46 protein-coding genes and 2 pseudogenes (2 of these 48 cut by a window edge) are annotated in these 57,671 nt (G+C 70.8%); 20 read left to right on the top strand and 28 right to left on the bottom strand.

Features of this window, described 5'->3' with window-relative positions; translation table 11 throughout:
- Positions 1-2,826 carry the 5' portion of a helix-turn-helix transcriptional regulator gene (locus tag AAFF41_RS43065; RefSeq protein WP_319751183.1) on the bottom strand. It extends 72 nt beyond the left edge of the window, so only the first 2,826 of its 2,898 coding nucleotides appear in the window; it begins with the start codon at positions 2,824-2,826; its stop codon lies beyond the left edge, outside the window.
- A gap of 159 nt (positions 2,827-2,985) precedes the next feature.
- On the opposite strand from AAFF41_RS43065, the gene AAFF41_RS43060 reads away from it, so the two are divergent.
- The gene (locus AAFF41_RS43060) at positions 2,986-4,500 is read left to right on the top strand and encodes a 4-hydroxyphenylacetate 3-hydroxylase family protein (protein WP_319751184.1); all 1,515 of its coding nucleotides are present in this window, start codon (positions 2,986-2,988) and stop codon (positions 4,498-4,500) included.
- Positions 4,501-4,519: 19 nt separating this feature from the next.
- On the opposite strand, the gene AAFF41_RS43055 is transcribed toward AAFF41_RS43060, so the two are convergent.
- The 5 genes from AAFF41_RS43055 to AAFF41_RS43035 all read right to left on the bottom strand — a co-directional run bounded on the left by AAFF41_RS43055 (position 4,520) and on the right by AAFF41_RS43035 (position 9,662).
- Positions 4,520-6,736: a helix-turn-helix transcriptional regulator gene (locus tag AAFF41_RS43055; protein ID WP_343325776.1), complete on the bottom strand. Its 2,217-nt coding sequence runs from the start codon at positions 6,734-6,736 to the stop codon at positions 4,520-4,522.
- 136 nt (positions 6,737-6,872) lie between these two features.
- A complete protein-coding gene (locus AAFF41_RS43050; RefSeq protein ID WP_343325775.1) occupies positions 6,873-7,361 on the bottom strand; it encodes a flavin reductase family protein in 489 nt (162 codons plus the stop codon).
- The gene (locus AAFF41_RS51905; RefSeq protein ID WP_415925947.1) at positions 7,358-7,516 is read right to left on the bottom strand and encodes a hypothetical protein; all 159 of its coding nucleotides are present in this window, start codon (positions 7,514-7,516) and stop codon (positions 7,358-7,360) included. Before AAFF41_RS51905 ends, AAFF41_RS43050 begins: the two co-directional genes overlap by 4 nt.
- 150 nt (positions 7,517-7,666) lie before the next feature.
- Positions 7,667-8,536, bottom strand: coding sequence for a dioxygenase family protein (locus AAFF41_RS43040; protein WP_319751188.1), 870 nt, complete (start codon positions 8,534-8,536; stop codon positions 7,667-7,669).
- Positions 8,529-9,662, bottom strand: coding sequence for a maleylacetate reductase (locus tag AAFF41_RS43035; RefSeq protein ID WP_343325774.1), 1,134 nt, complete (start codon positions 9,660-9,662; stop codon positions 8,529-8,531). Before AAFF41_RS43035 ends, AAFF41_RS43040 begins: the two co-directional genes overlap by 8 nt.
- 380 nt (positions 9,663-10,042) lie before the next feature.
- Between AAFF41_RS43035 and AAFF41_RS43030 the strand changes: the two genes are divergently transcribed.
- The 3 genes from AAFF41_RS43030 to AAFF41_RS43020 are packed head-to-tail and all read left to right on the top strand — an operon-like array spanning position 10,043 to position 12,656.
- The gene (locus AAFF41_RS43030) at positions 10,043-10,798 is read left to right on the top strand and encodes a CoA transferase subunit A (RefSeq protein WP_343325773.1); all 756 of its coding nucleotides are present in this window, start codon (positions 10,043-10,045) and stop codon (positions 10,796-10,798) included.
- Complete coding sequence (locus AAFF41_RS43025) at positions 10,798-11,457, top strand: CoA transferase subunit B (protein ID WP_343325542.1); 660 nt, start codon at positions 10,798-10,800, stop codon at positions 11,455-11,457. Before AAFF41_RS43030 ends, AAFF41_RS43025 begins: the two co-directional genes overlap by 1 nt.
- Positions 11,454-12,656, top strand: a complete 1,203-nt coding sequence (locus tag AAFF41_RS43020) for a thiolase family protein (RefSeq protein ID WP_343325541.1) — start codon at positions 11,454-11,456, stop codon at positions 12,654-12,656. Before AAFF41_RS43025 ends, AAFF41_RS43020 begins: the two co-directional genes overlap by 4 nt.
- Positions 12,657-12,686: 30 nt before the next feature.
- Here AAFF41_RS43020 and AAFF41_RS43015 read toward each other — a convergent pair.
- A pseudogene (locus tag AAFF41_RS43015) lies at positions 12,687-12,827 on the bottom strand (VOC family protein); the annotation flags it as partial.
- Positions 12,828-12,931: 104 nt separating this feature from the next.
- On the opposite strand from AAFF41_RS43015, the gene AAFF41_RS43010 reads away from it, so the two are divergent.
- The 3 genes from AAFF41_RS43010 (at position 12,932) to AAFF41_RS43000 (ending at position 15,356) form a co-directional block, all read left to right on the top strand.
- Positions 12,932-13,558 (top strand): TetR/AcrR family transcriptional regulator, encoded by a 627-nt coding sequence (locus AAFF41_RS43010; RefSeq protein ID WP_343325772.1) that lies wholly within the window; start codon positions 12,932-12,934, stop codon positions 13,556-13,558.
- Complete coding sequence (locus AAFF41_RS43005) at positions 13,555-14,319, top strand: SDR family NAD(P)-dependent oxidoreductase (RefSeq protein WP_319754364.1); 765 nt, start codon at positions 13,555-13,557, stop codon at positions 14,317-14,319. The genes AAFF41_RS43010 and AAFF41_RS43005 overlap by 4 nt, the downstream gene beginning before the upstream one ends.
- A 158-nt stretch (positions 14,320-14,477) precedes the next feature.
- Entirely contained in the window at positions 14,478-15,356 is an 879-nt protein-coding gene (locus tag AAFF41_RS43000; protein WP_343325771.1) for an ABC transporter substrate-binding protein, read from the top strand.
- A 444-nt stretch (positions 15,357-15,800) separates the two neighbouring features.
- Here AAFF41_RS43000 and AAFF41_RS42995 read toward each other — a convergent pair whose 3' ends face one another.
- From AAFF41_RS42995 to AAFF41_RS42975, 5 genes are all read right to left on the bottom strand, one after another.
- Positions 15,801-15,914, bottom strand: a complete 114-nt coding sequence (locus AAFF41_RS42995) for an NAD(P)-binding protein (RefSeq protein WP_319754366.1) — start codon at positions 15,912-15,914, stop codon at positions 15,801-15,803.
- 94 nt (positions 15,915-16,008) lie between these two features.
- A complete protein-coding gene (locus AAFF41_RS42990) occupies positions 16,009-17,871 on the bottom strand; it encodes a GMC family oxidoreductase (protein ID WP_343325770.1) in 1,863 nt (620 codons plus the stop codon).
- Positions 17,868-19,262 (bottom strand): hypothetical protein, encoded by a 1,395-nt coding sequence (locus AAFF41_RS42985; RefSeq protein WP_343325769.1) that lies wholly within the window; start codon positions 19,260-19,262, stop codon positions 17,868-17,870. The genes AAFF41_RS42990 and AAFF41_RS42985 overlap by 4 nt, the downstream gene beginning before the upstream one ends.
- Positions 19,259-19,975, bottom strand: a complete 717-nt coding sequence (locus tag AAFF41_RS42980; RefSeq protein WP_319754360.1) for a FadR/GntR family transcriptional regulator — start codon at positions 19,973-19,975, stop codon at positions 19,259-19,261. Before AAFF41_RS42980 ends, AAFF41_RS42985 begins: the two co-directional genes overlap by 4 nt.
- A gap of 444 nt (positions 19,976-20,419) precedes the next feature.
- A complete protein-coding gene (locus tag AAFF41_RS42975) occupies positions 20,420-21,436 on the bottom strand; it encodes an NADP-dependent oxidoreductase (protein ID WP_319754358.1) in 1,017 nt (338 codons plus the stop codon).
- 101 nt (positions 21,437-21,537) lie between these two features.
- Here AAFF41_RS42975 and AAFF41_RS42970 point away from each other — a divergent pair, with 101 nt between their 5' ends.
- Together AAFF41_RS42970 and AAFF41_RS42965 are read left to right on the top strand one after the other, a co-directional pair.
- Entirely contained in the window at positions 21,538-22,455 is a 918-nt protein-coding gene (locus tag AAFF41_RS42970) for a LysR family transcriptional regulator (protein ID WP_343325768.1), read from the top strand.
- A 535-nt stretch (positions 22,456-22,990) separates the two neighbouring features.
- Positions 22,991-26,161, top strand: a complete 3,171-nt coding sequence (locus AAFF41_RS42965; RefSeq protein WP_343325767.1) for an ATP-binding protein — start codon at positions 22,991-22,993, stop codon at positions 26,159-26,161.
- On the opposite strand, the gene AAFF41_RS42960 is transcribed toward AAFF41_RS42965, so the two are convergent.
- From AAFF41_RS42960 to AAFF41_RS42935, 6 genes are all read right to left on the bottom strand, one after another.
- Complete coding sequence (locus tag AAFF41_RS42960) at positions 26,142-26,927, bottom strand: ABC transporter permease (protein ID WP_319754353.1); 786 nt, start codon at positions 26,925-26,927, stop codon at positions 26,142-26,144. The two genes, AAFF41_RS42965 and AAFF41_RS42960, sit on opposite strands and share 20 nt — an antisense overlap.
- Positions 26,924-27,925 (bottom strand): ATP-binding cassette domain-containing protein, encoded by a 1,002-nt coding sequence (locus tag AAFF41_RS42955; protein ID WP_319754352.1) that lies wholly within the window; start codon positions 27,923-27,925, stop codon positions 26,924-26,926. The genes AAFF41_RS42960 and AAFF41_RS42955 overlap by 4 nt, the downstream gene beginning before the upstream one ends.
- Positions 27,926-28,325: 400 nt before the next feature.
- Positions 28,326-31,079, bottom strand: coding sequence for a bifunctional YncE family protein/alkaline phosphatase family protein (locus AAFF41_RS42950; protein ID WP_343325766.1), 2,754 nt, complete (start codon positions 31,077-31,079; stop codon positions 28,326-28,328).
- Positions 31,080-31,083: 4 nt separating this feature from the next.
- On the bottom strand, positions 31,084-32,439 hold the full coding sequence (locus tag AAFF41_RS42945; protein ID WP_343325765.1) for an ABC transporter permease: 1,356 nt from the start codon (positions 32,437-32,439) through the stop codon (positions 31,084-31,086).
- A complete protein-coding gene (locus AAFF41_RS42940) occupies positions 32,436-33,377 on the bottom strand; it encodes an ABC transporter ATP-binding protein (protein WP_319754164.1) in 942 nt (313 codons plus the stop codon). Before AAFF41_RS42940 ends, AAFF41_RS42945 begins: the two co-directional genes overlap by 4 nt.
- A gap of 701 nt (positions 33,378-34,078) precedes the next feature.
- Complete coding sequence (locus AAFF41_RS42935) at positions 34,079-34,468, bottom strand: alpha/beta fold hydrolase (protein ID WP_343325764.1); 390 nt, start codon at positions 34,466-34,468, stop codon at positions 34,079-34,081.
- A gap of 450 nt (positions 34,469-34,918) precedes the next feature.
- On the opposite strand from AAFF41_RS42935, the gene AAFF41_RS42930 reads away from it, so the two are divergent.
- The 4 genes from AAFF41_RS42930 to AAFF41_RS42915 all read left to right on the top strand — a co-directional run bounded on the left by AAFF41_RS42930 (position 34,919) and on the right by AAFF41_RS42915 (position 37,869).
- Positions 34,919-36,661, top strand: a complete 1,743-nt coding sequence (locus tag AAFF41_RS42930) for a pyruvate dehydrogenase (RefSeq protein WP_319754162.1) — start codon at positions 34,919-34,921, stop codon at positions 36,659-36,661.
- Between the two features lie 71 nt (positions 36,662-36,732).
- The gene (locus AAFF41_RS42925) at positions 36,733-36,981 is read left to right on the top strand and encodes a hypothetical protein (protein WP_319754161.1); all 249 of its coding nucleotides are present in this window, start codon (positions 36,733-36,735) and stop codon (positions 36,979-36,981) included.
- Positions 36,982-37,072: 91 nt separating this feature from the next.
- Positions 37,073-37,414 (top strand): GNAT family N-acetyltransferase, encoded by a 342-nt coding sequence (locus tag AAFF41_RS42920; RefSeq protein WP_319754160.1) that lies wholly within the window; start codon positions 37,073-37,075, stop codon positions 37,412-37,414.
- Positions 37,411-37,869 carry an SsgA family sporulation/cell division regulator gene (locus AAFF41_RS42915; RefSeq protein ID WP_319754159.1) on the top strand — a complete coding sequence of 153 codons (459 nt, stop codon included), beginning with the start codon at positions 37,411-37,413 and terminating at the stop codon, positions 37,867-37,869. The genes AAFF41_RS42920 and AAFF41_RS42915 overlap by 4 nt, the downstream gene beginning before the upstream one ends.
- Before the next feature lie 40 nt (positions 37,870-37,909).
- Here the strand turns inward: AAFF41_RS42915 and AAFF41_RS42910 are convergent, their stop codons facing one another.
- The gene (locus AAFF41_RS42910; protein ID WP_319754158.1) at positions 37,910-39,598 is read right to left on the bottom strand and encodes an MFS transporter; all 1,689 of its coding nucleotides are present in this window, start codon (positions 39,596-39,598) and stop codon (positions 37,910-37,912) included.
- A gap of 424 nt (positions 39,599-40,022) precedes the next feature.
- Here AAFF41_RS42910 and AAFF41_RS42905 point away from each other — a divergent pair, with 424 nt between their 5' ends.
- From AAFF41_RS42905 to AAFF41_RS42890, 4 genes are read left to right on the top strand one after another with little or no spacing between them, the layout of a single operon-like run.
- A complete protein-coding gene (locus AAFF41_RS42905) occupies positions 40,023-41,387 on the top strand; it encodes a cytochrome ubiquinol oxidase subunit I (RefSeq protein WP_319754157.1) in 1,365 nt (454 codons plus the stop codon).
- Positions 41,380-42,657 (top strand): cytochrome d ubiquinol oxidase subunit II, encoded by a 1,278-nt coding sequence (locus tag AAFF41_RS42900; RefSeq protein ID WP_343325763.1) that lies wholly within the window; start codon positions 41,380-41,382, stop codon positions 42,655-42,657. Before AAFF41_RS42905 ends, AAFF41_RS42900 begins: the two co-directional genes overlap by 8 nt.
- The gene (locus AAFF41_RS42895) at positions 42,654-44,423 is read left to right on the top strand and encodes an ABC transporter ATP-binding protein/permease (RefSeq protein ID WP_319754154.1); all 1,770 of its coding nucleotides are present in this window, start codon (positions 42,654-42,656) and stop codon (positions 44,421-44,423) included. The genes AAFF41_RS42900 and AAFF41_RS42895 overlap by 4 nt, the downstream gene beginning before the upstream one ends.
- Positions 44,420-46,084, top strand: coding sequence for an ATP-binding cassette domain-containing protein (locus AAFF41_RS42890; RefSeq protein WP_319754153.1), 1,665 nt, complete (start codon positions 44,420-44,422; stop codon positions 46,082-46,084). Before AAFF41_RS42895 ends, AAFF41_RS42890 begins: the two co-directional genes overlap by 4 nt.
- 355 nt (positions 46,085-46,439) lie before the next feature.
- Here AAFF41_RS42890 and AAFF41_RS42885 read toward each other — a convergent pair whose 3' ends face one another.
- The 6 genes and pseudogenes from AAFF41_RS42885 to AAFF41_RS42860 all read right to left on the bottom strand — a co-directional run bounded on the left by AAFF41_RS42885 (position 46,440) and on the right by AAFF41_RS42860 (position 53,362).
- Positions 46,440-47,177, bottom strand: a complete 738-nt coding sequence (locus tag AAFF41_RS42885) for a YoaK family protein (RefSeq protein ID WP_319754152.1) — start codon at positions 47,175-47,177, stop codon at positions 46,440-46,442.
- Positions 47,158-47,682: a DoxX family protein gene (locus AAFF41_RS42880; RefSeq protein WP_319754151.1), complete on the bottom strand. Its 525-nt coding sequence runs from the start codon at positions 47,680-47,682 to the stop codon at positions 47,158-47,160. The genes AAFF41_RS42885 and AAFF41_RS42880 overlap by 20 nt, the downstream gene beginning before the upstream one ends.
- A gap of 49 nt (positions 47,683-47,731) precedes the next feature.
- Positions 47,732-48,394, bottom strand: coding sequence for a hydrolase (locus tag AAFF41_RS42875; RefSeq protein WP_343326446.1), 663 nt, complete (start codon positions 48,392-48,394; stop codon positions 47,732-47,734).
- Between the two features lie 131 nt (positions 48,395-48,525).
- On the bottom strand, positions 48,526-50,412 hold the full coding sequence (locus AAFF41_RS42870) for an amidohydrolase (RefSeq protein ID WP_415926064.1): 1,887 nt from the start codon (positions 50,410-50,412) through the stop codon (positions 48,526-48,528).
- 405 nt (positions 50,413-50,817) lie between these two features.
- Positions 50,818-51,944, bottom strand: a pseudogene (locus AAFF41_RS42865) (low temperature requirement protein A).
- Positions 51,945-51,994: 50 nt separating this feature from the next.
- The gene (locus AAFF41_RS42860) at positions 51,995-53,362 is read right to left on the bottom strand and encodes a dihydrolipoyl dehydrogenase family protein (RefSeq protein WP_343325762.1); all 1,368 of its coding nucleotides are present in this window, start codon (positions 53,360-53,362) and stop codon (positions 51,995-51,997) included.
- 238 nt (positions 53,363-53,600) lie between these two features.
- Between AAFF41_RS42860 and AAFF41_RS42855 the strand changes: the two genes are divergently transcribed.
- The 3 genes from AAFF41_RS42855 (at position 53,601) to AAFF41_RS42845 (ending at position 56,284) form a co-directional block, all read left to right on the top strand.
- Positions 53,601-54,179 carry a Dps family protein gene (locus tag AAFF41_RS42855; RefSeq protein ID WP_319754148.1) on the top strand — a complete coding sequence of 193 codons (579 nt, stop codon included), beginning with the start codon at positions 53,601-53,603 and terminating at the stop codon, positions 54,177-54,179.
- Positions 54,180-54,569: 390 nt separating this feature from the next.
- Complete coding sequence (locus tag AAFF41_RS42850; RefSeq protein WP_319754147.1) at positions 54,570-55,673, top strand: LLM class flavin-dependent oxidoreductase; 1,104 nt, start codon at positions 54,570-54,572, stop codon at positions 55,671-55,673.
- Positions 55,670-56,284, top strand: a complete 615-nt coding sequence (locus AAFF41_RS42845; protein ID WP_343325761.1) for an FMN reductase — start codon at positions 55,670-55,672, stop codon at positions 56,282-56,284. The genes AAFF41_RS42850 and AAFF41_RS42845 overlap by 4 nt, the downstream gene beginning before the upstream one ends.
- A gap of 64 nt (positions 56,285-56,348) precedes the next feature.
- Here the strand turns inward: AAFF41_RS42845 and AAFF41_RS42840 are convergent, their stop codons facing one another.
- From AAFF41_RS42840 to AAFF41_RS42830, 3 genes are all read right to left on the bottom strand, one after another.
- Positions 56,349-57,233 carry an alpha/beta fold hydrolase gene (locus AAFF41_RS42840; protein ID WP_343325760.1) on the bottom strand — a complete coding sequence of 295 codons (885 nt, stop codon included), beginning with the start codon at positions 57,231-57,233 and terminating at the stop codon, positions 56,349-56,351.
- A gap of 70 nt (positions 57,234-57,303) precedes the next feature.
- A complete protein-coding gene (locus AAFF41_RS42835) occupies positions 57,304-57,561 on the bottom strand; it encodes a WhiB family transcriptional regulator (protein WP_319754144.1) in 258 nt (85 codons plus the stop codon).
- Positions 57,562-57,577: 16 nt separating this feature from the next.
- Positions 57,578-57,671: the 3' portion of a hypothetical protein gene (locus AAFF41_RS42830; protein WP_343325759.1), read on the bottom strand. The gene runs 29 nt beyond the window's last position; 94 of the gene's 123 nt are visible here — the last part of the coding sequence; its start codon lies beyond the right edge, outside the window — the gene reads right to left on this strand; it ends in the stop codon at positions 57,578-57,580.

The following is a 57,671-nucleotide window of genomic DNA, read 5'->3' as shown; positions in this document are numbered from 1 at the left end:
CTCGATCGCCAGCCGGGTCAGCTCGACCCGCGAGTTGATGCCGAGCTTGGCGAAGATGTGCTTCATATGTGTGTTGACGGTGTGCACGGACACGTAGAGCCGGTCGGCGATGGCCCGGTTGGTGAGGCCCTCGACGACGAGCGGGATCAGTTTCCGCTCGGATTCGGTCAGGCTCCCCAGCCCCTGGGGGCCGGCCGTGTGGTTGCGCACGGGACCGGTGCGCACGCCGAGCCGACGCAGGCGCCGCCTGATCCGTTCCTGGTCGCGCCCGGCTCCTGAGGCCGATGCCAGCCGGCCGGCTTCTTCGAAGTACGGGATCGCCGGCGTCGTGTCGGCCGATGCCGCCATGAGCTCGCCGAGGTCCTCGCAGGCCGCTGCCAGGGCCAGCGGCCTGCCGGTGCTCCGGTAGCCGGTGATGGCGGACGCCAGCGCGCGGGGGTCGCGGTGGAGCAGGCCGTCCACGTGGGTGCGGACTGCGCCGATGATCTGCCGGCTCTCGTCCTGTGCGGTCAGGCTGCGCAGTGCGCCGGACACGGCCTGCGCGAGCGACGGGTCCTTGTCGCGGAGCGCGATGCGCACGATCCCGGGCCAGTGGGACGGAGGTACGGCGAGCAGCCGCGTCGGCTCACGGCTTTGGAAGCTTGCCGAGAGTGCCGCCGCCGCTTCGCCGTCTTCGCCCTCCGCGTCTGCGAGGCCGGCGCGCGCGAGAGACACCCAAGGGCCGTAGCGCTGCCTCGTGTTCGTGCCGGAACCGGTTTCGGCGGCGCGGAGGTGGTCTTTGGCCTTGGCGAGGTCACCGCGTCTGATCTCCACCAATGCCAGTACGGAGCGGGCCTGCGGGTTCGGCAGAGTGATCTCGAGTTCGCCCGCCACCATCAGGCTGGACTCGGCTTCCACGGCCGCGTCGTCCAGCGCTCCCTGTTCGAGGAGTGCGCAGGCACGGGCGGCATGCCAGTGGGGTAGTGACCAGCCCAGGCCCAGCGCTTCCGCTTCGCGCTGTCCCTCCCGCAGGACCCGCTCGGTGTCCGCGAGCCGGTCGGTGGCGGTCAGCACGGTGGCCAGCCACAGCGCCGGGATGCGCGGGGGCCGCAGGTAGAGCGCGGCGGACTGGGTGCCGGCGCGCCGGGTGGCTTCCTCGGCGAGTTCGAGGGCGCGGGCCAGGCGCCCGCGGTAGAAGGACGTCTGCGACTGGAACACCATGGCGCTGACGACGACGGCCGGGTCATGGCTGCGGTAGGAGGCCTCGACCAGCCAGGGGCCGGTCTGCTCGGCAGCGGTGATGTCTCCGAGGTACACGTGGCCCGTCGCCTTGGTCTTCAGCAGCCGCATGCGCAAGTCGGGCGGCAGCGCGGGAAGGTCCAGTGCCCGCTGGAGGTGTGTCATCGCGGCGGCGTCGTCGCCGGCGGCCTGGTGGATCTCGGCGGCCACCAGGCGCAGGTATGCCTCCTGCAGTGGCTCGAGGCCTTCCGGCAGAGTGGTGTCGACCAGGTCGAGCGCCTCGTGGACGCGGCGGGTCCGGCCGAGGTACTCGGCGGCGTCGGTCAGCAGGGTGATGCGGCGCCCATCGTGTGGGGGCAGCAGTCCGGCGACCCGCTGGGCCAGATCCGCAGCCGCGTCGGGGGCCGACGACGACAGTTCCCTTACGGCGGTGGTCAGCGTGGTCACGGCATCGTCGTCGACCGGGCCGCCCGACATGACGACGTGCCAGGCCACCTCGGCCGATCGAGCTCCGATGCCGCGCAGGCTGTCGGCCGCTTCCCGGTGCAGAGCGGTCCGTACGGCCAGAGGGAGGTTCTCGAGGACGGCCTGCCGGATGAGGTCGTGGCGGAAGGCGACTCGCGGGCCGTCGGCCGAGAGCAGACCGGCGTTCAGGGCGGCCTCGACGCCCGACAGCAGGCTGCCGACCTGCCTGCCGAGCATGCGGGCGGCCGTGCCGAGGTCGAATTCGCGGCCGAGGACGGACCCGATCTGGAGCAGGCGTACGGCATCGTCCGGGAGCCGGTCCAGGCGCGCGGCGATACTCCGCCGGAAACTGACGGGGATGCCGTCGTGCAGGAGGCCCGCCTCGCCCGCCTCCATTTTGGCGGCATCCGTGTCGGCGAACGCGCGCACCAGTTCGATCGCCAGGAAGGGATTGCCCGCGACGGCTCGCAGGAGCCTGGCCAGGCCGGGTGAGGGCCTCGCTCCGAGGACGTCGGCCGCGATGTCCTGCAGTTCCTGCTGGGGCAGGGGACCGAGGGTGAGCCATCGGGCTCCGAGGCGTTCGAGGTCCTCCCGCACTCTGGCCACGGTCGGTCGCTCGGTGTCCGACCGTACGGCCAGCACCCACAGGATCCGTGAGGCTGCCAGTCGTCCAGGCAGGGTGCGGAGGACGAAGAGGGTGGCCGGGTCCGCCCATTGCGCGTCGTCCACGAGGACGGCCACCGGGGCGTGCTGAGCCCGGTCCTCCAGAGCGTCCGTGATGCTGTCCAGCAGCCAGAGCCGCTGGTCGTCGGTGGCTGCGGCGGCTCGGTGGGAACCGTCGGAGGAGTGCAGGGCGGACTGCAGTGCGGCTCCTGCCGCGTACTGGTCGAGCTCGTCGGCCCGTACCGACACCACGTCGAACCCGGACCGCCGCGCCATCTCGTCCAGTTCCGCGAGCAGCCGGCTCTTGCCGACGCCAGGCGTGCCTTCCACGACCACGCAGGCGCCCCGTCCGCCACGTACCGTGTCCAGGGCTTCACGGACAGCCGTGATCTCGCGGTCCCGTCCCCGCAGGCGCAGACCGGTCATGGCCTGGTTCCCACGCCCGCCTGCCTGGTCGTCGGCGGGGTCTGTGCTGCTCATGGGGCAAGCATGGCTCACGGCCGTATCCGCCCTCAACGCCGGTTTCCCGGTGATCGCCGCTTTCACCCGGGTGATTGCCGGCTGTGCGCCGTCTTGTCACCCTGTCGCGACGCATGCTCCGTGCCATCCGGATCTCTTGCCCCTGGAGAGGAGCACGACGTGCGTACAGGCAAGGAATACCTGGCAGCGCTGAACGACGGCCGCACGGTGTGGGTGGGTGACGAACTCGTCGACAACGTGGCCACGCACCCGAAGACCAGGGCGTACGCCCAGAGCCTCGCGGCCTTCTACGACCTGCACCACCGCCCGGACCTCCAGGACGTCATGACGTTCGTGGACGAGGGTGGCGTCCGGCGGTCCATGACATGGTTCCAGCACCGCTCCAAGGATGACCTGCGGCGTAAGCGGCACTACCTGGAGACGGTGCAGCGGGAACTCGGCGGCGGGGCGATCCCGCGCACACCGGATGTCAACAACTACGTCCTGCTCACCTACATCGACGACCCGGAGCCCTGGAGCAGCCAGTCCGTCGGGACCGACGGGAGGGACCTCACCGAGGGGATCCTCGACTTCTGGAACGTGGTGCGGGACGGCGACCTCAACGCGACGCCGGCGTTCGTCGACCCGCAGGCGGACCGCTCGCGCGATTCCGCACAGGCCGAGTCGCCTGCGCTGCGGGTGGTCGCCACCTCGGACGAGGGCATCACCGTGCGGGGCGTGAAGGCGATCAGTACCGGCGCGGCCTTCGGGGACTGGATCCACATAGGCGTCTTCTACCGTCCCGGGATCGTCTCGGAACAGATCATCTACGGGGCGGTGAAGCCCGACACTCCCGGGGTCACCATCATCTGCCGGGAGAGCAACGTACGCGACGGTGAGGAGGTGGAGCACCCGCTCGCCTCGCAGGGTGACGAGCTGGACAGTGTCATCGTGTTCGAGGACGTCCTCATCCCCTGGAACCGTGTCTTCCACATCGGTAACCCCCAGCACGCGTCGCTGTACCCGCAGCGTGTCTTCGACTGGCTGCACTACCACTCGCTGGTGCGTGCGATGGTGAAGGCCGAGCTGATGCTCGGCCTGGCCCTGCTGATCACCGAGCACATCGGCACGTACCAGCTGCCGCCTGTCCAGGCCCGCGTCGCCCGGTTCGCCGGCTTCCACCAGACGCTCAAGGCGCATACGGTCGGTTCGGAGGACGAAGGGTTCTTCACTCCCGGCGGCATCTTCAAGCCGAACGTCCTGATGTTCGACTTCGGGCGGGCGTACTACATCGAGCACATCACCGACATGGTCCACGAGCTTCTCGACCTGTCCGGTCGTGCCGCGCTCATCTACCCCACCGAGGGGCAGTGGCAGCAGCCCGAACTGCGGCCGTGGCTGGAGGCGCTGCAGACCGGACCGGTCGGCAGGCCCTACGACCGGCTGAAGATCAGCCGAGTGATCCGCGACATGTTCCTGTCCGACTGGGGCGACCGCATCAGCACCTTCGAGAACTTCAACGGCACGCCCCTGCTGGCCATCCGCAGCCTCACCATGAAGCGCGCCGAGATGTCCCCGAGCGGCAGCATGGCGGACCTCGCGCGCAAGGTGTGCGGCATCGAGAGCGTGAGCGACGAGGAGGAGACCGTGTACAAGGCTCAGGCGAACTACGCCCGACGCCAGGACGCCTCCTAGCAGGATGCCGGGGCCCGGGTCAGAGCACACCGCACTCCCGGGCCCTGGCGACCGCTCCGCCCCTGTCGTGCGCGCCGAGTTTGCGGAAGATCGCCCGTACCTGTGTCTTGACGGTGTTGTGGGACACATAGAACTCGGAAGCGATCTCACGCAGCGTCAGCGGACCGCACAGGGCCCGGAGCACCCGCCGCTCCCCCACCGACAGGTCCTGGGGGCGGGGGGCGGCCGGAACCACCACCGTGTCCTCGCCTGCTCGGGCGAGCAGGTCCGTCAGCACCCCGGGCGACTCGCACCGGGCCGCCGCCCGCCCGGCCGCCTCGCGGGCCTCTCGCGCCGCGTCCGTGTTGCGCCGCGCGCTCTCAAGCCGCGACCGCGTGAAGTGGCACAAGGCGCGCACGTGGGGTTCGCTTTCCGTCCGGGGCGAGCCCGCCAGCACCGCTTCCGCGCCGGCCAGAACCCGTTCGGCCTCCTCGGTCCGTCCCTCTTCGAGGAGCAGGCCGGCCCGGCCGATGTAGGCGGGCACAGAGACGAAGTGCCGGCCCAGGCCGACCGACGCGACTGCCTCGAGGGCCTCGTCACTGAGAATGCGTGCCAGTTCGTGCCGTCCGGCCAGGAGCGCACACACCACCCGCAGCCCCAGCGCGCGGACGAGCGCCAGGCCGTGCCCGGCGGCATGCGCATCACGGGTCGCCTCGCCGAGCAGCGCCTCCGCCTCCTCGTACCGGCAGGTCCAGAGCAGCGCGGCACCGCGGGCCGTACAGGCCAGGGCACGCCAGGCAGTCAGCGGCAGGGTGGCGGCGACGGCGGCTTCGCCGAGACGGCCGGCGGTCAGCACCTCCCCCTTCAGACAGCAGGCCACGACCTGAGCGACGGCTGCGGCGTCGGACACGGTGCCGCCTTCGCCGACCGTCTCCAGTCCCGTCTGCCTGAGCTGGGCCACATCCAGCCAGCGCCGGGCCGTTTCCGGGGCGCCTCCTGAGAGAGCCGCCATCGCCGCCACGACGCACAGCCTCGCGTCGGCGGCGACCGTGCGGGGCGGCAGGAGATCCAGCCAGTGCGAGACCTGCGCACCACGGCCCGCCGAGATCGCCTTCTCCCAGCCGTCGAGGACCGACGCGACGGCCGCGGGCTCATCGCCGCCCAGCGTCCAGTGCCGTACGGCCGCGGTCGTCTCCCCCTGCCGGGAGTACCACTGAGCCGCCGACCGGTGCAGGGACACGACGGTGTCGGACCCTTCGGACTCAAGGACGTCGGACAGCAGCGAAGCCAGTGCCCGGTGATGCCGGTACGCCGACGGATCGGCGGCGGGCACGAGCAGTTGCACGGTCCGTACGAGCTCGCGCAGCAGTACGCCCGCCCGGTCCCCGGCCAGGGCCTGGCACGGCCCGGCGCTCAGCTCGTCGAGCACACTGGTACGCAGCAGGAACCGGCGCTGTTCGGTGGTGAGCCGATAGAGCACCTCGGTGGCCAGATACTCGGTGACCGCCTGCCTGCCGCGGGCCAGGTTGCCTTCCGTGTCGGCCTCGTTCGCCGAGCGGGTGAGGGCGCGCCCCATGATGCACAGCCCCGCCGCCCATCCCTCGGTGGCCTCGTACAGCGCGCTCGAAGCGTCCGCGGTCGGAGCGGACCCGAGGAGACCGGTGAGCACTGCCTGTGCTTCCTCAGGGGTGAAGGCCAGGTCGTGCTGGTCGAGTTCGGCGGTCAGACCCCGCGCGCGCAGGGTCGGAAGGGGGCTTCCGGGAATGTGCCGGGTCGACAGAACGACGCGGAAACCGTGGGGAAGCCTTGTCAGGAAGTCCGCCAGGCTGCGCACTGCGTCGGCGTCCGTGATGGATTCCAGCCCGTCGAGGATCAGTGTGAGCGGTCCCTCCCCGCCCGGTCCGGTCACCAGGCCCGGCAGGATCTCCTCGAGCCATGCGTCCACCGTCCACCCATCGCTGTCGAGGCGGCCGGGCAGGTTCGGTCGTGCGTGGTGCACCGCTCGCAGGATGCAGGACCAGAGCCGGTCCGGGGCGTTGTCATACGCGTCCAGGCTGAGCCAGGCGCACTCTCCGCGGGCCGCCAAGCCCTGCGACCACTCGGTCAGGAGCACCGTTTTCCCGGCGCCGGCCGGCGCGGAGAGCAGCACCACGGGCTCGGTCGCCGTCTCAAGCCGGCGCAGTAGACGCGGGCGTGTCAGCAGATGCGGGGGCTGGGCCGGAGGATGCAGCTTGAATGTCGCAACGGAGCTGGTCATGGCACTTTCCGTGGAGTCGTCGGGACGGGCGGAGCCCCCGACGGCCATGGCTCACCTCGCAGGAGCCGGACATCGGGGGTGGCGGCGGCCGGTCACGGGCCTGGCGGCGGCCTCCTTCGAACCGCTGCCTCCAGGACTAGTGCGGAGCCCTGAGTGCGCCGAAGCCGCCCGCGAAGTGGACCAGCGGTCGGCAGTCCGCCTTGTGTGCCCATTGGCGGACGTCGCCCACGAAGATGGTGTGATCGCCGCCGGGGAGCGCCTCGGCGACGTCGCACACGACAGCCGCGATGGCGTCCTTCAACACCGGCACGCCGTGGTCGTCGAAGGTCTCGACGCCCGCGAACTTGTCCGCTTTGGACGCGGCGAAGTTCCGCGCCAGGTGCTCGCTGTCCTCGCCGAGCACATTGACGGCGAAGCGGCCGTACGCCGCGATCGCGGTCCGCGTGTACAGGTGGTTGCCGATGCATACGAGCAGCTGGAGCGGGTCGAGGGAGAGGGCGGACACGGCGCTCGCCGTCATGCCGATGGGTGTGCTTCCGGAGCACGTGGTGATCACGCTGACACCCGTGACGAGCCGGCTCATCGTGGCTCGGAAATCGACTGTCATGTCAAGGGTTTCGGTCATCGGAGGACCTCCGTGAAAGTCGGGAAGAGCGTCGGCCTGTTGCGCAGGTCACGGGGTGAACTCACCGCCCCGACGGGTGGGTTGGCGGGCATGTCGTTCGAGCGGGGCAGGAAGGCGGGCGGCTGCCCCATGACGTACGCGAGGTCGTCGCGCACGTGGTGGACGGATCGCGCTTCGCCGAGTTCGGGGCAGAGTTGCGGGCCGGCCCGGTACCGGGGGTTGTCACGGGCTGCCGGCTCATCGGCGCAGCCGGTCGGCCAGGCGTCGGAAGTCCGCGGGCGGCGGCACTCCGGGCTCCTTCGCTCTCAGTCCGCGGGCAGGGGTTCGAGGACGAAGGTGTGGCGCAGCAGGGTGTAGGGCACGTCGGTCAGCCCGCGGCAGGGCCCGGCGTCGGCCGCGTAAGTGTCGTAGGACCCGACCAGCGACTCCTTGACTCCGAACACCGGATCGGTGTCCAGGTACGGATCGTCCGAAGGGAACAGCATGCTGGTCACGCGCTGGAATCCCGGAGCATTGATCAGCAGGTGCACATGGGCGGGACGCATGGGCGACCTGCTGGTCGCGCTCAAGAGTTCGCCGACCGGGCCGTCAGCGGGTATCGGGTAGCTGGACGGGCGGATGGAACGGAAGCTGAAGTGTCCTCTCTCGTCGGTCCGGAACAGCGCGCGCATGGCCGTGTCGACCTGGCCGGGCACATCCACGTCGTAATGGCCCTCGGAGTCGCTGTGCCAGACATCCACCGCGGCGCCGGTCACCGGCGCTCCCTCACGGTTGACGACCCGTCCCTCGAAGAACAGCGGGGTGCCGGGCAGGCCTGCGGAGATGTCGGCGGCGTCGGTGTGCTGCGGCCTGTCTTCCCTGAAGAAGGGGCCCAGGACGCTGTTCTGGGTGGCTTCGGCGGGGCGTCGGTTACCCAGGGCGTCGACCAGCATGGTGATGCCCAACACGTCGGACAGCAGGATGAATTCCTGGCGCGTCGGTGTGCACATCTGCCCGGTGCGTGTCAGGAAGTCCACTCCCCGGGCCCACTCCTCCTCCGTGAGTTCGACGTCACGGATGAAGGAGTGGAGGTGCCGCACCAGTGATTCCAGGATCTCCGCGAGGCGGGAGTCCTTGGTGTCCCGCATGGTCGCGATCACGGCCTCGGTGATGGTGTCGCTGGTCAGATCACGCATGGCGTGCTCCCGTGGTGGTCGAGGGTTCGATGACGGAGTCGGTCTGGGGATGGTCGTTGCCCGGCGGCGTCCGCGGCATCTCCCCGGCCCAGGCGCGGGTCAGGAAGGCGCGGACAGCTGCCCGGTCGACTGGGCGCGGATTCCAGTAGCCGTCCCGCACGATGAGTTCGGCCGCCTGCTCGATCCCCGATTCGGGCATGCCGAGGTCTCGCAGTGCCCTGGGGGCACCGAGCCTCCCGGCGAAGTCGAAGAGACCGCTCGCGGCGTCGTCCGCCGGCAGCGCCTGCGTGACGCGTGCCATGGCTTCGGGGGCCGCCGGCCCGTTGTAGGCGGCCACGTGCGGCAGGACGACTGTGTGGGTTTCGGCGTGCGGAAGGCCGAATGTGCCGCCCAGCACGTGGCACACCTTGTGGTGCAGGGCCATGCCCACCGTGCCGAGGCACGTGCCCGCCAGCCACGCCCCGTACAGCGCATCCGCCCGTGCCTCGCCGTCGTCCGGACGTCGCGCGATGACCGGAAGGGATCGGGTGAGGGAGTCGAGCGCTTCACCGGCCATCAGGAAGGCGACCGGGTCCCGGTCCTGTGCGTAGAGGGCCTCCACGGCGTGCGCCATCGCGTTGATGCCGCTGACCACCGATATCGCCGCCGGAAGCGTGAGCGTCAGGTCGACGTCGTAGACCACCGTCCTGAGCAGCGCTTCCGGCAGCCGCCGGGTCGTCTTCCTGCGGCCTTCGGTCTCTCCGAGGATCGGCGTCATCTCCGAGCCCGCATAGGTGGTGGGCAGCGCCAGCTGCGGAAGACCGGTCCGCACGGCGATCGCCTTGCCCAGGCCGATGGTCGATCCGCCGCCGATGGCGAGCACGGAGTCCGCTTCCACGGATCTGGCGTACGCGACCGCCTGGTGCGTGACCTCGATGGGGGTGTGCGGGGCAGCTTCGGCGAACGTTCCCACGGCTGCCGCACCCAGCAGGTCGCGCACCTCCGCTGCCTGGTCCACTTGACCAGGTGTGCACAGGATGAGCACACGACGGCATCCGAGAGCATCGGCCTCTTCGGGAATACGGCTGCGTGTACCGCTGCCGAAGACCACCTTGGTGATCTGTCCCCGATGCACGAATGTCTTCATGAGAATTTCCTCGGTCCTGCCGATCCTCTGTTCATGGAGAAAGCGTCGGCACTCGGATGATGCGAGTCAACGGAATCCGTGAGTGATAACGGGAATCGGTGAGGGAATACCTTGTTCGCGCGACGCTCACCGACAGTGCGGCCTGGGGATCACGGGCGATATCACTCATCTGTGGGATGTCGGCGAATGCCAGGGCGCTGGACCGTGGGGGCAGGTGTCGGTCAGGTGAGATGCGCATGAGACGGACATGTCTGCGGCGGATCCGCTCCCGCAATTTCCGTGACGCTCGCAGAAATATTACAGAACCCGGCCGAATTCTTGACATTGCACGGAAACAGCTTCTGATGGGTCCACATCGGCGAGAGGCAGAGTGAAAAAAGATGGATAAAGTGGTCGCCACGGCCCTGGAGGCGGTGGCGGATGTGCCGGAGGGTGCGTCGTTGGCGGTGGGCGGGTTCGGGTTGAGCGGTGTGCCGAACGTGCTGATCGAGGCGCTGTACGAGCGGGGGGTCGGCGGTCTGGGCGTGGTGTCCAACAACTGCGGGGCGATGGAGTCCGGGCTCGCGGTGCTGCTGTCCGCCGGGCGGATCGCGCGGGTGACCGGCTCCTACATCGGGGCGAACAAGGAGTTCGCGCGGCAGTATCTGGCCGGGGAGCTGGAGGTGGAGCTGATCCCGCAGGGCACGCTGGCGGAGCGGTTGCGGGCCGGCGGTGCGGGGATCCCCGCCTTCTACACCCCCGCCGGGGTGGGCACGCAGGTCGCGGACGGCGGGCTGCCCTGGCGCTATGACGGCTCGGGCGGGGTGGCGCTGGCCTCGCCCGCCAAGGAGGTGCGCGAGTTCGAGGGCACCGAGTACGTGCTGGAGCGCGGCATCCGCACCGACTTCGCGCTGGTCCGGGCCGCGAAGGGCGACCGGCACGGCAACCTCGTCTTCAGCAGGTCCACCCGGAACTTCAACCCCCTCGCGGCGATGGCGGGCAGGGTGACGATCGCCGAGGTGGAGGAGCTGGTCGAGCCCGGCGGGATCGACCCGGACGCGGTGCATCTGCCGGGGATCTTCGTCCAGCGGGTGGTGGCCCTCACCCCCGAACAGGCCGCCGCGAAGATGATCGAGAAGCGGACGGTGAGCGGCTGATGGCGTGGAGTCGCGAGGAGATGGCGGCCCGTGCGGCACGCGAACTCCAGGACGGGCAGTACGTCAATCTCGGCATCGGGCTGCCGACACTGATCCCCAACCACCTCCCGGCCGGCGTCGAGGTGATCCTGGAGTCGGAGAACGGGATCCTCGGCACCGGCCCCTACCCCACCGAGGACCAGGTCGACCCGGACCTCATCAACGCCGGCAAGGAGACCGTGACGGTCCTGCCGGGCGCCTCCTTCTTCGACTCGGCGCTGTCCTTCTCGATGATCCGGGGCGGGCACATCGACGTGGCCGTGCTCGGCGCGATGCAGGTGTCCGCGGGCGGTGACCTGGCGAACTGGGCCATCCCCGGGAAGATGATCACCGGGATCGGCGGGGCGATGGACCTCGTCCACGGCGCCCGCACCGTCATCGTCGTCATGACCCACACCGCCAAGGACGGCACCGCGAAGATCCTTCAGGAGTGCGCGCTGCCGCTCACCGGCAAGGCGTGCGTCAACCGGATCATCACCGACCTCGGCGTCCTCGACGTCACCGACGACGGGCTGGTGCTCATCGAGACCGCGCCCGGCGTCACGGCCGGAGAGATCGTGGCCAAGACCGCCGCGAAGGTCCGTGTCGCAGCCGAACTCAACGAGGAGACCCAACCGTGAAGGACGTCTACATCGTCGACGCCGTACGGACCCCGATCGGCCGCTACAACGGCGCCCTGGCGTCCGTCCGCCCGGACGACCTGGCCGCCCACGCCATCCGGGAACTCCTGGCCCGCACCCCGGACCTGGACCCCGCCCGGATCGAGGACGTCTACCTCGGCAACGCCAACGGCGCCGGCGAGGAGAACCGCAACGTCGCCCGCATGGCCGCCCTGCTCGCCGGGCTGCCCACCTCCGTGCCCGGCGTGAGTGTCAACCGGCTGTGCGCCTCCGGACTCGAAGCCGTCATCCAGGCCGCCCGCGCCATCGCCGTCGGAGACGCCCACATCGCCCTGGCCGGCGGCGTGGAGTCCATGACCCGCGCCCCCTACGTCCTGCCCAAGAACGACCGGCCCTTCCCCGCCGGACACACCGAGCTGTACTCCACCACCCTCGGCTGGCGCATGGTCAACCCGAGGATGGACCCCCAGTGGACCATCCCGCTCGGCGAGTCCGCCGAACTCATCGCCGACAAACACAAGATCAGCCGCGAGCAGCAGGACGAATACGCCCTCAGCAGCCACCGCAAGGCCGCGAAGGCACAGGCCGGGGATCTGTTCGAGCCCGAACTCACCCCCGTGCCGATCCCCCAGCACAAGGGCGACCCGGTCATCTTCGCCGCCGACGAGTCCGTCCGCCCCGACGCCTCCCCCACCGCCATGGCCAGGCTCAAACCGTCCTTCCGCACCACCGACGGCACCGTCACCGCGGGCAACGCCTCCCCCCTCAACGACGGCGCCGCCGCCCTCCTCCTGACCGACGAGGAAGGGCTGAAGGCCACCGGCCGCGAACCGCTGGCCCGCATCCGAGCCACCGGCGTCTCCGCGACCGACCCCCAGTACTTCGGCCTCGCCCCCGTCGAAGCCGTCAACCGGGCCCTGGCCAAAGCCGGCAAGACCTTCGCGGACCTGTCCGTCCTCGAACTGAACGAGGCCTTCGCCGCCCAGGTCCTCGGCTGCCTCGCCGAATGGCCCCAGTTCGACCCCCAGGTCCTCAACCCCCAGGGCGGCGCGATCGCCCTCGGCCACCCCCTCGGCGCCTCCGGCGCCCGCCTCGCCGGCACCGTCGCCCACCAACTCGCCCGCAAGGGCTCCGGCACCGGCGTCGCCACCCTCTGCATCGGCGTCGGCCAGGGCCTCGCCCTCGTCCTCGAACGCTGACACGAATTCGCCCGCATCGGCGTCGGTTCGTCAGAGCGGCTTGATGCGGGCCTTGAGCGGGCAGAACTCATGGCCCTCGGGGTCGGCCAGGACACGCCGCCGCTCGTCCCCGGTCTGGCCGATGTCGGCCCGGCGGGCACCGAGCTCCAAGCTTCGGCCACGCAGTTCCGCACACCCGGCACGCCTTGACAGCGGAGGGGCAGGAAGCCAGCATGGAAACTATGGAAACTAATTCAGTTTCGAAAGTTTCCGAGCATGGCGAGCGGCGTGCTGACGTGATCGTGGAGGCGGCCGGACGGCTGTTCTTCGCGCCGGGTCCCGTGCGGGTGAGCATGGACGATCTCGCCCGTGAACTCGGTATGAGCAAGAAGACGATCTACCGTCATTTCCCGGACAAGCGCAGTCTGCTGGCCGCGGTGCTGGACCGGCAGTTCGCGGCGGTGGAGCGCACGCTGGCGGCGGCCCAGGACGCGCAGGGGCAGCCGTTCGGTGTGCGGGTCCAGCGGTTTCTGCTCGCGGCAGGCAGTGAGCTCGGGCGGATCGGCGCGGCCCAGCTCGCGGCGGGGCGGGGCGGGGCGATGCTGCGCCAGTACGTGGAGCAGCGCGTGGACACGGTGGTCTACCGGCGGCTCGACGAACTGTTCCGGGACGGGCACCGGCAAGGACTACTGCCCGCGCCGCCCGAGCTGCTGAGTGAGATCACCCGCGGCGCGCTGGAGCGGCTGCTCACCTCGCAACTGCCGCGCGAACTCGACCGGACCGCTGCCGATCTGCTGCGGGCGACCGTCGACACCGTGCTCTACGGCGCGATCCGCCCGGCACACTCCGGGCACCCCGGCACCGACGATGAACAACTCGAGGCGGTCATTCCGACGGCCCGCGATGAGGAGGTGGGCCCATGACAGGGACAACCGGCAGGGTGGTCTTGGTGACAGGGGCCAGCAGCGGAATCGGTGCGGCCACCGCACGCCTTCTGGCCGCCCGGGGGATGCGCGTGGTGGTCAACTACCTCCGCAACAGCACGGCAGCCGGCGAGATCGTGGCCGGCATCGAAGCCGCCGGCGGCCAGGCCATGGCCGTGCAGGCCGACGTGCGCGAGGCGGCGGCGGTCGAGAACATGGTCGGGCAGGTCCAGGCGGCATGGGGCGGCGTCGACGTGCTCGTGCACAACGCGCTCATCCCGTACGCGGTCAAGTCGTTCCAGGACATGACGTGGGAAGAACTGGGCGGCAAGCTCGACGGCGAGATGCGTGCGGCGTTCGCGGTCACCAAAGCCGTCCTGCCCGCCATGACCGAACAGGGCTGGGGACGCATCATCTACATCGGTACCGGCCTCAGCCGCCTGCCCCGGGAGCACATGATCGCACTGGGCACCTCCAAGGCCGCACTGGAGCAGTTCGCCCGCTACCTCGCCCAGGAACTGGGCCCGCAGGGAATCACGGTCAACGTCGTCGCGCCCGGCCCGGTGGAGGACACCCGCATGGCCCGCATGACGGATGTGTTCGACGACGCCCACAAGAAGCGGCAGGTGGCCGCCACCCCGCTGGGCCGTCTGGCACACCCGGAGGACGTCGCCCAGGCGGTCGCCTTCTACGCAGGCGACGACAACGCCTTCATGACCGGCACCACGGCCGCGGTCAACGGCGGCATGCTCATGTACTGACGCCCCGGCGTCCTTTGCGCACGGGGCCACACCGTCCGGGTCCGGCCGTCGGCCGCACCGCTCCCGGCACACCGTCACCTCAGCACCATGGGCCGCAGCGCCCTGCGCCTGCGGCCCGCGCGGGCACAGGGCGGCGACACGATCAAGGAAAGACATTCATGCACACGATCGATCTCGCCTACGTCGGGCGGGGCCTGCACGAGGAACTGGTCGCCCACATCGCCGACCAGCAGGACTACTACGCCGACGAGGGCGTCCACGTCGCGCTGCGCGACGGCTGCTCCTGGGACGAGGAGCGACTGCGCCGCGGCGCCACCATCGGGCTCGGCCGGGCACTGCTGTCCCGGCTGACCGACGGCACCCCCTGGGTCGCGCTCCAGGTCAACACCACCCGCCCGCTGTTCTGGTTCCTCGCCCGCCCCGGCCCGACCTCCCTGGCCGACCTGGCCGGCCGACGGCTGGCGGTACACGCCCCCCACACCGCACCCGGGTGCTTCACCCGGATCGTGCTGCGCCGGGCCGGCCTCGACCCGGACCGCGACATCCACACCGTCGTCCGCCCGCCCGGCGACTACGGCATGGACCTGCGCCGGCTGCACGACGGCAGCATCGACGCCGCCCTGATCGGCAGCACCATGGCACCGGAGGCGATAGCCGCAGAGCACGGCTGGCAGGTACTGGCCTGGGTCGGCGACCACTTCCGGATCCCCACCGTCGGCGTGGCCGTCGACCCCACCTACACCGACCCGGACGACCCCGCGGTCCAGGCCGTCCTACGAGCCCACCGGCGCGCCCTGCGGGTGATCCACGACGACCCCGACACCACGGTGCGGCACATGCGGACATTCCTGGGCCGGCACACCCCGGACGAAGTCCGGGCCCACTACGAGACGTTCATCGCACCGTATTTCACCACCGACGGCCAGGCCGACCCCGCCATCGGCGCCGACGCGATCACCGCGGTCGCCACCGAACTCGGCGTCCCCGCCACCGTCACCGCAGCCGAGTTCTACCGCACCGCAGCCACCACACCCTAGGGCCGGTCCAATGGGTCACATGACTCGGCTCCACCTCCTGTCGGGTCCGTCAGCACTCCGCAGGTGCTCGCTCCCGGTCAGGGGGGCGATGCCCCGCGGTTGATCCCTGTGCCGCGGGTCGCCACTGGCGCCCGCGGCCCGGGCACACCGGGAACAGCTGGGAAGGGCTGCGGTCGGCTGACTGGGGGAGGGTTCGTAGGCCGGCACCGGCTCCTCCGGGAAGCACGCGGCCCCAGTGGTCGCCGGGGCTGTCTGGGGTTGAGAAGGGCTCCGCGAACCGGGAGAAGGCAGGCCGCAACGTCGCCAGGATCCACGCCCGGATCCGACCTCGCCAGGACCAGTACCGCCGCGATGTAGGGCCCGTCGCTGGTCTCCAGCAGCCAGCGGCCGGCCGCCCCGTCCCACCGGGCCCCCAGCACCTGAACACCGCAGCGCAGCATGTCATCAAGCCGTGCCGCCGAGTTGCGAGCCCTTCTCCAGAACAAGCACATCGTTGAACCCTGCTCCGCGAAGCCGGACGGCGGCGCCGACCCCGGACCACCCCGCTCCGACGACCACGGCCCGCAGGTCCCTGTCCGTCCGCGTCCTCTGAGCCGGGATCACAGCAACGCTCCGGTCGGGCGGGGGCGGTGAGACCAAGGGCGACGGCTGGTCACGACGCCTTCGTCACGAAGCGTTCGGCGACGGCCAGGGCGGCCGCCATGATGCTCAGTTGCGGATTCACCTCCGGGCAACTGGGCAGCACGGAGCCGTCCGAGATCAACACGCCGTCGACGCCGCGCAGGCGCCCGTCCGGGTCGGCGGGTGACAGCTCGGGGTCGGCACCGGCAGCCGCCGTGCCCGTGGGGTGAAACGCGGACACATGCAGATGGCGCGCGGTCACCGTGTCCAGCAGCGCCTCGAGCTGGGCCGGGGTGCGGGCTCGCGGCACCTGCGGTACACCGGTCAGCACCTCCTCGGCGCCCGCCGCGAACAGCAGGCGGCCCATGGCTCGTTGGGCCCGGAGCAGGCGGCCGGCGTCGCGCGGCGTCAGGTCGTAGCGCAGCACTGTGCGGTCCCTGCCGAGGATGCGCCCCGAGGGCCGGTCGGCGATCATGGCACCGAGTGTCGCGAGCTGATCCGTCCCTTCCAGTTCGCGGCGCAGCTCGCGTCCGATGCCGGGCAGCACGAACGAACTCATGCCTGCCGGCGCCGCGGTGGCTTCGATCAGGATGCCGTCGTCGCGCAGGTGCTCCACGCCGACGCTCTGCAGGACGCCCTTCCAGCCGGTGACCGGGCGGCCGAAGCGTCCCGCGACGCTGATCGCCGGGTGCACGCTGAGGTTGCGGCCGAGCCGCGGGTGTCCCCCGAGGCCGGAGCGGCGCAGGAGCGGCGGGGTCTGCAGGGCCCCCGCGGCGACCACGACCAAGGGGCTGAGGATCTCCAGTTCGCTGCCGTCCGGGCGGCGAACCAGCACCCCGGCAGCGCGTGGGCCGCCCGGCCGGTCGCCGTCGACGAGGATCCGCCGGACGCGAGCGCCCGTCACGATGCGGGCGCCGAACGCGCAGGCCTCGGGAAGCACGGACAGCTGGACGCTCTGTTTGGCACCGGTGGGGCAGCCGACGACACACTGGCAAGAGCCCCTGCAACCCGGGGCGTTGCGACGCAAGGGTGCCGCGGCCCAGCCGAGTGCCTTCGCTCCGGCCAGTGCGAGCAGCCCGTTGTTGCCCAGCACCTGCAGCGGCTGGGGTGCTACTTGCAGGGTGCGTTCCACCTCGTCGAGGTGGACGTCGAAGCCTTCGGCCGCCGCGAAGCCGTGATGGTCCAGCCAGCGGGTGAGGACGTGGTTCGGTGTGCGATAGCACGTTCCGGAGTTGACGACAGTGGTGCCGCCGACCGCGCGGCCCACGGGCAGGACCAGCGGGGGGTTGCCGAGGACGATCGTCGCGCCGCCGTCCCGGTACAGGTCGGTGAAGCGGTCGAGCGGGGCCCGGCGCCCGAACGACGCACTGGTGTGGTGCTCCCCCTCCTCGAGGACGACGACACGCATCCCGACGCGGGCGAGTGTCCGGGCAGCCATGGCTCCGCCGGCGCCCGAGCCGACAACGACGGCGTCGGCACTTGAACGCGTGGGCCAGTCGCGGGACGGAGTACAGTCGAGCGGCGGGTCGTCGGGGCCGGACGCCGGGGGCGCCGGTCGGTGCTGATGCAGCGTCCGTTCGGTACCGGCCGCCAGCAGCAGCGGTACTTTGACCGCGTCCAGGAGCGGCAGCAGGGCCCGGTGGGAACCGAGCGAGCCCATGACCTGCTCCCGTTGCGCCGCGCTCAGCGCGGACAGCCGCCTGCCCGTTCGGGCCACGGTGTAGGCGTCGATCGCCGCGGCCGCGGCGCGCACGGCCGTCCGTACCGCAGCGGGCATGGTGTCGAGCAGCATCTCGGCCCTGCGGGGCACGGCCCGCGTCCACGCGGAGGTGCCGTCGTCCGCGAGCAGGGCGGCCGCGAGTCCCGCCAAGGCGGTGGGACGTCGGGAGTTCATCGGTCGCCGACCTCCGCGTGCGCGGTGCCCGACAGCCGCCATACAGCCTCCCGCCGCCATGTGCCCCACCAGCGTTCCAGGCTGACCACCGCGTCCGCCCTCTCGCTGTTGCGGCAGACCGCGGTGGAGCCGTCGGGGTCGGTGTAGCCGAGCGTCAGTGTCTGTTGCGGCGGCTGGGTGACCGTCACCTGTACGCGGCTCAGGCCCGCCCTGCCCTCGACCCGCCACTCGGGCAGGCGGATGTCCGCGCGGAACCGGCCGATGCCCGCCCAGCCCACGGCAGAGCGTTCCGCGCGTCGAGGCCAGGTACGGCCGTTTCGGTGCAGGCGCAGGAAGACCAGGGGCGGCAGCCTGTCGAGTCCGCGTCGCATGGATACCGCGGCGATGATTTCCAGGACGTCGCCTCCACCCAGGTCGGCGTGGAGCCAGGCCCAGCGGCGGGCGTTGCCGTGGCCGTAGATGCGGGCGCCGGCTCCCGGAGCGTCGTCGAGCCGCAGCTCACCGGTGCCGTACCGGATGGTTCCGCTGTAGCGGGCGCGGGCGGCGGGGAGCATGTGCGAGGCCGGCAGCCAGGGACGTCGCCAGGACCAGCGGGGGAAGGTGTGAAGCGGCGGACCTTCGGGTCTCTCGGTGAGTGCCCAGGTGAACGTCCCGGCGGAGCCGGTGAGCCGGCCGGGTCGGACGCAGATGCCCTCGGCGGTGAAGCCCTCCGGATGCGCCGTCCACGGTACGGGGCCGAACCGTGTGTGTTGGGCGGGGCCGTCCTTGGGGAAGACGGCGATCCAGCCGTGCGCGTAGGCGGCGGAACCGTCGGAGGGCGCCACCAGTTCGTGGTGCAGCCAGATCCCGCTGTCGGTGGCCGGATCGGTCAGGGTCGTGTACCAGACCTCGGTCCGCCCCGGTGTGCCGTCCCAGCGCGACGTCAGATGCCGGTCGGCAGGGGAAGCGGCCGCACGAGGGAACCGGAAGCTCGCGAGGAAGGGCAGCAGGCCGGTGGCGAGGGGGAAGCGCAGCGTGCCCTCGCCCACGCGGTCACCGTCCTCGTACAGGGTGTACGGCAGTACGGTCAGCGAGGCGAGCGGACGCTTGGGCGACACCGACTTCCAGCCGTCCAGAGTGAGGCGCCGACCTTCCATCACGAAGGTGATCCGGTAGCGGATCCTGCGGCGCGACAGGGGTGCTATCTCCAGCTCGCCCTCGGCTTCGGCGTCGTCGGCCCGCCCCGCTATGCGTACCCGTCCGCTCACGTGCGCCCGCGTCGTACGGTGGGGCAGCAGCACGGCGTCGGCGCTGGCCAGCAGGTCCAGCCGCACGGGGCGGTCGCCGTCCTCGTCGGCCAGGCGTACACGGCCCAGCATGGTCTCCTTGAACACCGTCCCGTGTGCGCTCACAGGGCACCTTCCCCGCGTCCGCCGGAGCGTGCCAGCCCCTTGAGCATGATGCGTTCCGTTGCCGACAGATAGTCGCCCGCGGCGGTGCGTGCCGCCTCCTGGTCGCCGGCGGCCACCGCCTCGACGACCGGTGCCAGACGGTCATGGGCGGCCCAGGGATCCTCGAAGGGCCCGACCAGTGCCCCGCGCACCGGCAGGTACGCGTTGAACAGGGTGTTGGTCAGCAGGACGTACACCCGGTTGCCCGTGGCACGGGCCAGCGCTCGGTGCACCTCCACGTCCGCCAGCTGCACGGGCTCGCCCCCCGCCGCATCCCCGACGGCCGCAAGCAGCAGACGCAGTTCGGCGACCTGGGCCGCCGTGGCACGGGTCGCTGCGCGTTCCACGATCAGCTCACCGATGCTGCGCCGGACTTCGAAGATCTCACCGATCCAGTCGGGGCTGTGGCGCACGAGCATCGGCAGGAGGTCCGCTCCGCCCAGGCGCAGGAAATCCCGTACCCGGGTACCCACTCCGTGGCGCGTCTCCAGCAGCCCGGCGTGCGCCAGTCGGCCGAAGGCGTGCTTGAGGGAGGTGCGGGTGACCCCGAATCCGTCGGCGAGTTCACGTTCGGGAGGCAGGTATCTCCCGGCGGGATGACGCCCGGCGAGGATGTCCTCGCGCAGCCGCTTCTCCAGCACGTCGACGATCGTCTCGCGTGGCAGTGCCTCCACCCCGGCCCCCAATGATTCAGTGGTTCAGTGGCTCAGCCACTGAACCACTGTTGATGACACGGCGTCAATAAGAGCGGCCGGGACAGCGGCGGTGCCACGCGCTCTGATGTCGGTTCTCCGCGGTGCCGCCGCCGAACCCGGCACGGCCCCGGTGATCGCCACGGCGGCCCCGCTCGCAGGAGCGGAGGGACACCACACCGGGCGTGGCTTGTGCCGCCATCCTGGTCTGGACGCGGGTCCACGGGATCGTGAGCCTCGAACTCACCGGCGTGTTCGGCCACCCCACGGTCGGGGCGCAGCGGCTGATCGACCCGGAGATCGCCGGCGCCATCCAGTTCCTGAGGCCGGTCGCGGGGCAGCAGTGCCGAAGTCCTGGAAGCGGCGCGGCTCCGCGTGAACTGGGGGTACGGATTCACGTCATGACACCGGAGTTTGGGTGTCGGTTTACGGGTGGGCTTGCGTGCGGTCTCGTACGATGATCTTTCCGGTGTTCTCGCCGCGCAGCATGCCCAGGAACGCGTCCACGATGTGTTCGAAGCCGTCAACCACCGTCTCGTCCAGAGCGAGCCGGCCGCTCTGCAGATGCGGCACCGCGAACTCGTACAACTCCTCCTGCGTGTCACGGTAGTTGCTGACCAGGAAGCCCTCCATGCGCAGGCTCTTCTCCACGATGTCCGCGTAGTTGAAGCGCGGTGGCGGCGCGTCGGGGGCGTTGTACTGGCTGATCGTGCCGACGCGGACGATACGCCCGAACTCCCGCAGCGCTCCCACCGCCGCGGCCAGCTGGGCGCCGCCGACGTTGTCGACGAACACGTCGATGCCGCCCGGCGCGGCCTTGCCGAGCAGGTCGGCGGCGGGCCCGTCGTGGTAGTCGAAGACGGCGTCATAGCCCACCTCCCGCGTGAGGTGGGCGGCCTTCGCCGCCGAGCCCGCGCTGCCCACGAGCCGTCCGGCGCCCAGCAGTCTGGCGAACCGCCCGGTCGCCGTGCCGACCCCGCCCGCGGCGGCCGACACGAACAGGTCCTCCCCCTCCCGGAGCCGGGCGATCCGGGTCAGGCCCACATAGGCGGTCAGGCCGGTGCCGCCGAGTGCGCTCAAGTACGCGGTCAGGGGCACCTTGTCGAAGCGGGGCAGCTGCCGGATCTCCTCGGGCGTGACCACCGCGTGCGTGCGCCAGCCCTGCCGGTGGAACACGATCTCGCCCTCGGTCAGCCGGGGCGCGCGCGAGGCGATGACCCGCCCGATGGTGCGGCCCTCCAGCGGTGCGCCGAGCGCGAAGCCGCCGGGCACGTCGTCCATCATCTCGCGGTGGTAGGGGTCGACGGACCAGTAGAGGTTTTCCACGAGCGCGCTGCCGGCCGCGGGGCCGGGAAGTGCGGACTCGACGAAGGCGAAGTGCCCGGCGGTGGGAAGGCCGTGGGGGCGGGCGGTCTGGTGGACGGTGAGCGCGGTCTCGTTCATGCCCGGACCGTAGGGCGGGAATGCGCCCCCCGGGCAGCCGGTTGGGCTCATGCGACACACCGTTCCATGAGCAGTTCTCATACGTCGAGGTGAGCGCCCCCGTGACCCGCACGACCGACTCCGATCTCACCCCGCAGGAACTGCGCGTCCTGGTGGCGGTCGCGGACAGCGGCGGCTTCTCGGCCGCGGCCGGCACACTCGGTCTGACCCAGTCGGCGGTCTCCCACTCGGTGCGCGGCAGCGAGCGCAGGATCGGTGCGGTTCTCTTCGAACGCGGCCGCACCGGCGCCCGCCCCACCCCTGCCGGAGAGCAGGCCGTCGCGTATGCCCGCCGCGTCCTGCGCCTCCTGGACGTCCTGACCGCCGAGGCGCGCGGCGCGGCCCGGCCCGGTGCTGCGCAGGGGCCGCTGCGGATCGCGGCTTTTCGCAGCGCGGCTCTCCACCTGCTGCCGGCCGTCCTGGAGCGGCTGCGCGCCCGGTACCCCGGGATCGAGCCGCAGGTGCGGATCGTGCGCGAGGTGGGGCGCGGCACCGCGGGCGAAGTGGCCGACGGGAAGGCCGACATCGCCATCGCCACGCTGGGCGGCTCCGTGCCGCTTCCGCCTGGTCTGGTCGCGAGCGGGCTCCTTGAAGAGCCGTATGCGCTGGTGCACGCGACGGGTCATGCTGCCCCGCGCTCGCTGCCGCTGGTCGACTGGGCCGAGAACTGTGGCTCGTACACCCGCGGCTGGTGGGCTGCACAGGACTGGATCCCGAAGGCAACCGTCGAGGCCGAGGACGACGGAGCGGTGCTCTCCTTGGTGAGCGCGGGCCACGGAATGGCGATCATGCCGGCGCTGTCCCTGGTCGGGGCACCGGATTCGGTCGGGATCACTGATCTCGGCCCCGAGCGCCCGACCCGCCAGGTCGGCTATGTCACCACTTCCGAACTGGCCGGATCCGCTGTCGTGCGCGCCTTGGTGAGGGAACTGCGGGCGTCGGTCCCACGGAGTGTGAGCCTTCTCAGCGGCGGGGCTTGATGGGGTCGGGTGGGCGGGCTGCCTGGCAGGCGGGAAGACGTGCTCATCGGCCTGCTCCTGTCGCTGTTCGCCGCGGGCAACCCCCACGTCCTGGTGCTGACGATCAGCGGCCTGTTCTACGGCGCGATCTTCGGTGCGCTCTTCGGCTTCGCCGGCCACGCGTTCACCGGAGGCCGCCGCGGCTTCGCCTCCCGCAGCCAGATCGTCGCCGCCCGCTACGACGTGGTCGCCGAGACGGAGGTCGCGGAAGCGGAGAAGAGTCGCTCATCGAACTCGGCCGGCGCGAAGGCCGAGCAGGACGGCCGGCCGCCACGACCGGGATCAGTCGGCCCGCAGGGGCAGGAGCAGCGGCCCACGGGCGCGGGAACGGTCGGCGCGCGGAGGCAGGAACGGTCGGCGCGGGGGGGCGGGAACGGTCGGCGCGGCTGCGGCAGCCGCCCCGGCGGGGGCGCGCGGGGGGCAGGGCCGCACGGGCGGCGGGAGTTCGGCCCGAGGTGGGCGTTCCCGCGGCCGGCGCCTTGGCTAATCTGCACGGGTGACCACCGACCTGACCCTGCTGCCACGTGTCGCCTATCGCGGGCAGGAGGTCACCGCGCCCCGGCTCCGCGGTCTCCTCGCGCTGCTCGCGGGCGACTTGCGCACGGGCTGCAGCACCGAGCGGCTGGTGGCCGGGCTGTGGCCGGACGAGCTGCCGGAGCGGCCGGGAAAGGCGGTGCAGGTCCTCGTGTCCAGGGCGCGGGCGCAGCTGGGCGCCGGCGTCCTCGCGAGCACACCGGCCGGATACCGGCTCGCGCTCGCCGAGGACCAGGTCGACAGCTCCGCCCTGCTGCTGCACGCCGCCGCCGGCGCGGAGCGGGCCAGGGCCGGGGACCACGCGGGATCGCTGGCCGCGGCCGAGGCCGGGCTCGCGCTGTGGGAGGGCACTCCTGACGGGACCGGCAGCCCCGACGACCCCGTGGCCGCGCTGCGCGCCGAGCGCGCCCCGGTCCGCGGCGCGCTCGTACGCGCGCGGGCGCTCGCGCTCGCCCGGCTGGGGCGGCACGCGGAGGCGGCCGGGCCGCTGGCCGTGGCCGCCGCGGAGCATCCGCGGGACGAGGAAGTGCTCGCCGAGCTGCTGCGCGGTGAGGCGGCGACGGCGGGGCCGTCCGCCGCCCTGATGCGGTACGAGGCGTACCGGCGTGAGCTGCGCGAGACGCTGGGCACGGATCCGGGCGCCGGGCTCAAGGCCGTACAGCAGGAGCTGCTGCGCGGCGAGTCGCCCGTGGTCCGGCATGGTGTGCCGCACGAGCCGAACCCGCTGCTGGGCCGGGACGAGGACGTCGCGGCGGTGGAGCGGCTGCTGCGGACCTCCCGCGCCGTCACCGTCGTCGGCCCCGGCGGCCTCGGCAAGACCCGGCTCGCGCACGCCGTCAGCCGCCGCGCCGAGCAGCGCGTGGTGTATTTCGTGCCGCTCGCCGGTGTCACGGCGGACGAGGACGTGGCCGCGGAGGTGGCGTCAGCGCTCGGCGCCGGCGAGGGGCGGCCCGGCGCCGTGCGCGGTCACGACCCGGTGTCCGGCATCCTCGGTGTGCTCGGCTCCGGGTCCGCGCTGCTGGTCCTCGACAACTGTGAGCAGGTCATCGCCGGTGCCGCCGGCCTCGTACAGGCGCTGGTCTCGTCCTCGAAGGACCTGCGGGTGCTGGCCACCAGTCGGGCCCCGCTGGGCCTGACGTCGGAGGCGGTGTACGCGCTGCCGGAGCTGGGTCTCGGCATCTCCGTCGAGCTGTTCACGCAGCGGGCCCGGGCGGCGCGGCCCGGCGTGGAGCTGCCGCCGGACGCGGTGGCCGGGCTGTGCCGTCACCTCGACGGGCTGCCGCTCGCCGTGGAGCTGGCCGCGGCTCGGGTACGGGTGCTGTCGGTGCCGGAGATCGCCCGCCGCCTCGGTGACCGGTTCGCGCTGCTGCGCGGCGGGGTGCGGGGCATGCCGGAGCGTCACCGCACGCTGCACGCGGTCGTGGAGTGGAGCTGGAACCTGCTTGCGCAGGACGCCCGGGCGGCGCTGCGCACGCTGTCCGTGTTCCCCGGCGGTTTCGGCGGTGACGCGGCGGAGCGGGTCCTCGGCGAGGATGCGCTGTTGCTCCTTGAACAGTTGGCCGGTCAGTCGCTGCTCACCGTCGCCGAGACTCCGGCCGGGGTGCGGTTCCGGATGCTGGAGACCGTACGGGAGTTCAGCGCGGCCCGGCGTGCGGAGGCGGGCGGGGACGAGGAGGCCGTGGGCCGGTTCCTCGCGTGGGCGCGGGACTTCGGGGTCGCGTACCACGACGCGCTCTTCGGCTCGGATGCGCAGGCCGCCTGGGAGCGGATCAAGGCCGAGCAGGACAACCTCGTGCTGGCGCTGCGCCATGCCCTGGCCCGTACGGACCACCCCGCCATTGCCGCCGTCACCGCCGTCCTCGCCAGTCTGTGGTCCACCGGGACCAGTTTTCCCCGCCTCGCCGCCCTCGCCGCGGACACCGGGCCGCCGCTGTCGCACTACCGTCCCGAGCCCGAGTACGTCGAAGTCGCCCGCACCGCCGCGGTGTTGGGCACGGCGACCGTGTTCATGGGCCCCGGCCCGCGCGCCGTGCGCCAGCTCGTCACCCTGCGGCGGCTGCCTCCGGCCCCGCCGGACACGCTGATGCGTGCCACCGCGATCGTCCTGAGCGCGGTCCCCGAGATACGGCCTCCCGGCTACGACGTGCTGCGGAGGCTCTGCGAGGGCGAGGGCGAGGGCGAGGGCGAGGGCGAGGGCGACGGCGGCAGCGCGCAGCCGTTGCTCTCCGGCATCGCCGAGTGCGTCGCCTGCTACGTCTGGGAGTTCGAGCACGACATCGACCGCGCGCTCGTCTCGGCACGGCGGGCGGTCGCCGGACTGGCGGCGGTCGACAATCCGTCCGTGCAGCTGATGGTGCATTCCCGGCTGAGCGAGCTGTGTCTGCGGACGGCGCGGGGCGAGGAGGCGTACGAGCATCTCCTGGCGGCGCTCAAGGTGCTGCCGCGGCTCGGGGACGGGCAGGACTACATCAGCATCCGCTCGCTCCTGGTTCTCGCCTGTCTGCAGCGCGGCGAGACCGACGAGGCGGAGGACTGGCTGCGGCAGGCGGAGAGTGACAACACCGCGCAGGAGGACGACTTCTACCGGCCCGACCTCGGCGGGCGCGCCGAGATCGCGCTCGCCCGCGGGCTGACGGAGGTCGGGCTGGGCCTGTGGCGCGGTGCTGTGGAGCGGATGCTCGCGGCCGGCTCGCTGCGCGGCGGCGACGCCCGGCTCGACCCGTGGGCGTTCCTGATCCAGTCGGTGGCGGTGACGGCGCACGCGCACGCCGGCCGGCTCGGGCTGGTCGCGCAGGTGGTCGACCGGCTGCGGCAGCGGCTGTGGACGCTGCTGCGCGATCCGGTCGGCTCGCCCTCCGAACTCCCCTTGCTCGGCACGGTGTTGCACGCCCTTGGCATGGCCGGGCTCGCGTCCGGCGACACGAGTGCCGTACGGATGATCGCGCTGGCCGAACGGCTGGGGGTGATGCGCGAGTTCCAGCCGACGATGTCGGCGGACCGCGCCCGGAAGGCGGCGGAAGACGCCGACAGGGCGGCGTACACCGACGCGCTGTCGGAGTACGCCGCCCTGGAGCGGGACGAGTTGCGGGAAGCGGCCCGCGCTGTCATGGCGGCTACTTCGGGTCGCGGTTGAAGGACGCCGTCGACCAGCGGTAGCCGAGCACGGTCAGGCCGACGCACCAGGCGATGGCGATCCACCCGTTGTTGCCGATCTCGGTGCCGAGCAGCAGGCCGCGCAGGGTCTCGATGGCCGGGGTGAACGGCTGGTACTCGGCGATCGGCTGGAACCAGCCCGGCATCGTGTCGGCCGGGATGAAGGCGCTGGAGATGAGCGGCAGGAGGATCAGCGGCTGTGCGCTGTTGCTGGCCGCCTCGGCGTTCGGGCTGGCCATGCCCATCCCGACGGCGATCCAGGTGAGTGCCAGGGCGAACAGCGCGAGCAGGCCGAACGCCGCCAGCCATTCCAGGGCGGTTGCGCCCGTGGACCGGAAGCCGATGGCGACGGCGACGGCGCCGACGAGGACCACGCTGGCGATGCACTGCAGCACGCTGCCGACGACGTGCCCGACGAGCACGGACCCGCGGTGGATGGCCATCGTGCGGAAGCGGGCGATGATGCCCTCGTTCATGTCGGTGGCGACGGACACCGCGGTCCCGATGACGGTGCCGCCGATGGTCATCATCAGGATGCCCGGGACGATGTAGGCGATGTAGTCGGAGCGGTCGGCGCCGCCGATGCCCGTGCTCATCACGTCGCCGAAGATGTAGACGAAGAGCAGCAGCAGCATGATCGGGGTGAGCAGCAGGTTCAGGGTGAGGGACGGGTAGCGGCGCGCGTGCAGGAGGTTGCGGCGCAGCATGGTGTTCGAGTCGCGGACGGCGACGGAGAGGGCGCTCATCGGACGTTCTCCTTGGACTGGTTCGGCTGCGTGGGCTGGGTGGGGATGGTGGTGGGGCCGGTGGTGGGGCCGGTCAGGGCGAAGAACACGTCGTCGAGGTCGGGGGTGTGCACGGTCAGCTCGTCCGCCTCGATGCCGGTGGAGTCGAGCCAGTCGAGGATGGCGCGCAGTTCGCGCTGGCTGCCGTCGCTGGGGATCTGCAGCGCCAGTGCCTCGTCGTCGCGGGTGACCTCGCGCAGGGCGACGGCGGCGGACTGGTAGGCGGCGGGGTCGGTGAAGCGGAGCCGGACGTGGCCGCCGGGGATGAGCCGCTTCAGCTCCTCGGCACTGCCTTCGGCGGCGATCTTGCCGTCGTTCAACACCGCGATGCGGTCGGCTAGTTCGTCGGCCTCGTCCAGGTACTGGGTGGTGAGGAAGACGGTGACGCCGTCGGAGACGAGCTCGCGGATGATCTGCCACATGTTGTGGCGGCTGCGCGGGTCGAGGCCGGTGGTCGGCTCGTCGAGGAAGATGATCCTCGGGTCGCCGACCAGCGTCATGGCGAGGTCGAGGCGGCGCTTCATGCCGCCGGAGTAGGTGGAGGCGGGCTTCTTCGCGGCCTCGGTGAGGTCGAAGCGCTCCAGTAGTTCGGCGGCGGTGCGGCGGCCCTCGCTGCGGGAGAGATGGTGCAGGTCCGCCATGAGGAGCATGTTCTCCTCTCCGGTGATCAGGCCGTCGACGGCGGAGAACTGTCCGGTGACGCCGATCGCGGCCCGTACGGCCTGGGGGTCGGCGGCGAGGTCGTGGCCGCCGACCCGCAGCTCGCCGGCGTCGGCGGTGATGAGGGTGGAGAGGATCTTCACGGCGGTGGTCTTGCCGGCGCCGTTCGGGCCGAGCAGGGAGAAGACCGTGCCGGCCGGCACCGCCAGGTCGATGCCGTCGAGGACCGTCTTGTCGCCGTAGGCCTTGCGCAGCCCCTGGGCCGCGATGGCGAGTGAGTGCGAGGTCGTTGTCGTCATGCCGAGGAGGTTGCGGCACGGCGCATTCAGCACGGTTTCACGATGGTTTCAGCGCCCTGGAACCGGGCGGCGGAGGCGCAATGTCTTGTTGCCCCCCTGCTGTTGCGGGCCTCGGCGCGGCCGGCGCCGCGCCCTGGTGGGCGGGGCCTGTGCCCGAGCTGCCGGGTGGGGGCGGGAGGTGTGTACGGCTCGTACCGACGCAACCTGGACGAGGGGCCGTTGGGGTTGCCGGCGGATCGTCGTCCGGAATCCGGCATCCGTCACGGCGCTCTCCTGGCCGCGGCAGGAGAGGCGGCTCGCGTTCCGAGGCGGCGCTCCTGTATGGGCCGTACAGGGGACGGAAAGGGCCCCTGGCCGGCGGTGACGCCGGCCAAGGGCCCCTTGACGCGGTGAGTCTGCGTCAGCCGTCGGACTCCGAGGAGGGGATGTAGGCGCCCGGGACGTCCTTGGGCGCGAAGATCTTGCTCTCGCCGGGGTAGGGCTTGGTCCATCCGTGGGTCTGGTACCAGGTGAAGTGGTTCATCTGTGCGGGGTTCGCGAAGTCGGGAATGGCGCCCGGTCCGGTCAGCCGCTGGTGCGTCTTCCACTCCTCCCACGTCGCCGCGAGTGCCCGCTTGGCCGCCGGCACCTTGGCCGAGGGCACGGGCGCCGCGCTGGGGTCCTGCGGTGCCGGGGTGTCCACGCCGCAGGCGGGCGGGGTCTTCAGGCCGTCGGTCAGCGAGGTCCGGTTGGGCAGTGCCTTGAACGGCGTGAAGTCGGGGTGCCGGGTGAACGCCCCGCGCATCGGGCTGGCCGCGCTGTCCTTCTGGTTCATCGGGTGGATCCCGAGAATCTGCTCGATGGTCCGGATCATCGTGATCTGCGAGTAGTAGTGGCTGTCGACGGTGGCGTGCTGGGCCCAGGGGCTGATGATCTGGATGGGGGCACGGTGCCCGTCGACGTGGTCCAGGCCGGCCTGGGAGTCGTCCTCGACGACGAAGATCGCCGAGTCCTTCCAGTACTTGCTGTGCGAGATCTCATCGACCATCCGGCCGACCGCGAGGTCGTTGTCCGCGACCTGGGCGGCCGCGTTCGCCGGGCCACCGGTGTGGTCGTTGGAGAGCCAGAACATGTTCAGGTTCGCCGGACCGTTCTTCTCGAAGTCCTGCTTCCAGATCTGCTCCTTGTAGACGTCCGGGACGCTGGTGTCGAACAGCGGGAAGCCGGGCACCGACACCTTGTTGAGCGACGGGATCGCCGAACCCGTTTGGATGGGGTAGGCGGTGTTCTGCCCGGTCGCCTCCATGTTCTTGGTGTCGCAGTACAGGTTCTGCCAGGACGCGCCGGCCGGCTTGCTCTCGAACGACTGGAACTCGCCGAAGTCCTTGACGGACTTCCCGGCCGCCTGCGCACCGGTCCAGATGAAGCCGGACTTCTGGTGGCCCAGAACGTCGTCCTCGGTGTCGTAGCTGCGCGTGTACTCACCGGCCGAGGACTCGGTGTACTCCGGGTCGTCGGCCTGCATCAGCCAGTTGTGACCCTCGGCGGAGTTCGTGCCGATGTCGTAGGTGTTGTCGTACAGCCCGAACTGCGAGGCCAGCGCGTGCTGGTTCGGCGTCACGTTCTCGCCGAACTGCGTCACCGACGGGTCGCCGTTGCCCTGCGGCATGTCACCGAAGACCTGGTCGTAGGTCCGGTTCTCCTTGACGATCATGAAGACGTGCTTGATCGTCGAGGGGGCGCCGAGCCGCGCCGGGACCGGCACCTGCTTCTGGTCGCCCTTGCCATGGGCCAGCGAGACCGAGCCCCGCGTCCAGCCGTTCTGTTGGAAGACCTTGCCCGTCTGGGACCTGATGACGCTGTCGTCCGGCAGCGTGAACTGCGTCAGGCTCGACGTGGTGTCGTGGGTGCCGTGCCCGGCCTTGCTGGTGGGGCGGCGGGCGTCGATACCGCGGGTGTTGGAGACGATCACCTTCTTGCCCACGGTGGTGATCTCCGCGGGGAAGTAGTCCGTCGGGAGCAGGCCGACGTAACTGGCGGGCTCCTGCGGGGACTTGTAGCGGTAGACGGCGACGGCGTTGGCGCGGCCGAGCGTCACCAGCAGACGGCCGTCGTCGGTGAGCGTCACCGCGTTGGGCTCGTAGCCCACCGACGCCTCCGGCCACGGCTGGGTGGCGATGGTCTGCACGACCTTGTTCTTGCGGGTGTCGATGACCGACACGTTGTTGTCGGCGGTGTTGGTGACGAACACCGCCCCGTTCTTGGCGTACAGAGCCGTCGGGTGCAGACCGACGTCGATGCTCCCGACGGTTGCGGTCGGGTCCGCCAGGTCGATGACGCTGACCGTGCCGGTGGTGGTGGCACCGGTCTGCGGGTTGGCCGGAACCTGGGTGCCGTAGGAGTTGATCGTGGTGTCGCCGGCCTTGGCCGGGCGCCCGCCCTCGTTGCTGACGTAGAGCTTGTTGCCGACCATGGCGATGCCACGGGGTGCGTTGCCAACGGCCCAGCTCTGCTTGATGGTCCCGGTCGCCGCGTCGATGGCGGCCACCCGGTTCTGGCCGTTGACCGCGCCGTACACGGTGGAGCCGTCCGCCGAGAACACCGCGGCACCCACGAGTGCGTGCTTGGAGCCGTCGGCCGGGATCGAGATGGTCGTCGGGCCGGAGAGGGTGCCGTCCGGGTTCACGGTGAACTTGGTGTAGCCGTCGCTCTGGCCCAGCCACAGCTGCGAACCGTCCGGCGAGTACGTCGGGCCCTCCTGGCCGACGGCGCCGCTCGTGATGCGCAGGTCGTCCGTCGAGGCGGTGCCCACGCGCTGCTGCACCTGCCCGGTCTTGAGGTCCATGACGACCAGCGACGCATCGCCGTCGGTGACCGAGGCCGCGAGATGGCTCCCGTCCGGGCTGACCGCGGACGACATGATCTTGCCGTTGTTGATGACGGTGCGGCTGCCGTACGGGGCGATGTACTGGTCGCTCGAGATGACCTGGCCGTTGGCGGTGACCTGGCCGACCTGCTGGGTGGCGAACTGGCTCGTCGAGGCAACGGCGGTGCCCGTGACAGCGAGGGCCACAGCGATGCCCGCCGCTACCAGAGTGCTCCGGCGGCCGAAGCGTCTGCCAAAGAGGTTGATCTGTTCCTTCTCGTTGCTCCGACGCTGCCGTGCTACCTGCATGGAGTTATCCCTTCGGGGTGGCGAGCAGGTCGACGTTGCCGTCGAACTGCCACAGCGGGTTGGGTGCGTCCCCGGTCGGGGTGCGGACCAGGAAGTAGCCGTTGACTTCCTTCGGTCCGTCGCCGTCGGCCATGAAACGACCGTCAGGTGTGAGGTCGAGCTGGTAGATCGCCGTCCCCACGACGTCGATGCCGGGCAGATGCCAGGACACGACGCAGCGCCAGTCGTTGCCCGGCCCCTCGGCGGCGACCTTGACGCTGCCCTTGTCGCACGTCGCCGTGGCTTTCAACTGCGCTTCTGTGACGGCGGGGCGGTTGAGCTGCTCGGTCTGCAGGCGATAGAGGTGGGCGAACGCCGTGGCAACCGAGCGCTGCACTTTGTCCTGCTCGATCCCGGAGCCCGAGGCCCCGCTCGCCGAGGCGAGCACCGCGACCGTGACGGAGACCAGAGCGGCGAGCGGCAGGCCTGCGGCGGTGACCGCGCGGCGCCCCGAGCCGTCGTAGGTCGGGTTGGTGAAGTCGCGCCGCAGGAAAAGCACGTAGGCCAGCGCGGTCGCGGTCACAGTCCACAGCAGGCTGACCCCGATGCCGATCAGGAGCGGGCCGAGCTGCATGGGGCTGGTGAACAGGCCGTTCCAGGCGATGAAGGCGTAGCTGGGCAGGGCGAGGCGTACGGCGACGGGCAGCGGCATCATCTGGGCGAGCTGCATCGCGAGCGCGACGAGCGCGGGCAGCAGCAGTCCCATCGGGGAGCGCCCCAAAGTGACGGACCCGAGCAGTCCGATCGCGGCGAGGGCCAGCGTCGGGGCGAGGACGCAGATCCAGGCGAGCAGGACCTTGCCTGCGGCGTCCGCCGGGCTCAGCAGGTGGCCGTCGAGGCCTGCCAGCGGCCGGTTGCCGACCGCGACGATCCCGCCGGCCGTGCTGGATGCGGCCAGTCCGGCCACGAGCAGCAGGATGACGGTGAGGCTGGCCAGTGCCTTCGCCGCGAAGATCCGCCGGGGTGAGCGGACCGCCACGAGCAGGTGGCGCCAGGTGCCGAGCCGGTCCTCGGAGGCGAACACGTCGCCGGCGACCACCGAGGTCAGCAGCGGGAGCGCCCAGGTGCCCGCGAAGCCGAGCATCACCAGCGTGCCGGCCCACCCGGTGGCGTGCATCCAGCGGCCGAAGAGGGTGTCGGAGGGGAGTGTGCTCTGCTGGCTCACCGCGGCGACGAAGAGCGCCGGCGCGATCCAGCAGGCGAGGACCAGCAGCCGGATCCGCCATTGCGAGACGAGTTTGACCAGCTCGAAGCGGTAGGCGCGCGGAACGGAGACGCGGCGGGCCGCGGCAACGTTGTCGTGGGTGAGGGTCGCGGTCACCGGCCGGTCTCCTTCTGCTCGGTGAGGGCGAGGAACGCCGCCTCGAGCGGCGACACCAGGGGGGCGAGCTCGCGCAGCGCGATGCCCGCCTGTACGAGCCGCACCACCAGTTCGTCGAGGGCGGCCACCGGTGCGCGTACGACGAGTGCCTCGGCGTCGTGGCGTGTCCCGGTGTCGTCGACGACGCGGATTGCGGCCGCATCGAGGGCCAGCCGGCGGGCGGCCTGCGGGTCGGAGGTGAGCAGCCGGTAGTCGAGTTCACGGTTCTCGGCGGCCAGCTTGCTCAGCGGGCCGGAGAAGACGACCCGTCCGGTGGCGAGGATGGTGGCCTCGGAGCACAGCGCCTGGAGGTCGTCCATGCGGTGGCTGGAGAGCACGACGCTGGTCCCGTCCGCGGCGAGCCGGGTGAGGACACCGTGTACGTGTCTTTTGCCGGCCGGGTCGAGGCCGTTGGAGGGTTCGTCGAGCACGAGCAGCCGGGGCTTGGTGAGCAGGGCGGCCGCGAGTCCGAGCCGCTGGCGCATGCCGAGGGAGAAACCGCGGGCCTGGTCGTCGGCGACATCGGTGAGCCCGACCTGGTCGAGCACGTCGTCGACTCCCGCCGTCCGTGCGTCGTGGCCTCGCAGAGCAGCCAGTGCGGCGAGGTTCTGCCGGGCGGTGAGCGAGGGGTAGAGGCCGGGTCCGTCCACGAAGCCGGCGACGCCGTCGGGGGCGGCGAGCGCGCGCCTGAGCGGTGTGCCCAGGATCTCGAGGTGGCCGCTGTCGGCGACGGCCAGGCCCAGCAGGAGACCGAGCAGCGTCGTCTTGCCGGCGCCGTTCGGTCCGACCAGGCCGTGGATCTGGCCCTGTGCCACGTCCAGATCGACGCCGTCGAGTGCCACGACGTCACCGAAACACTTGGTGATCCCGCGAGCCTGAACTGCGAGAGGTGTGTCCATGAGCCCCTTCCTCCGAAACACTCAGGGACCTTAGGGACGGCACACAACGCAGACACAGGCGGCTGGCTGAACGTCCAGGAAACGGATCGTCAAGGCGTCGGCAAGTCCGGGTGCACAAAATGGCCAGCATCGAGCCAGAGTTGGGCAACCTCAAAAGGCACCGGGTCCACACGAAGTACCACGGCCCACGCTTCGGTGCGCTGCCGGCGAGCGCAACGGCCGCCCGCGGCGCGCTGCGCGGACGTGGCGACGGCGCCGAAGGCGGCCGGTCCGGCACTGCCCCCGGCGTCCGGCCGCATGTGCCTGCCGGAGTGGACGAGCATGGAAGAGCACGGTGGTGCCTGCCGGTACCAGTCCGCAACCGTCTGAGGACGTCTGCCTCGGTGCGGTCGACGCGAGCGGCCAGGTCCTGGGCCGCGACGCGGAGTACCAGGTAGGTCGCGGCCACACGCGCCGACGCCCGCCCCGGCCGCCTGCTCGCGGCGGTGCGCGAGCTAGTCACGCACCCGCAGGAGGACTGGACGCTCACAATCGTCGTCACCGACCACGGCCACCGCCGACTCCTCGGCCGTCCCGCACCTCACCGACGCACAACTGGGGCGCTGCACCCTTCCGGCCGGCGAGGAGACGCCCGCCGCCCTGGACGGTTCGACGTCGGCCTGCGCCTGGGGCAGCGACCCCGACGCGCTCGTACCGGGCATCTACGGCCCCTCCCGCCAGCCGAAGCTGAGCCTGCGGTAGAAGTGGGTCAGCCAGATCTCCTCGCGGCCCGCGATCAACGCCTCAGGCAGGTCGGGCACACCGAGGAAGGTGAAGAACCAGTAGCCCTGCCGGGCGAGCGTCGCGTCGTACGTGTCCGCCACGATCCGGGTAGGGATGTTGTCCATGGCCACGAACCGGTCGATCCGGTCGCGATGGTCCTTGGCGAACCTGGTGCCGACATGGGCCCCGCGGTCGTGGCCGATCAGCACGATCCGCTCATGCCCCAGGTGGTCCATCAACGCGACGAGATCGTTGGCCATGGTCCGCTTGTCAGAGCCGGACGCCGGCTTGTCCGTGTCGCCGTAGCCGCGAAGGTCCGGTGCGATCACGATGAACTGCCCGGCCAGTACGGGAATCTGTTTCCGCCAAGCCGTACCAGGTCTCGGGGAAGCCGTGGAGCAGGTAGACCGGCGGCCCCTGCCCCGCGCTGACCCAGTGCTGCTTGATTCCGTCGAGTTCGGCGGTGTGGTGAGTGATGCCTGTCAGTTCCGTCATGGGTACTCGCTCGTGAAGTCGAAGGGGACGGGCGGAGCGCAGGGCGCGGCCCTGCCGTCACCTCAGGCCGCAGGGGCGGCGGATCCCTGCACTGGAACCTAGGACCCAGTCGCGGAGCGGCTTGTCCGGGAGCGCACGGGCCAAGGTCCGCCAAGGAACCCGGCGACCGGAGAGCCGGGACGAGTGCGCTGTCGGGCACCGAGCCGTGCGCTGGCGGGCAAGCCGCCGGAGCGGCGCCTCCTAGCCTGACGGGGGACTCAGGACAGAGCACTTCGAGGAGAGTCATGCCCCAGCAGACCGTTGCCGAGCAGTACGTCGACCTCCTGGCCCGCGCCGGGGTGCGCCGGCTGTACGGCGTCGTCGGCGACAGCCTGAACCCGGTCGTCGACGCGGTCAGGCGGCACGACGCCCTCGAATGGGTCCAGGTCCGGCACGAGGAGGTCGCCGCCTTCGCCGCCGGCGCCGAGGCACAGCTCACCGGCCGGCTGGCCGCGTGCGCGGGATCCTGCGGCCCGGGCAATCTACACCTGGTCAACGGCCTGTTCGACGCACACCGTTCGATGGCACCGGTGCTCGCGCTGGCCGCGCAGATCCCCAGCAGCGAGATCGGCACCGGGTACTTCCAGGAGACACATCCGGACCGGTTGTTCGAAGAGTGCAGTCACTACTCGGAACTGGTTTCCTCGCGCCACCAGATGCCCCGTGTGGTGCAGACGGCGATCCAGCACGCGGTCGGCAGGCGAGGCGTGTCGGTCGTGGCCATGCCCGGGGACATCGCCTCCCAGGAATCCCCGGACACCGGCGCCGAACTCGCGATTCCGCTGGATCGGCCCGCCGTCCGTCCCGGCGACGAGGAACTGGCGCGTCTGGTCCAGCTCGTGGACGCCGCGAAGAAGGTGACGGTCTTCTGCGGCCGGGGCGTCGAGGGTGCCCATGCGGAGGTGATGGCCTTCGCCGAGAAGGTCAAGGCCCCGGTGGGCCACGCGCTGCGCGGCAAGGAGCACATCCAGTACGACAATCCGTACGACGTCGGGATGTCCGGACTCCTGGGATACGGCGCCGCCTACCAGGCGATGCACGAGTGCGACCTGCTGCTGCTCCTGGGCACCGACTTCCCCTACACGGAGTTCCTGCCCCGCGACGTGCGGACCGTCCAGGTCGACATCCAGCCCGAACGGCTGGGCCGGCGAACGCACTTGGACCTCGCGGTGTGGGGGGACGTCCGCGAGACGCTCAAGTGCCTGACCCCGGAGGTTCGGGAGAAGCCGTCCCGCCGGTTCCTCGACCGCATGCTGGACCGTCACCTGCACGCGCTCGAAGGCGCCGTGAGCGCCTACACGCGCAAGGTCGAGAAGCACATTCCGATCCACCCCGAGTACGTGGCGTCCGTGCTGGACGAGGAGGCCGCCGACGACGCGGTGTTCACCGTGGACACCGGCATGTGCTGCGTCTGGGCCGCCCGGTATCTGACGCCGAACGGACGCCGCCGTATCCTCGGGTCGTTCGTCCACGGCTCGATGGCCAACGCACTGCCCCAGGCCATCGGCGCGCAGTTCCTCGACCGCGGCCGACAGGTGGTCTCCCTCTCGGGCGACGGCGGGTTCTCCATGCTGATGGGCGACTTCCTGACCCTCGTCCAGTACGGCCTGCCGGTGAAGGTGGTCGTCTTCAACAACTCGTCCCTGGGCATGGTCGACCTGGAGATGATGGTCGACGGTCTCCCTCCGTACGGCACCGGTTACCCGCACACCGACTACGCGGCCATCGCCACCGCCGCCGGCGCACGCGGCATCCGGGTCGACAAGCCCGGGGACGTGCGCGACGCCCTGCGCGAGGCCTTCGCTCACGAAGGGCCGGCACTGGTCGATGTGGTCACCGACCCCAACGCCCTTGCAGTACCCCCCAAGATCACCTCTGAACAGGTGACCGGCTTCGCCCTGTCCGCCAGCCGGACCGTCCTCAGCGGAGGAGTGGGGCGGATGATCCATCTGGCACGGACAAACCTGCGGAACCTTCCGCGCCCCTGACCGACGAAGGTGTGTCCGGCAGGGGCAGCGGCAACCGTCCCGAGCCAGGGCACCAGCAGGAGGAGCTTGCCATGAGCAAGGACGAATCGAACTCGGATCCGCAGCACGGGCACATCCGGAATCTGGCGGAGCGGCTGGCCAGGCATCACGAGCAGGTCGAAAGCCGACGCGAGGAAGAGGAGCTGGCCGACGCCATCGGCACGGCCGCCTTCGACCTGGGTTCCGACATCGGGCACCCCACGCCGACCGAGGGGCCGGTCGGCTACGACGTGGACCGTGATCTCGGCCTCGAGAAGGAGCCACCGAATCTGCACGGCTAGCCTCTCGTCAGCGACCGATTTCTCGCGCCTGCCCCTCCGTATGCCACCAACTCGTCGCGCAGGAACCCGATGCGCCGCTGAAGGGCCCCAGATGACACAGCACGCCGCCGCTCCGACCGTCCGGCGAGTGGACGCCAAACACCACTACGAAATCCTGGTCGCCGGCGAAACCGCCGGCCTCACCGCCTACCTTGACCGCGATGACCAGCGCGTCTTCTACCACACCGAGATCGACGACGCCTTCGCCGGTCAGGGCCTGGCCTCGCTGCTCGTCCAGCAGGCGCTGACCGACACACGCGCCGCCGGGAAACGCATCGTGCCGGTCTGCCCCTACGTGGCGAAGTTCCTCAAGAAGCACGGCGAGTTCGCCGACCTGGCCGACCCCGTGACCCCAGAAGTCCTGATGTGGCTGGAGACCGTTCATACGCGGTGACCGCCAGCTTCGGCGCCGCCGCCGTGGCGGGCGATTTCGACATTCCGTCGGTCATGTGCATGGTGACGGTACTCGTGAGCGTTCCGAACGAGCTGTCGACGCCGCTGCCCGCGGAGCTGCACTACGACATGAGCGACCCCTACGCCGTCCGACTCTCCATCGGCGCGCCCGCGGCCAGACCCGTGGACTGGGTGTTCGCCCGCTCGCTGCTCACGGAAGGCCTGCACCGGCCCACCGGCACCGGAGACGTGCTGGTGATTCCCCCGCATCGCTGCCATCCCGTCTCCGTACGCATTGTGTTGAGGTCGGGCGCCGGTGTGGCGCAGGTCGACATCGCGGCGTCCGCGGTCGCCGCGTTCCTGCGACGGACGGTCTCACTCGTGCCCCCGGGGGCCGAGAGCCTTCACGTCGACTTGGACCGTGTCCTCGACGAGCTCACCGACAGGCAGGACTGAGATGCGCCTGGAGCTCGGCCTCTGAGACCGCCGGTGTTCACTATGGCGTGTTGCCGAGCGGGGCGTCGGGCTTGACCTGGTCGGCGGCGGTGGCGCCAGTCTCTGTCTCGGGCACGACAGGACCCTCGGCGGCATCGAAGGCATGGGTCACCTCCGGGACGGTGCCCGGTACGAGCAGGCGGCGGGCCCGTTCTTCGTGACGGCGGTCGGTGGCCGTGATCCGGCTGTGGTGCTGGGCGAGGTGCTCCGCCCATGAGGCGACCAGGTAGTTCTCGATGAATCGCTCCGGATCGTTGCCGTCCTGGTAGAGGCCCCAGGTGAGGGCTCCCGTGCGGCGGCGCGAGCGGGCCACATTGTCCATGCAGTCGGTGAAGGCGGCTCTGTTCCCGGGGCCGACCCGGTAGGCGACGGAGACCAGCACGGGGCCGTCGGCGGGTCCGGGCTCGAACAGCAGGGGCGGAACCGGCCAGTGGTCGGACGGAGTCGGATCGATGGCGTCCGTGCCGTGCAGCGGCCAGCGGCGCACGGTCACCGCGCCGGCCACGAGCAGCCCGCTGCCGACCAGGAGCGAGACGGTCAGGCCCAGCCCATCGGCCAGCGCGCCCCACAGGGGTGCCGCCAGTGCCTGCCCGCCCTGGAAGACCAGGAGGTAGACGGCGAGTCCCCGGGCCCTGACCCAGCCGGGCAGCCGCGTCTGGAGGGCCGTGTTGAGGGTGGACAGTACGCCGATCCAGGCCAGTCCGGCGGGCAGTAGCGCGCCCACCGCGAGCCAGGGGAGCCGGGTGGTGGCCAGCACCGCGAGCACGGCGGCGAAGACGAGGGCCCCCGCGGCCAGAGTGCCGTTGGCGCCGAGAGCGCGGCGGACGGCAGGCAGTACGAAGGCCCCGCCGACGGCTCCGGCACCGACCGCGCCGAGCAGCAGCCCGTACCCTCCCGAGCCCAGGCCCAGGGAACGGCTCGCGACCAGGGGAAGCAGTGACCACAGCGCGGCGCCGCCGGGTATGAACAGCAGCGTACGCAGCAGGACTCGGCGGACTCCGGGCGCGTACCACACGTAGCGACGGCCCGCGTGCAGAGCCGTCAGGAGCTTCTCGCCCTGAGCCGTGGGCACTAGGGTCCGGGGCCGCCGCCACAGCGTGAGAACGGCTGCGATACCGAGGTAGGACGCGGCGTTGAAGGCGAATACCCAGCCCGCGCCCGCCGCCGCGACCACCGCTCCGCCGAGTGCCGGACCGACGGCGCGTGCCAGATTCATGTTCACGGCGCCGAGCGCGGCCGCCTGTCCCAACTGGCGGCGCTCCACGAGCTCCGGCTGGATCGCCTGCCAGGCCGGGCCCATCAGCGCGGTGCCGCATCCCAACAGGAAGGTGAGGCCGAGCAGCAGCTCCGGGGTGAGCGCGTCCGCGAACGCCAGGACGGTCAGCGCGGTGGAGACGGCGAGCATGGCGAACTGGGCGACCAGCAGCACCGTACGACGGTCGTAGCGGTCTGCCAGCACGCCCGAGGGCAGGGCCAGCAGCACAACGGGGAGACTGGAGGCGGTCTGGACGAGCGTTACCAGCGCAGCGCCGTGCCCGACCAGCAGCCACTGGGCGCCCACCGTCTGCATCCAACTGCCGATGTTGGAAACCAGTTGCGCTATCCACAGCGCGCGGAAGACGCGCGCCGCGAGCGGGGCCCAGGGAGAATCCGGCTCAGGACGGTCTTTCGGTGACGGTGCAGTACTCATGCTGGTCCATACCGGATCGAGGACGCGGGCGCCTCGCATCCGGCAATGTCTCAGGCGCCGTGGGGGCATAGCCGGTGCTCACCGTAGGGCGCTCCGGCGTACCCCTGTTGCCCGGCGGTGCACTGTCTTCGGTCCGGAAGCGAACTGCGGCCGCGCTGCGTCCCGCGAAGTGCGCTGCGGGGACACGAGCGATGCGCACAGGGGCAAAGGGTGTCCACCGGCCGGCCCTACGGTGGCCTCGGAAGCCGGGGAAACGCCGGGACGAAATGCCGACCGCTACAAGCCGCTACTAGCGGAGGAGTTCGGTCGTCGTTCACGCCCACGGGGCCTCGCGCCTGTCGTGGTGTCACCGCCGGAGGGCCCAACCTCGTAGGCAATTCCGCCAGGGCTGCCGGACCGACCCGAATCGACCAGAGGAGACCCCGTGGCCTCGCCCGCAGTGGTGGAGATCTCGCGATGGCAGTTCGCCATCACCGCGGTCTTTCACATGAGCTTTCCCGCGCTGACTGTCGGACTCTCCGTCTTTCTGGCCGTGATGTACACGGCCCACCTCAAGACCGGAAATCCGCTGTACCTTCAGATATTCCGCTTCTGGAAGAAGATATTCGCCGTCGGATTCGGCCTCGGAGTAGTCGCCGGAACCGTCATGACCTTCGAATTCGGTCTCAACTGGGGAAGCTACGCTCACGCGGTCGGCCCGATCCTCGGTGTCACGATCGGAATGGAGGTCATCACGGCCTTCTTCCTGGAGGCCGGGTTCATCGGCATCATGCTGTACGGCGACGGCCGGGTGCGTCCCCGGACCATGGCGTTGGCCTGCTGGATGCTCGTCGTCGGCACGCTGCTGTCCACGACGTGGATCCTCTCCGCCAACAGCTGGATGCAGGACCCCGTGGGGTTCACCGAGGTCAACGGCCAGTTCCGGGCGAGCAACTGGTGGCATGTGTTGTTCAACCCGGCGTTCTCCTACCGGTACCCGCACATTCTGTTGGCGGTACTGATCAGTGCCGGTTGGTTCATCGGCGGGATCGCCGCCTGGTACCTGGTCAAGCGGCGAGCGCTGCCCTTCGCGCGTCGCACGCTGTCGATCGCTCTCGGGGTGCTGGCGGTCCTGATGCCCGTACAGCTGTACGTGGGCGATGCCACCGCCGCGTTCATGGGTGCACACCAGCCCGCGAAACTCGAAGCCTTCGAGGGCAACTGGAAGACCGACAACAACGGCTACAACCTGCTCGTGGTGCCCGACACGGACAAGGGCGAGAACAAGGTCCATGTCGAGATACCGCACCTGGGCGCCGTCATCGGCAAGGACCTGTCCGGAAAGGCGGAAGTCCCCGGACTGCTGCAGACACCGAAGGACGACCGCCCCAACATGTGGTCCGCCTTCTACGGCTTCCGGGCGATGTACTTCACCGCGCTGGCGATGTTCGGCATGGCCTTCGCCGGGCTGGTGTTGCGGCTGCGCGGCAGGCTGTACACGGCCCGGCGGTTTCTCCGGCTGATGGTCTGGATGGCCCCCGCCGGTGTCGTGGCCATCAGCGGCGGCTGGATCACCGCGGAGACGGGCCGGCAGCCCTGGGTCGTCTACGGCCTGATCCGGACCAGTGAAGCCGTTTCGCACCTCTCCCTCGGCGCGGCGCTCGCGAGCCTCATCGGCTTCGTCACCGTCTACGCGCTCCTGCTCGGGCTGTGGATCCGCTCCATCGTCCGCACGGTGCGGACCGGCCCCGAGCACCTGGTGACCGACGCCGACACCACTGTCCACCCCCCGGAGGTCAGCCATGCTTGAGTACGCGTCATACGGCTTGGTCCTGCTCGCACTCGGCGCCTATGTGCTGCTCGACGGTTACGACCTGGGCATCGGCATCCTGAGCCTGTTCGACCGCAGCGACCAGCGGCGCAAGGAGTACAACGAACTGATCGCGACCGCCTGGGACGCCAACGAGAGCTGGATCATCCTGGCGGGCGTGGCTCTGTGGGCGGGCCTGCCCGGTGTCTACGCCACCGTGCTGCCGGGCGTCTACCTGCCGCTCGTGGTCATGCTGCTGGCGATCGTGCTGCGCGGCACGGCCATAGAGCTGCAGAGCGCCGCCCCCGACTATCGGCGCGGCTGGGGCCTCGTCTTCGGAATCTCGTCCCTGGTGGCCACTGTGTGCCAGGGCCTCGTGGCCGGAGGCGTCCTGTCTGGACTGCCCCACCGCGGCGGGGTGTTCACCGGGGGCACCCGGGACTGGCTGACGCCCTACAGCATGCTGTGCGCCCTGGGGCTGGTGGCCGTCTACCTGCTGGCAGGTGCCGCATGGCTGCAGGACAAGACCACGGGCACCGCCCACGACCGCGCGGGCCGCCTGGGCCGGCCGCTGCTCGTGGCGGTCGCGGCGGCCGGCCTGGTCCTGGGATTCGGGCTCCGCGTCGCCGACCCGCAGCATCTGCGCTTCGACCAGCCGCTCCGCGCGACCCTGTTCGGGCTCGCGGTGGCGGTGGCGGTGGTCTGTGCCTCGATCGCCTGGTACGGCTTCGGCCGCCGGCCGGACTGGCGTCCGTTCGTCGCCGTGGCCGGTACGGAGGCCGCAGGGCTGCTCGCGATCGTCGCCGCCACCGCACCCGTCGTCGTCCCGCCCGGCCTGACCGTGCACGCCGCGGCCAGCCCGCACGGTTCACAGCTGTTCCTGCTCATCGGGGTGGGCGGGTGCATGCCGGTCGTCCTCACCTACAACATCTACGCGTGGTGGGTCTTCCGCGGGAAGTTCGCCCAGCCAACGGCCGGCACCGAAGCGGCGGTCCCGTCCGACAGCACGACTGCCGCGGAGCGGCCCACGGCGGTGGCGTCGGCCACGGAAGACGGTCCGTGGGCGGCCGTCGTCGTCCGGCGCGTGCTTCTGACCCTCCTGGCCGTCGCGGTGGCCGCCGTCTCCCAGGACATCTTCGGTGGCGTGCGCGCCTGGATCGACCCAGCCGGTGTCGCCGTCTTCTCCGTCACCGCACTCGCCCTCTGGATCCGGTCCGACCGCCGCTCCGCAGCCGCAGGTGATTTCAACCTCCAGGCAGCCGAGAAGTGACCGACATCCCCGACCAGCTCGCCCGGCTCGGCCGGGACGACGAAGGTCAGCAGCGGACAGCCGGGCTGCTGACCGCATGGGCAGCAGCCGGCGAACCGGCGTTCCGGCGAGCCGGCACACTGCGGGGACTCGCGGCCGCGGGCCATGTCCTGTGGGCCGCTGGGCTGGGCAGGGCGGCCCAGGCCGCCCTGCGCGCCCCGCACGGGGGCGTTGCCCTGGCTCCGGTGCTCTCCGGTACGGCGCTGGTCGCCGCGGGTCTGCTGCTGCGCGCGGTCCTGCTGGCGGCGGCCGACCGGGTCGCCGACGAGGGAGCGGCCGCCGTCCAGGACCACCTGCGTGCCCGCCTTCTCCTGGGCGCCCTTCCGGCAGTCGGCGTGCCCGGCGCGGAGATGTCCGACGCCGCTCTCGGTGAGGCGCTCGACAGCGAGGTGGGCAGGCTGAACCAGTGGTTGACGACGTACGTCCCCGCCCGGCGGGCGATGCTGCTGGGCAGCGGCATCGTCCTGGCCGCCGTCACGGCCGGCAGTTGGGCCGTGGCGCTGATGCTGGTGCTGGCGACCCCGCTTTTGCCGTTCAACCTGAAGGTGATCGGCCTGGGCACCCGCGCCGCCGTGCACGCCCAGCTCACCGCAACCCGGACGCTGAGCACCCACCTGCTGGACCAACTGCGCGGACTGCCCACACTTGTCGGCCTCGGGGCCGGCGAGGAAGCGGTACGGGCAACCGAAGCAGCCGACAGGGAACTGGCCGGGCGCACCCAGACCGTACTGCGGGTGGCCTTCCTTTCGACCGCCTGGATCGAGCTCCTCATCACGGTGGCCATGGCTGTCGTCGCGACGTACTGCGGGCTCGCCCTGCTCGGCTACCTCGACCTGCCGGTGGTCCCGTCCAGCATGAGTCTGGGCACCGCGCTGTTCGTGCTCGTCCTGACACCGCCGTACTTCGCCCCCGCCCGGGAACTCGCCCGCGGCTACCACGCCCGTGCCGAGGCGGCCGCGGCGGCCGAGCTGCTCTCGGAGATCGTCGACCACGCTCCGGCCGCGGCGGTCGACGGTCCCCCGGCGCGAGTACCCGCCTCGCACCGTCCGAGTCGGCCGGGTCCGGCCGGTGTGATCCTGGACGACGTCGGGGTTCGATACCCGGGTCGCGACGAAGCGGCCCTGGACAGCGTCACCCTGACTGTTCGGCCGGGTTCGATCGTGGCCATCGGCGGGCCCAGCGGCGCCGGCAAGACCACCCTGCTCTCCGTTGCGGCAGGCCTGCGCGAACCGGACCACGGGCGGTGCCTGCACACCACCGGTTCCGAAGTCCTGCCCGCCTCACCCGCTCTGACAGCGTGGGCCGGCCAGCCCTCCTACCTCCTCCCGGGAACGCTCCGCGACAACTTGCTGCTGGCCCGCCGTTACGCCGACGACGAGCAACTGACCGCGGCATTCGCGGCACTGGGCTTCGAGGACCTACTGGCCGCACTCCCCCAGGGCCTGGCGACCCGAGTCGGGGAGCGCGGCTGGGGACTGTCCTCCGGACAGATGCAGCAGCTGGTACTGGTCCGCGCGCTGCTCCGCGACACGCCACTGCTGTGCCTGGACGAACCCACGGCCCATCTGGACCCGGACGGCGAGGCCCGCGTCATCGCCGCCATTCGGACACTTTCGCGCAGCCGCACCGTGCTGCTCACGACACACAGCCCGGCACTGCTCGAAATCGCCGACGACATCGTTCGGTTGAACCAGGGACGGGTGTCCCGGATCAGGGAGACAGTGTGACCGCGTTCAGACTGCTGTGGACGGCGGCGGACCGCGGGGTACGGCGCGACCTGCTGTTCGCGGCGGTGCTCGCCGGGACCGCCGAACTCTGCGCCGCCGGCCTGTTGGGCGTGTCCGGCTGGTTCCTCACCTCCTGCGCGGTGGTCACCGCACAGGCGAACACCACCTGGTCGTGGATGTACCCCTCGGGGACGGTCCGCGCGCTCGCCCTGGGCCGCACCGGTCTGCGCTACTCGGAGCGCCTGGTCAGCCATGGCGCCCTGCTCGGCGCGACCGTCTCGCTGCGCTCACGACTGGTCCGCACCGCGACCACCGTGCCGGCGCGCGAACTGCGCAACCAACGTGACGGCGCCCTGATGACCCGGCTCACCAGCGACGTCGGCGCGGTGGGCGGGATGGCCGGCCAGGTCGTCCCGCCGCTGGCCGGCATCGGCCTGACCGCCACCGTCGTCGTCACTCTGCTCCTGGTGGCGAGTCCGCCGGCAGGCGCGGCCGAACTGCTGCTGCTCGCGCTGTCCGCAGCCACGGCAGTGGCCGCCGAGCGGCGGACCCGCGGCCATCAGCAGACGGCCGCGGATGCGTGGGCCAGTGCACGCACCGCGCTGCTCAGTGGGCGCTCCGCACTTCCGGAACTGCGCTGCCTGGACGCGGTCGATCTGGTCCGCGATCAGGTCGCGCAAGCGCTCGGCCGGGCCCGGCGGGCCGAGGCCGCGGCCGCGTCGGTGATGCGCCGGACCCGGCTCCGGCTGCGGCTGCTCGCCATGGCCGGCCAGACGGCGGTGCTGCTCCTGGCCCTGTCCGGTCCTGTGTCCACCCAGCCGGCCGCCGACTCCATCGGCGAGGTGCTGCTGGTCGCGGCAGCCTACGAACTGATGGAGACGCTCCCTCAGGTACTCCGCGACCAGGGCCTGGCAACCGACTCCGCCCTACGGCTGACGGATCTGGCCGGCCGCACGCTCCCAGAGGGGCCGAGGACCGCATCCCCTGCGACGCCGCAGCTCGCCGGGCCGAAAAGTGCCCTGGTGGCCCACGAGGTGCCCGTGGGCGTAGGCGAAGACCGCACCCTGTGGTCCGCCGTGATCGCGCCCCGCAGCGTCGTTGTGGTCACCGGGCCCAACGGCAGTGGGAAGAGCACCGTGTTGGAGACTCTGGCGGGACGCATCACCCCTGCCGCCCCCGGCGCGGTGCTCCTCGGTGGCGTGCCCATCGAGTCCCTGCCCGCCGGCGCGATCGCCGATACGCTCACCCTCGTCGAGGCGGAAGACTGGATCGCCGAAGCGACCATCGCCGAGAACCTGCGACAGGCCGCCCCCGGCGCGGACGACGACACGCTCCGGGCCGCGCTGGCGGCCGCGGCCCTGGAGCAGCTCCCCCTCCACACCCCGACGGGCCCGCTGGGCAGTGCTCTCTCTCAGGGCCAGCGACGCCGACTGGTGATCGCGAGAGCGGTCCTGCGGGCACCCGCGGTCCTCCTGCTCGACGAACCGACGGCCGGCCTCGACGTCCGAACGGCGGTACGGATGCTGACGGGTGTCCGCCTCGCCCTGCCGGACAGCGCCCTGGTGATCGCCCTGCCGGACCGGCACCACGACCTGATGCCCTTTGCCGCCACCCGCATCCTGCGGCTGAAGCCCACTTCTCAGGCAGCAACCGTCGAGTAGTCGGGGCGGAGAGCGATGTGCCGCCCTGGGCGAGGACTGTGACAGTCATCGCCCAGGGCGGCGGCTGCTACCGAGGATCAGCGGTCGTCGCCCTGGTGGAGTTCGGCCACGTAGCCGCCGGGGAACTGCACCATCACGCTGGTGCGGGCCGGAGAGGTGTACGGGCCCACACCGGAACAGCCCGCCCGCGGACCAGCCGGGGCCGGGCCGGGTGCCGGCGCCTGTCCATCTCGACTGCCGCTTCGCCCTTCTCGGCGAAGGAAGATCCCTTTCTGACCACGCGGGACGACGCGGCCAGTGCTGATGTACGCGTCGGCCCCTCGTCCGTGATTCGGACGAGGGGCCGATGCCGCGTTCATGACTGTGGCCTGATCCAGGCGGCGTCCGAGGCCGAAAGGCGTTGGGTGACCAGGGAGGTCACCGAGAGCAGCACCAGCGCCAGGCCCAAGGTGAGGGCGAGTTCGGCGTGCAACAAGAGCGCGGCACCGGCGAGGGCTCCGAGGAACATGGCCAGCACAGACAGGATCCGTCGGCCGGGCCGCGGTGCCGTCCCGCCGGCCGGGGCGGAGTCCGCGGCCAGCCCCGTCAGGGTGAGGGTCAGGACGGTCGTGGTCAGGTCGGGGACGCCGAGGCGCCGGGCGACCGCGTTCTGTTGTCCCATGGCGAGGCCGAGGAGCACGATCAGGGTGTACTGGACCGTGGTGCTCACTCTGCCGTGGGTCACCGCGGCCGTGACGACGGCAGCGGCGACGAGCACGACCTGCAGCGCCGTGGCCATGGTCAGCAGCCGCCCGCGGTGTGCCGCGAACCGCGTGCCGAGCCGTCCACCCGCCAGCGCGCCGGCGAGGAACGCGCCCATCGCGACGACGGAGGCGGGCGCGGACAGACCCTTGGCCCCCGCCAGCGCGAACCCGAGGAAGACCACGTTGCCGGTCATGTTGGCGACGAAGACGTGCCCGAGCGCCAGATAGCTCACGGCGTCGACGAGACCGGTCACCGCGGTCAGCGTCAGCATGAGAGGGGGCAGCGGGCCGTGCCGGTCTCCCCGGGGCGGGGCCAGAGTGCGGGCCGCGTCAGTCAGCAGCTTGTACATGCGGGGTCCTCCTGCCGGGAGCGGGCGGGCGGTGCAGTACCGCCCGGGTGAGCAGTCCGCTGGCCGGGCCGATCACGATCGCCACGACGGAGACCCACAGCGGCCAGGGGGTCAAGCCGAGGACGTGGTCGACCGACCAGCGTCCGGGACCGGTGAGCGCCAGCACCGCGGAGACGACGACGAGGACCATCGGGTACTCGTAGCCGTCGTTCTGCACCCAGAGCCCGTTGTGCCACTTGACGGTGCCCGCGACCGTCATCACCCCCATGGCGGCCGTCGCCGCCGCGAGAGTGAGTAGACCGGCCGCCAGGAACAGGCCGGCGCCGACCTGGCTGCCGCCCGCGGCGAGCGCGGTGAGCCGGCCGCCGCGGAAGCCGTCGTGCCTGAACTCCTCTGTTCCGCCCGTCAAGCCGTTGCCCCCCAGCCGGAAACTGACCTTCTGCACTCCATGCCCGGCGATGAGAAGACCCGCCACCAGCCGGAGCACCAACAGTCCGGTATCCACTACGTTCCTGCCCGTTCCTGACGTTCCGTCAATGGCCTGAGTGAAGAGGTCAGCCAGCCGCGTGGGCGCCGATGACCGCCTGGGCGTAGACGAGGCCGAGGCCGTAGGCGCCGCCGTGCTCCTTGACCACGTCGCCCACGGCGGCGTACGTCTCGGTGCGAGCCCAGTCGCGCTGCAGCTCCAGCAGTACCTGCACCCAGGTCACCGGGACCGCGCCGCCCTGCACCATGCGCTGGATCGCGTGCTCGTGGGCCTGCGGGCTGACACCGCCGGACGCGTCGGTGACCACGTAGACCTCGTAGCCCTGGGCGATGGCGGAGAGCGCCGGCAGGACGACGCATACCTCGGTCCACAGGCCGGCGATGACGAGCTTCTTGCGGCCGGTCGCCTTGACCGCCTCGACGAAGGCGAGGTCCTCCCAGGCGTTCATCGTGGTGCGGTCGATGATCTTCTTCTCGGGGAAGACGTCCTCCAGCTGCGGCATGATCGGACCGGAGAAGGACTCGGCGGCCACCGTGCTCAGCACGACGGGCACGTCGAACACCTTCGCGGACTTCGCCAGGCCCACGGTGGAGTTGATGATGGCGGTGCGGTCGCCGCTGCCCGTGCCGAAGAACATCTGCGGCTGATGGTCCACGAACAACACCGCGCAGTTGTCCGGGGTGAGCAGGTCCGGGCTGGGGGCGGCGGTGACCTCGGCGATGTTGACCATGAGAGTGAGCCTTTCCATGTGCGACGCGATCACGGACGGACGTCCGCTGGTGAGAGCAACCGCCCGGTGGACGGCGCGAGTTGGGGTGGCGTCCCGGGAGGGGCGGCTCGTGACCGGCCCCTCCCGGGAGATCAGAGCGAGAAGCAGGGGTCGAAGAACGAGCTCGCGGATTCGGGGGTGAGCCCGCGTCGGGCGCGCCACTGGCGTTGCTGCTCCGACTCGGCGACGGCCTGGCCGAGTAGTTCGGCCTGGCGAGCGCCCGACAGGCCCGTGCCGGGCGTGGCCTGGTAGCCGCCGAAGTGCGCCACCGGGCTCCACTCCGGGCTGACCGGCGGCAGCTCCTCGTCCAGGCCCTCGTATTCGGCAGTGGCATAGACGATCCGGCCGCCGACTACCGTCAGCAGGGACTCGATGTGCGCGATGTCCGGCTCGGGGACGGTGAAGTAGTCCTCGGACAGGACCGCCAGGTCTCCGAAGCAGCCCGGTCGCAGGATGCCCTTGAGTCCCTCCTCGCCGCTCAGCGCGGCACCCGCTTCGGTGAACATCGCCAGCGCGGTGCGGCGGTCCACCCGGTTGTGCGGCGGGCGGACGACCAGGTCTCCGACGGTGCGGCCGGTGACCAGCCAGTGCAGGGCGACCCAGGGGTTGTAGGTGGAGACCCGGGTGGCGTCGGTGCCGGCGCCGACGGTCAGGCCGCGCTCCAGCATGGCCCGGATCGGCGGGGCGTCCGCGGCAGCACCGGGACCGTAGCGGCGCACGAACGCCTCGCCCTGGAAGGACAGCCGGTTCTGCACGGACATGGCGCCGCCGAGGGCGGCGATGCGGTCCAGGCTGTCCACGGAGACGGTCTCCGCATGGTCGAACAGCCACCTGTTTCCGGCCGGGAAGAGCCCCTCCGCGGCGAGCTTCTCGAACACCGCGAGGTCCCGGCGGATGGTCTCGTCATAGGTGGCATGCAGCCGGAAACCCCAGCCGTTCTCCATGAGGAGGCGCACGGCCTTCTCGAATTCCGCCTCGTAGTCGGCGTGTTCCGGGCGCGGCTGGGCGAAGTTCTCGAAATCCGCCGCCGCCCAGGTGAGATTCTCTCCGGCACCATTGAGGCGCAGCCATTCGTCCCCGTCCTCGGGGCGGGCCATTTCGATCCAGCGGGTGAGGTCGTCGATTTCCTGACCGGCGGTCTGCGGGAAGAGGTGGTAGGCGATGCGCAGCGACAGTTGACCCGTCTTCGCCAGTTCGACGACGGTGCTGTAGTTGTCGGGGAAGTTCTGGAATCCCCCGGCCGCGTCGATCGCCGACGTGAGTCCGAACCTGTTCAGTTCCCGCAGGAAGTGACGGGTGGAGGTCTTCTTGTCCTCACCCTCCAGCACCGGGGCCTTGGCCAGGGTCGAGTAGAGGATCAGGGCGCTGGGTGCGGCCAGCAGCATGCCCGTGGGTTCACCGTCCCTGCCCCTTACTATCTGACCGCCTCTGGGGTCTGGGGTGTCCCGGGTGAATCCGGCGGCCTTGAGCGCCGCCCGGTTGAGGACCGCCGCCTGGTACAGGTGCAGGACGAACACCGGGGTGTCCGGCGCGGCGGCGTTCAGCTCGGCGACGGTCGGCAGCCGCCGTTCGGCAAACTGCTCGGCCGACCATCCGCCCACCACCCGCACCCACTGGCCCTTGGGCGTGCGTGCGGCCTGCTCACGCAGCATCGCCAGGCCCTGCCGCAGCGTGGGGACACCGTCCCAGCGCAACTCCAGTACGTAGTTGAGCCCGCCTCGGATGACATGCAGGTGCGCGTCGTTGAGACCGGGTATCAGTCGGCGGCCCAGGGCGTCGACCACCTTTGTGGCCGAGCCGACCTGGGGGGCGACGTCGTTGTCGTCGCCGACAACCGTGATGACACCATCGCGGACGGCGATCGCTTCGGCCTGTGGGCGGACCGGGTCTCCGGTGTGGATCTTCGCATTGCGGACGACCAGGTCCGCGGCGTTGTCGGTGGCGCGGGGAACCAGCCCACCGACCGGCATCGTGGACACCTTTCGACAACCTCCTGCGGAATGAACGGCGTCGATTTCATCGGATCGACTTCCATGTGAGCGACAGCGGCGGGTGGGAGAGAACCAGGGATGCGCGTTACTGCGCCCACGCCGGACCGATGAACCGATCCGAATTACGGGTGGGACTTCTGTGCGATGCAAAGGTCCGGACGCCTTGCGCCCGGCGACTGCTTCGCCTCCAGGCTATTTCGAGCCGAAGTGCCCGAGTATTCCGGCAGTGCACTGGCTGCGTCCGGACAGTGCACTGCCTCTCCGTGCACCGTGAGGCCGAGTCCGGTGCGCTCGTGGACAATTTCCACCGCCTCTGCTCCGGCCGTTCGCGGGTCGTGGGGAATCGGATGTGCAACGTGGACGACGAACTACGCGGTACCACCGCGGGCCTGGTCACCGACGTGGCAACGTGATCACGACGGCCAGGACCGCCAGTAGCGCACCGGCAGGTAGCGCGGGTGCCGGGGACCAGGTGGCCGACAGGACACCTGCCGCGGCGACGGGAAACGGTGCCCGCTCGGCCATGTTCCTTTGGTGTGGCCGGAGGTGCACCGCCCAGACCGTGATCAGGAAGACCGCTGCCGGAACAGTGACCGCGGCTCCGGCGGCCATCGGCGAGGCCCCGGTGTGCCGCGTGACGTGATCGGCGTACGCGGCCAGGCCGGCGCCCTCGGCGGTCGCCGAGGCGAAGATCAGGTAGTGACCGTAGGCCCAGGGGAATCTCCTGCGGCGGGCCTGGTGCGTCGTGGCCAGCAGGGTGTGCGCGGGTCTGGCGAAGTACAGCCACCACATGGCGTAGGCCATGAGCAGGCCACCGGCCGCCAGCGCGTACAGCGAACCGGTGCCGTGGTGCCGGTCGAAGGCGCTCCGGACGGCGACGGCGGCGGCCGCGACAGACTCGCCGAGGACGATGAGGGTGAACAGTTCGTAGCGCTCGGCGATGTGGTGCGGGTGCCAGGGCGTCATCCCGGCGGACTGCGCCCATACGGAACGGACAACTCGGCCGCGATCATCACCACGACGCCGGGCAGCCGCACCGGCGCCGGGAGGAGGAGCAGCCCCACCCAGCCGAACTGACACGCCGTGACCCCGGCGGCGAAGCGCAGCGTGGTCCTTCGGCGGGCAGGGTCGGACAGCGCGGCGCGCAACCAGAGTGCGGCCGGCGCCGTGCGCATCAGAACGTAGCCGAGGGTGATGACGTGCAGATCCCCGTCCTCGAACGCGCGGCGCACGCCGGCGGCGAGGACCAGGGAGCCGGTGATCTGGGCCAGCACTGTCACCCGGTACGGGACGTCGTCCGGGTCGTAGGCGGAGGCGAATCAGGTGAAGTTCATCCACGCCCACCAGATGGTGAAGAAGACCAGCGCGAAGCGCAGGACGCCGGTGGCGTAGTCCCCCTCCGTCAGTGCCCCGTGCAGGCTCGTGGACGCCTGCGCCACCGCGACGACGAAACACAGGTCGGAGAAGAGCTCCAGCGAGGTGGCGGACCTGTGCGGCTCGCCCGGGTTGCGGCCCACCATGGTGCGCCACCGCCTGGCACCCGGGTCCGCCTCCATGGTCGGGGCGCGGTTCAGCGGAGGGCTCCCAGGGCCGCCTCGATCGTCCGGTGGAAGGTGGGATAGGTGTAGATCATGTGCTGAAGCCGGTCGACGGGCACCTCGGCATGGACGGCCACGTTCAGCCCGTAGAGCACCTCGCCTCCCGCCGGCCCCGCCGAGGTCGCGCCGATCAGGACGCCCCGGTCGGCGTCCTCGACAAGCTTGATGAACCCCTCGTTGCCCGGCCCGTGGATCCAGCCGCGGGTGGATGAGGCGATGGTCACCAAGCTGGTGCGCACGCGCAGCCCCCGCTCCCGCGCCTGACGTTCCGTCAGCCCCACCGCCCCGATCTCCGGATCGGTGAAGGTGACACGAGGCAACGCGCGGTAGTCGGCGCCGGGACCCGGCTGCCCGAGGATGTCCCGGACGGCGATCTCCGCCTGGTACATCGACATGTGTGTGAAGGCTCCACGGCCGGTGATGTCGCCGATCGCCCACAACCCCTCGCCGGCCCGCATCTGCCCGTCCGTGGGCACAGCTCCCGCCGTCGGATCGAGCCCCACCGTGTCGACCCCCAGTGGGGTCAGGTCGGCGTGGCGTCCGGCGGCGACCAGAAGCCGTTCGGCACTGAGCAGTTGCTCATCACCGTCAAGGTGGACGGTGAACGAGGTGCCGTCATGGCTGACTTGCCTCGCCCGTGCGCCCGTGAAGACGGTGACGCCGTCCGCCCGCAGCACCTCCGCGGCCAACTCCCCCGCTTCCGGCTCCTCCTGCGCCAGCAGCCCGTCCTGCCCCTCGATCACGGTGACCGCGCACTTGAAGCGGGCGAAGACCTGGGCGAGTTCGGCGCCGATGGCGCCCCCACCCAGAACCAGCATCGACGCGGGCAGCTTCTTGGCAGCCACGGCGTCCCGGTTGGTCCAGTACGGCGTTCCTTCCAGACCCGGGACTGCGGGGATCCGTGGGCGGGTGCCGGTGGCCAGGACGACACCGCGCCGGGCCTCGAACGTGCGGTCCCCGACCATCACCCGGCGCGGCCCGACGAGACGCCCCCTCCCCCGCACGAGCCGCCCGCCCTTCGCCGCGAAGCGGTCCGCGGCCACCTGGTCGTTCCAGTCGTCGGTGGCCTCGTCGCGGATACGTCCTGCGACCCTGGTCCAGTCCGGGCTCACCACCGCCTCACCGGCGAGGGCGGGAACCCGGCCCGCCTCGGCGAGCAGGTTCCCGGCCCGGATCATCATCTTGCTGGGCACACAAGCCCAGTACGGACATTCGCCCCCGACAAGTTCCGCCTCGATCCCCACGACGTCCAGTCCCGCTTCGGCCAGCGTGCCGGCGACGTATTCGCCGCCCGGCCCCAGCCCGACGACCACCACATCCACCTGCTCGTTCGCGCTCATGTCTCTCCTCGCTCCACCGGCTCTCCGGACCTGGACTGTCCCGGTGAGGCTAGAGCGGCCCGACAACGGCCCTGGTCCGCCAGCGCACGAATACCTGCCCGAGAGCGAACGCCGAGGACGGGCACCGGCCACAGTGCGCTGGCGGGCACCACCGCGTGCACTGCCGGTCAAGCCGCCCCTCGAACGGGCACCTAGCGTCATCGGGGTATACACAGCACAGCACCGCGGGAGGCGCACCATGACCACCAATTCCACGCCCGTGAACGGCAGCCAGCCATGGCTGCACCAGAAGGGCGAGGTGATCCAGGAGTTCGGAACCGTCAAGCAGTTCCCGGTCGCTCTGTCCTACGAGGCACGGATGTACTCCTGCCAGCGACTGAACAAGGCCCTCGCGGACACGCAGATCCTCTACGGCCTCTACAAGAAGCACCACTGGCTGATGCGCGGCGCGACCTTCTACCAGCTGCACCTGGTCCTGGACAAGCACGCGGGCGAACAGCTTGAGATCATCGACACCATCGCCGAACGCGTCCAGTCCCTGGGCGGAGTCGCGGTGGGCGACCCCAGGCACGTCGCGGAGATCACGTCGATTCCGCGGCCCCCGGACGGGGTGGAGGAGGTGCCGGCCATGCTGTCACGGCTGCTGGAGGCCCACGAGACCATTCTCGTCGACGCCCACGACGCCGCCTCACGGACCGCCGAGCTGGGCGACGACGGCACCAACGACCTGCTGGTGTCCCAGGTGATCAGGACCGGTGAACGGCAGGCGTGGTTCCTGGCCGAGCACCTGGTCGACACACCGCTGGTCCGCGCCTGAACACTGGTCTCGGACCGCCGCTGCTCGCCGGTGCGCGTTCGTCACGGCCGCACGTGCGGCACGCCGGGCCGCCGACCCGGCGCTGGAACATGATGCTGTTGACATAACCCTGGCGGGCGCTCGCCGGGGCGACGCCGAACGGCGACGAGCTGGAAGATCATGGTGGCACGACCTCCTGGCGAGAGACCTCCGGCGGTCACCGCGCTGTTGCGGCACATCACCTGACGTCGGCCGGGGGTTCCACGCGAGCAAGGCGCGGACCCCCGGTGCGACGGGGCAGCGGAGGACAACGCCGTGGGACCACTTACCGTGCACGCACCGTCCTCCCGACCGAGCAGTGGACTCCTGCCGTTTCGAGAACCATTCAATCACCTGATAAACGGAGGAATCGTGCAGTTCGGGATCTTCAGCGTCGGCGACGTCACACCGGACCCCACCACGGGCCGGACGCCGACCGAACGCGAGCGCATCAAGGCCATGGTCGCCATCGCGCTGAAGGCCGAGGAGGTCGGCCTGGACGTCTTCGCGACCGGCGAGCACCACAACCCGCCGTTCGTGCCCTCGTCGCCGACGACGATGCTCGGCCACATAGCCGCGCAGACGGAGAAGCTGATCCTCTCCACCTCGACCACCCTGATCACCACCAACGACCCGGTGAAGATCGCCGAGGACTTCGCCATGCTCCAGCACCTGGCCGACGGCCGGGTGGACCTGATGATGGGCCGCGGCAACACCGGGCCGGTCTACCCCTGGTTCGGCCAGGACATCCGCCAAGGCATCAACCTCGCCATCGAGAACTACGCCCTGCTGCGCCGGCTGTGGCGCGAGGACGTCGTCAACTGGGAGGGCAAGTTCCGCAGCCCGCTGCAGGGCTTCACCTCCACCCCGCGTCCGCTGGACGGTGTGGCGCCGTTCGTCTGGCACGGCTCCATCCGCTCCACGGAGATCGCCGAACAGGCCGCCTACTACGGCGACGGCTTCTTCCACAACAACATCTTCTGGCCGGCCGACCACACCCAGCGGATGGTCGAGTTGTACCGGGAGCGGTACGCGCACTACGGGCACGGCACGCCCGAGCAGGCGATCGTCGGTCTCGGCGGGCAGGTGTTCATGCGGAAGAACTCCCAGGACGCCGTGCGCGAGTTCCGGCCGTACTTCGACAACGCGCCGGTCTACGGGCACGGACCCTCCCTGGAGGAGTTCACCGACCAGACCCCGCTGACCGTCGGCTCCCCGCAGGAGGTCATCGAGAAGACCCTGGCCTTCCGCGAGTACGCCGGTGACTACCAGCGCCAGCTGTTCCTGGTGGACCACGCCGGGCTGCCGCTGAAGACGGTCCTCGAGCAGCTCGACCTGCTCGGCGAGGAGGTCGTACCCGTACTGCGCAAGGAGTTCGCGAACGGCCGCCCTGCGAACGTTCCGGAGGCACCGACCCACCAGTCCCTGCTCGCTTCCGCCGCAGAAGCCTCTTCGAAAGCGGTGACCGTTGTATGAAGGTCGTAGTCGTCTCGGCGGGGCTGAGCGTCCCGTCCTCCACACGCCTGCTCGCAGACCGCCTCGCTGACGCGGTCTGCGATGAACTCGCCGATCAAGGCCACAAGGGGGACGTGGATGTCATCGAGTTGCGTGCCCTGGCTGTCGCCATCGCCAACAGCCTCGTGACCGGTTTCCCCGCAGCGCAACTGGCCACTGCGATCGCAGCGGTGACGGACGCAGACAGCCTGGTCGCCGTGACACCGGTGTTCAGCGCCTCGTACAGCGGGCTGTTCAAGTCCTTCTTCGATCTGATCGATCCGGACGCTCTCACGGGCAAACCGGTCCTGATCGCGGCGACGGGAGGCACTCCCCGCCACTCGCTGGTCCTGGATCACGCACTGCGTCCGCTCTTCGCCCACGTGCGTGCCGTGGTCGTCCCGACCGGTGTCTACGCCGCGTCCGAGGACTGGGGAACCGGCGGCAGCGCACACACGGAGGGGCTGCGGGCACGTATACAGCGGGCCGGCCGGGAGATGGCCTCAATCCTGGTCACCAGAGCAGATGGGCCGCTCTCCGAAGACGACCCCGCCTCGTCCAGGAAGCGGCTCTCCGATCTGCGCTTCGACTGAACGCGTCCGGGTCAGGGGTCGCCACCTCGGTGGCGACCCCTGACCCTTGCCGAACGGCCAGGTCTCAGCCGGCGGACCGGGCCGCCGTGATGATCGTGTCGGCGACGGTGTCGGCACGGGTGATCAGGGACAGGTGGCCCGCGGCGACCTCGACGACGTGCGCGCCGGCCCGCTTCGCCATGAAGAGCTGCTCAGCCGGCGGGATGACGTGGTCCTCGGTGCCGACGACCGCCCAGGACGGGAGCGACTTCCATGCGGGCGTCCCCGAGGGCTGCGAGCCCGCGCTGACGGCGAAGGGCCGCTGTCCTGCGGCCAGCAGTCTGGCCCGCGCGGCCGGGACGCCGTTGGCGAAGCAGCCGGTGAAGCCCCGGTAGCTGCCGTTGGGGGCGTACTTGAGGTAGGCGTCGGCATCGCCGGCCGGGGCGCCCGGGTACGGCACGAGATTGAGGAAGGTCGCCGGGTCCGCGGTGACGCACGACCCGGGCTGGGCGGCGTTGATCTGGAACACGGTCTCGCCCTCGTCGGGGATGTAGGCGTCGTCGTAGACCAGAGCGCGCACGTTCGAGCTGCCGGCGGCCGCGTTGGTGATGACCATCCCACCGTAGGAGTGGCCCACCAGCACGACCGGGCCCGGGATCGAGGCGACGAAGTCACGGATCGTCTCCGCGTCGGCGCTCACTCCGCGCAGCGGGTTCGGCGGCGCGTAGACCGTGTAGCCCGCGTGCAGCAGGCGGGACATGACGGCGTTCCAGCTCGACGCGTCGGCCCAGGCGCCGTGCACGAGCACGATCGTGGGCTTGGTCTGCGCCTCGCTGTGCTCGGTGGCGGTCTGGGCCGCTGCGGTCTGCGAGGTCGCTGCCGTGACGGGCGCCGAGAAGGCCAGGGCACCGGCGGCGGCTGCCGTGCAGGTGAGGACGAGTGCCCGGCGGGCCGAGGGGAGGATACGCATGAGGTCTCCTGTACTGGGACCCCGCACGGGGCGGGGTGAAGAGGTGGACCAATAGGTGGAGTTGGGACCTTCAACCGGCGTTGCGGTCGGCCTCGGTGAGGCCTCCCCACACTCCGTAGGTCTGGGCGGTCCGCAGCGCGAAGTCGGCGCAGGGCCGTCGGACCGGGCAGTAGCGGCAGATGGCCTGGGCGCGCAGTTCGCGCTGCCGTCGCTTGCTGCCGCGTTCGTGGGACGAGGAGAAGAAGACGGAGCTGTCCATGCCGCGGCAGGACGCCGCACTCTGCCAGTCCCACTCGTCGAGGAGGGGCTTCGCGCCAAGTGGCTTCATCGCACTGCCCCTTCGCTCAGCTGTGGACAAAAGTGGTGACCGCCAACTGCTCCGCCAGGAACCGGTTTGGGAACTCGCCGGTGCGAATGACCTGCGCGACGGGCAGGTCC

Source organism: Streptomyces mirabilis (genome assembly GCF_039503195.1).
In the GTDB taxonomy this organism is placed as follows: domain Bacteria; phylum Actinomycetota; class Actinomycetes; order Streptomycetales; family Streptomycetaceae; genus Streptomyces; species Streptomyces mirabilis_D.
The sequence above is the reverse complement of the archived record's forward strand: the minus strand, read 5'-3'. Positions and strand labels throughout refer to the sequence as shown.

Excerpts from the sequence above, each read along its gene's own strand:
- AAFF41_RS42925 (WP_319754161.1), top strand. The coding sequence starts at position 36,733 with ATGAGCAAGGACGAATCGAACTCGGATCCGCAGCACGGGCACATCCGG.
- AAFF41_RS42910 (WP_319754158.1), bottom strand. The coding sequence starts at position 39,598 with ATGAGTACTGCACCGTCACCGAAAGACCGTCCTGAGCCGGATTCTCCC.
- AAFF41_RS42835 (WP_319754144.1), bottom strand. The coding sequence starts at position 57,561 with ATGAAGCCACTTGGCGCGAAGCCCCTCCTCGACGAGTGGGACTGGCAG.
- AAFF41_RS42855 (WP_319754148.1), top strand. The coding sequence starts at position 53,601 with ATGACCACCAATTCCACGCCCGTGAACGGCAGCCAGCCATGGCTGCAC.
- AAFF41_RS42940 (WP_319754164.1), bottom strand. The coding sequence starts at position 33,377 with ATGGACACACCTCTCGCAGTTCAGGCTCGCGGGATCACCAAGTGTTTC.
- AAFF41_RS42860 (WP_343325762.1), bottom strand. The coding sequence starts at position 53,362 with ATGAGCGCGAACGAGCAGGTGGATGTGGTGGTCGTCGGGCTGGGGCCG.
- AAFF41_RS43000 (WP_343325771.1), top strand. The coding sequence starts at position 14,478 with ATGCACACGATCGATCTCGCCTACGTCGGGCGGGGCCTGCACGAGGAA.
- AAFF41_RS43050 (WP_343325775.1), bottom strand. The coding sequence starts at position 7,361 with ATGACCGAAACCCTTGACATGACAGTCGATTTCCGAGCCACGATGAGC.
- AAFF41_RS42875 (WP_343326446.1), bottom strand. The coding sequence starts at position 48,394 with ATGGTCAACATCGCCGAGGTCACCGCCGCCCCCAGCCCGGACCTGCTC.
- AAFF41_RS42885 (WP_319754152.1), bottom strand. The coding sequence starts at position 47,177 with ATGTACAAGCTGCTGACTGACGCGGCCCGCACTCTGGCCCCGCCCCGG.
- AAFF41_RS43025 (WP_343325542.1), top strand. The coding sequence starts at position 10,798 with ATGGCGTGGAGTCGCGAGGAGATGGCGGCCCGTGCGGCACGCGAACTC.
- AAFF41_RS42845 (WP_343325761.1), top strand. The coding sequence starts at position 55,670 with ATGAAGGTCGTAGTCGTCTCGGCGGGGCTGAGCGTCCCGTCCTCCACA.
- AAFF41_RS43005 (WP_319754364.1), top strand. The coding sequence starts at position 13,555 with ATGACAGGGACAACCGGCAGGGTGGTCTTGGTGACAGGGGCCAGCAGC.
- AAFF41_RS42920 (WP_319754160.1), top strand. The coding sequence starts at position 37,073 with ATGACACAGCACGCCGCCGCTCCGACCGTCCGGCGAGTGGACGCCAAA.
- AAFF41_RS43030 (WP_343325773.1), top strand. The coding sequence starts at position 10,043 with ATGGATAAAGTGGTCGCCACGGCCCTGGAGGCGGTGGCGGATGTGCCG.
- AAFF41_RS43035 (WP_343325774.1), bottom strand. The coding sequence starts at position 9,662 with ATGAAGACATTCGTGCATCGGGGACAGATCACCAAGGTGGTCTTCGGC.
- AAFF41_RS43055 (WP_343325776.1), bottom strand. The coding sequence starts at position 6,736 with ATGACCAGCTCCGTTGCGACATTCAAGCTGCATCCTCCGGCCCAGCCC.
- AAFF41_RS42990 (WP_343325770.1), bottom strand. The coding sequence starts at position 17,871 with ATGAACTCCCGACGTCCCACCGCCTTGGCGGGACTCGCGGCCGCCCTG.
- AAFF41_RS42930 (WP_319754162.1), top strand. The coding sequence starts at position 34,919 with ATGCCCCAGCAGACCGTTGCCGAGCAGTACGTCGACCTCCTGGCCCGC.
- AAFF41_RS42975 (WP_319754358.1), bottom strand. The coding sequence starts at position 21,436 with ATGAACGAGACCGCGCTCACCGTCCACCAGACCGCCCGCCCCCACGGC.
- AAFF41_RS43040 (WP_319751188.1), bottom strand. The coding sequence starts at position 8,536 with ATGCGTGATCTGACCAGCGACACCATCACCGAGGCCGTGATCGCGACC.
- AAFF41_RS42955 (WP_319754352.1), bottom strand. The coding sequence starts at position 27,925 with ATGACGACAACGACCTCGCACTCACTCGCCATCGCGGCCCAGGGGCTG.
- AAFF41_RS42950 (WP_343325766.1), bottom strand. The coding sequence starts at position 31,079 with ATGCAGGTAGCACGGCAGCGTCGGAGCAACGAGAAGGAACAGATCAAC.
- AAFF41_RS42900 (WP_343325763.1), top strand. The coding sequence starts at position 41,380 with ATGCTTGAGTACGCGTCATACGGCTTGGTCCTGCTCGCACTCGGCGCC.
- AAFF41_RS42840 (WP_343325760.1), bottom strand. The coding sequence starts at position 57,233 with ATGCGTATCCTCCCCTCGGCCCGCCGGGCACTCGTCCTCACCTGCACG.
- AAFF41_RS42960 (WP_319754353.1), bottom strand. The coding sequence starts at position 26,927 with ATGAGCGCCCTCTCCGTCGCCGTCCGCGACTCGAACACCATGCTGCGC.